49 protein-coding genes and 3 tRNA genes (2 of these 52 running past the window's edge) are annotated in these 57,671 nt (G+C 34.4%); 19 read left to right on the top strand and 33 right to left on the bottom strand.

What is annotated here, in order from left to right; genetic code table 11:
* Window positions 1–8, bottom strand: partial view of a thiolase family protein gene (locus OO013_RS08890; protein ID WP_305067213.1) — the 5' end (the start) only. The gene continues 1,300 nt to the left of window position 1, outside the view; the window shows 8 of its 1,308 coding nt (coding positions 1–8); it begins with the start codon at window positions 6–8; its stop codon lies beyond the left edge, outside the window.
* Window positions 9–74: 66 nt separating this feature from the next.
* Here OO013_RS08890 and OO013_RS08885 point away from each other — a divergent pair, with 66 nt between their 5' ends.
* The 4 genes from OO013_RS08885 to OO013_RS08870 all read left to right on the top strand — a co-directional run bounded on the left by OO013_RS08885 (window position 75) and on the right by OO013_RS08870 (window position 4,185).
* Window positions 75–665, top strand: a complete 591-nt coding sequence (locus OO013_RS08885; protein WP_266056446.1) for a TetR/AcrR family transcriptional regulator — start codon at window positions 75–77, stop codon at window positions 663–665.
* A 77-nt stretch (window positions 666–742) separates the two neighbouring features.
* A complete protein-coding gene (locus OO013_RS08880; RefSeq protein WP_266056445.1) occupies window positions 743–1,960 on the top strand; it encodes a GAF domain-containing sensor histidine kinase in 1,218 nt (405 codons plus the stop codon).
* A gap of 79 nt (window positions 1,961–2,039) precedes the next feature.
* A complete protein-coding gene (locus OO013_RS08875; protein WP_266056444.1) occupies window positions 2,040–2,945 on the top strand; it encodes a porin family protein in 906 nt (301 codons plus the stop codon).
* A gap of 10 nt (window positions 2,946–2,955) precedes the next feature.
* Complete coding sequence (locus tag OO013_RS08870; RefSeq protein WP_266056443.1) at window positions 2,956–4,185, top strand: hypothetical protein; 1,230 nt, start codon at window positions 2,956–2,958, stop codon at window positions 4,183–4,185.
* A gap of 50 nt (window positions 4,186–4,235) precedes the next feature.
* Here the strand turns inward: OO013_RS08870 and OO013_RS08865 are convergent, their stop codons facing one another.
* The 8 genes from OO013_RS08865 to OO013_RS08830 all read right to left on the bottom strand — a co-directional run bounded on the left by OO013_RS08865 (window position 4,236) and on the right by OO013_RS08830 (window position 13,784).
* Window positions 4,236–6,002 carry a DUF1501 domain-containing protein gene (locus OO013_RS08865; protein WP_266056442.1) on the bottom strand — a complete coding sequence of 589 codons (1,767 nt, stop codon included), beginning with the start codon at window positions 6,000–6,002 and terminating at the stop codon, window positions 4,236–4,238.
* 10 nt (window positions 6,003–6,012) lie between these two features.
* Window positions 6,013–7,713, bottom strand: a complete 1,701-nt coding sequence (locus OO013_RS08860; RefSeq protein ID WP_266056441.1) for a DUF1800 domain-containing protein — start codon at window positions 7,711–7,713, stop codon at window positions 6,013–6,015.
* Between the two features lie 165 nt (window positions 7,714–7,878).
* Complete coding sequence (locus OO013_RS08855; RefSeq protein ID WP_266056440.1) at window positions 7,879–8,475, bottom strand: porin family protein; 597 nt, start codon at window positions 8,473–8,475, stop codon at window positions 7,879–7,881.
* 80 nt (window positions 8,476–8,555) lie between these two features.
* A complete protein-coding gene (locus tag OO013_RS08850; RefSeq protein WP_266056439.1) occupies window positions 8,556–9,137 on the bottom strand; it encodes a 1-acyl-sn-glycerol-3-phosphate acyltransferase in 582 nt (193 codons plus the stop codon).
* Between the two features lies 1 nt (window position 9,138).
* The gene (hutU, locus tag OO013_RS08845) at window positions 9,139–11,139 is read right to left on the bottom strand and encodes a urocanate hydratase (RefSeq protein WP_266056438.1); all 2,001 of its coding nucleotides are present in this window, start codon (window positions 11,137–11,139) and stop codon (window positions 9,139–9,141) included.
* Complete coding sequence (locus tag OO013_RS08840) at window positions 11,140–11,901, bottom strand: patatin-like phospholipase family protein (RefSeq protein ID WP_266056437.1); 762 nt, start codon at window positions 11,899–11,901, stop codon at window positions 11,140–11,142.
* The gene (locus tag OO013_RS08835; RefSeq protein ID WP_266056436.1) at window positions 11,901–12,740 is read right to left on the bottom strand and encodes an MBL fold metallo-hydrolase; all 840 of its coding nucleotides are present in this window, start codon (window positions 12,738–12,740) and stop codon (window positions 11,901–11,903) included. Before OO013_RS08835 ends, OO013_RS08840 begins: the two co-directional genes overlap by 1 nt.
* A 99-nt stretch (window positions 12,741–12,839) precedes the next feature.
* The gene (locus OO013_RS08830) at window positions 12,840–13,784 is read right to left on the bottom strand and encodes an acetyl-CoA carboxylase carboxyltransferase subunit alpha (protein ID WP_266056435.1); all 945 of its coding nucleotides are present in this window, start codon (window positions 13,782–13,784) and stop codon (window positions 12,840–12,842) included.
* 204 nt (window positions 13,785–13,988) lie between these two features.
* Here OO013_RS08830 and OO013_RS08825 point away from each other — a divergent pair.
* The 3 genes from OO013_RS08825 (at window position 13,989) to OO013_RS08815 (ending at window position 14,707) form a co-directional block, all read left to right on the top strand.
* Window positions 13,989–14,062 (top strand) — tRNA-Asp (locus tag OO013_RS08825).
* Between the two features lie 64 nt (window positions 14,063–14,126).
* Window positions 14,127–14,420 (top strand): GIY-YIG nuclease family protein, encoded by a 294-nt coding sequence (locus OO013_RS08820; protein WP_266056434.1) that lies wholly within the window; start codon window positions 14,127–14,129, stop codon window positions 14,418–14,420.
* Window positions 14,421–14,633: 213 nt separating this feature from the next.
* Window positions 14,634–14,707 (top strand) — tRNA-Asp (locus OO013_RS08815).
* A 147-nt stretch (window positions 14,708–14,854) separates the two neighbouring features.
* Here the strand turns inward: OO013_RS08815 and OO013_RS08810 are convergent.
* The gene (locus OO013_RS08810) at window positions 14,855–15,595 is read right to left on the bottom strand and encodes a hypothetical protein (RefSeq protein WP_266056433.1); all 741 of its coding nucleotides are present in this window, start codon (window positions 15,593–15,595) and stop codon (window positions 14,855–14,857) included.
* A 100-nt stretch (window positions 15,596–15,695) separates the two neighbouring features.
* On the opposite strand from OO013_RS08810, the gene OO013_RS08805 reads away from it, so the two are divergent.
* Complete coding sequence (locus OO013_RS08805; RefSeq protein WP_266056432.1) at window positions 15,696–16,421, top strand: SIMPL domain-containing protein; 726 nt, start codon at window positions 15,696–15,698, stop codon at window positions 16,419–16,421.
* 3 nt (window positions 16,422–16,424) lie between these two features.
* Here OO013_RS08805 and OO013_RS08800 read toward each other — a convergent pair whose 3' ends face one another.
* Both OO013_RS08800 and OO013_RS08795 read right to left on the bottom strand, forming a co-directional pair.
* Window positions 16,425–17,474 (bottom strand): AI-2E family transporter, encoded by a 1,050-nt coding sequence (locus tag OO013_RS08800; protein WP_266056431.1) that lies wholly within the window; start codon window positions 17,472–17,474, stop codon window positions 16,425–16,427.
* A gap of 118 nt (window positions 17,475–17,592) precedes the next feature.
* Entirely contained in the window at window positions 17,593–17,904 is a 312-nt protein-coding gene (locus tag OO013_RS08795) for a hypothetical protein (RefSeq protein WP_266056430.1), read from the bottom strand.
* 325 nt (window positions 17,905–18,229) lie between these two features.
* On the opposite strand from OO013_RS08795, the gene OO013_RS08790 reads away from it, so the two are divergent.
* On the top strand, window positions 18,230–21,007 hold the full coding sequence (locus OO013_RS08790; RefSeq protein WP_266056429.1) for a M16 family metallopeptidase: 2,778 nt from the start codon (window positions 18,230–18,232) through the stop codon (window positions 21,005–21,007).
* 71 nt (window positions 21,008–21,078) lie between these two features.
* Here OO013_RS08790 and hemN read toward each other — a convergent pair whose 3' ends face one another.
* A complete protein-coding gene (hemN, locus tag OO013_RS08785; RefSeq protein WP_266056428.1) occupies window positions 21,079–22,458 on the bottom strand; it encodes an oxygen-independent coproporphyrinogen III oxidase in 1,380 nt (459 codons plus the stop codon).
* 63 nt (window positions 22,459–22,521) lie between these two features.
* A complete protein-coding gene (locus OO013_RS08780; protein WP_266056427.1) occupies window positions 22,522–22,854 on the bottom strand; it encodes a hypothetical protein in 333 nt (110 codons plus the stop codon).
* Between the two features lie 109 nt (window positions 22,855–22,963).
* Between OO013_RS08780 and OO013_RS08775 the strand changes: the two genes are divergently transcribed.
* The 3 genes from OO013_RS08775 (at window position 22,964) to OO013_RS08765 (ending at window position 25,158) form a co-directional block, all read left to right on the top strand.
* The gene (locus OO013_RS08775) at window positions 22,964–23,740 is read left to right on the top strand and encodes an FkbM family methyltransferase (RefSeq protein WP_266056426.1); all 777 of its coding nucleotides are present in this window, start codon (window positions 22,964–22,966) and stop codon (window positions 23,738–23,740) included.
* A 90-nt stretch (window positions 23,741–23,830) separates the two neighbouring features.
* Window positions 23,831–24,442: a SatD family protein gene (locus OO013_RS08770; RefSeq protein WP_266056425.1), complete on the top strand. Its 612-nt coding sequence runs from the start codon at window positions 23,831–23,833 to the stop codon at window positions 24,440–24,442.
* Window positions 24,442–25,158 (top strand): DUF3307 domain-containing protein, encoded by a 717-nt coding sequence (locus OO013_RS08765; RefSeq protein WP_266056424.1) that lies wholly within the window; start codon window positions 24,442–24,444, stop codon window positions 25,156–25,158. Before OO013_RS08770 ends, OO013_RS08765 begins: the two co-directional genes overlap by 1 nt.
* A gap of 59 nt (window positions 25,159–25,217) precedes the next feature.
* Here the strand turns inward: OO013_RS08765 and OO013_RS08760 are convergent, their stop codons facing one another.
* The 6 genes from OO013_RS08760 to OO013_RS08735 form a co-directional block, all read right to left on the bottom strand.
* The gene (locus OO013_RS08760) at window positions 25,218–25,682 is read right to left on the bottom strand and encodes an outer membrane insertion C- signal (protein WP_266056423.1); all 465 of its coding nucleotides are present in this window, start codon (window positions 25,680–25,682) and stop codon (window positions 25,218–25,220) included.
* Between the two features lie 269 nt (window positions 25,683–25,951).
* On the bottom strand, window positions 25,952–26,719 hold the full coding sequence (locus OO013_RS08755; protein ID WP_266056422.1) for a hypothetical protein: 768 nt from the start codon (window positions 26,717–26,719) through the stop codon (window positions 25,952–25,954).
* A gap of 7 nt (window positions 26,720–26,726) precedes the next feature.
* The gene (locus tag OO013_RS08750) at window positions 26,727–28,163 is read right to left on the bottom strand and encodes a RagB/SusD family nutrient uptake outer membrane protein (protein WP_266056421.1); all 1,437 of its coding nucleotides are present in this window, start codon (window positions 28,161–28,163) and stop codon (window positions 26,727–26,729) included.
* An 11-nt stretch (window positions 28,164–28,174) separates the two neighbouring features.
* Window positions 28,175–31,120: a SusC/RagA family TonB-linked outer membrane protein gene (locus OO013_RS08745; protein ID WP_266056420.1), complete on the bottom strand. Its 2,946-nt coding sequence runs from the start codon at window positions 31,118–31,120 to the stop codon at window positions 28,175–28,177.
* 464 nt (window positions 31,121–31,584) lie between these two features.
* Window positions 31,585–31,658 (bottom strand) — tRNA-Arg (locus OO013_RS08740).
* A gap of 231 nt (window positions 31,659–31,889) precedes the next feature.
* Entirely contained in the window at window positions 31,890–33,110 is a 1,221-nt protein-coding gene (locus OO013_RS08735; protein WP_266056419.1) for a bifunctional alpha/beta hydrolase/OsmC family protein, read from the bottom strand.
* A gap of 183 nt (window positions 33,111–33,293) precedes the next feature.
* Here OO013_RS08735 and OO013_RS08730 point away from each other — a divergent pair, with 183 nt between their 5' ends.
* Genes OO013_RS08730 through OO013_RS08715 form a run of 4 tightly spaced genes read left to right on the top strand, consistent with a single transcriptional unit; the run spans window position 33,294 to window position 36,620 of the window.
* Complete coding sequence (locus tag OO013_RS08730; RefSeq protein ID WP_266056418.1) at window positions 33,294–34,160, top strand: hypothetical protein; 867 nt, start codon at window positions 33,294–33,296, stop codon at window positions 34,158–34,160.
* A 17-nt stretch (window positions 34,161–34,177) separates the two neighbouring features.
* Entirely contained in the window at window positions 34,178–35,365 is a 1,188-nt protein-coding gene (gene egtB, locus OO013_RS08725) for an ergothioneine biosynthesis protein EgtB (RefSeq protein WP_266056417.1), read from the top strand.
* 4 nt (window positions 35,366–35,369) lie between these two features.
* Window positions 35,370–36,335, top strand: coding sequence for an L-histidine N(alpha)-methyltransferase (locus tag OO013_RS08720; RefSeq protein WP_266056416.1), 966 nt, complete (start codon window positions 35,370–35,372; stop codon window positions 36,333–36,335).
* Between the two features lie 3 nt (window positions 36,336–36,338).
* A complete protein-coding gene (locus tag OO013_RS08715) occupies window positions 36,339–36,620 on the top strand; it encodes a DUF427 domain-containing protein (protein ID WP_266056415.1) in 282 nt (93 codons plus the stop codon).
* Here the strand turns inward: OO013_RS08715 and OO013_RS08710 are convergent.
* Entirely contained in the window at window positions 36,610–38,784 is a 2,175-nt protein-coding gene (locus OO013_RS08710) for an FUSC family protein (RefSeq protein ID WP_266056414.1), read from the bottom strand. The genes OO013_RS08715 and OO013_RS08710 overlap by 11 nt on opposite strands.
* A 126-nt stretch (window positions 38,785–38,910) precedes the next feature.
* Window positions 38,911–40,020, bottom strand: coding sequence for an alkene reductase (locus OO013_RS08705; RefSeq protein WP_266056413.1), 1,110 nt, complete (start codon window positions 40,018–40,020; stop codon window positions 38,911–38,913).
* Between the two features lie 162 nt (window positions 40,021–40,182).
* Between OO013_RS08705 and OO013_RS08700 the strand changes: the two genes are divergently transcribed.
* The gene (locus OO013_RS08700; protein ID WP_266056412.1) at window positions 40,183–42,564 is read left to right on the top strand and encodes a GAF domain-containing protein; all 2,382 of its coding nucleotides are present in this window, start codon (window positions 40,183–40,185) and stop codon (window positions 42,562–42,564) included.
* Between the two features lie 27 nt (window positions 42,565–42,591).
* Here the strand turns inward: OO013_RS08700 and OO013_RS08695 are convergent, their stop codons facing one another.
* The 5 genes from OO013_RS08695 to OO013_RS08675 form a co-directional block, all read right to left on the bottom strand.
* Window positions 42,592–42,876, bottom strand: coding sequence for a hypothetical protein (locus OO013_RS08695; protein WP_266056411.1), 285 nt, complete (start codon window positions 42,874–42,876; stop codon window positions 42,592–42,594).
* A 66-nt stretch (window positions 42,877–42,942) separates the two neighbouring features.
* A complete protein-coding gene (locus OO013_RS08690) occupies window positions 42,943–46,617 on the bottom strand; it encodes a BamA/TamA family outer membrane protein (protein ID WP_266056410.1) in 3,675 nt (1,224 codons plus the stop codon).
* Between the two features lie 5 nt (window positions 46,618–46,622).
* Window positions 46,623–47,705 (bottom strand): aminotransferase class V-fold PLP-dependent enzyme, encoded by a 1,083-nt coding sequence (locus OO013_RS08685; protein ID WP_266056409.1) that lies wholly within the window; start codon window positions 47,703–47,705, stop codon window positions 46,623–46,625.
* Window positions 47,706–47,924: 219 nt separating this feature from the next.
* Entirely contained in the window at window positions 47,925–48,290 is a 366-nt protein-coding gene (locus OO013_RS08680; protein WP_266056408.1) for a VOC family protein, read from the bottom strand.
* Between the two features lie 142 nt (window positions 48,291–48,432).
* The gene (locus tag OO013_RS08675; RefSeq protein ID WP_266056407.1) at window positions 48,433–49,266 is read right to left on the bottom strand and encodes an SdiA-regulated domain-containing protein; all 834 of its coding nucleotides are present in this window, start codon (window positions 49,264–49,266) and stop codon (window positions 48,433–48,435) included.
* Window positions 49,267–49,309: 43 nt separating this feature from the next.
* Between OO013_RS08675 and OO013_RS08670 the strand changes: the two genes are divergently transcribed.
* Window positions 49,310–50,557, top strand: a complete 1,248-nt coding sequence (locus tag OO013_RS08670; protein ID WP_266056406.1) for a Pycsar system effector family protein — start codon at window positions 49,310–49,312, stop codon at window positions 50,555–50,557.
* A 37-nt stretch (window positions 50,558–50,594) separates the two neighbouring features.
* Here OO013_RS08670 and OO013_RS08665 read toward each other — a convergent pair whose 3' ends face one another.
* The 5 genes from OO013_RS08665 to OO013_RS08645 form a co-directional block, all read right to left on the bottom strand.
* Window positions 50,595–51,194, bottom strand: a complete 600-nt coding sequence (locus OO013_RS08665; RefSeq protein ID WP_266056405.1) for an OmpW family protein — start codon at window positions 51,192–51,194, stop codon at window positions 50,595–50,597.
* Window positions 51,195–51,199: 5 nt separating this feature from the next.
* Window positions 51,200–51,844, bottom strand: coding sequence for a DUF4136 domain-containing protein (locus OO013_RS08660; protein WP_266056404.1), 645 nt, complete (start codon window positions 51,842–51,844; stop codon window positions 51,200–51,202).
* Between the two features lie 29 nt (window positions 51,845–51,873).
* The gene (locus tag OO013_RS08655; RefSeq protein ID WP_266056403.1) at window positions 51,874–54,054 is read right to left on the bottom strand and encodes a hypothetical protein; all 2,181 of its coding nucleotides are present in this window, start codon (window positions 54,052–54,054) and stop codon (window positions 51,874–51,876) included.
* A gap of 58 nt (window positions 54,055–54,112) precedes the next feature.
* Window positions 54,113–54,700: a porin family protein gene (locus OO013_RS08650; RefSeq protein WP_266056402.1), complete on the bottom strand. Its 588-nt coding sequence runs from the start codon at window positions 54,698–54,700 to the stop codon at window positions 54,113–54,115.
* A 77-nt stretch (window positions 54,701–54,777) separates the two neighbouring features.
* Window positions 54,778–55,752: a DUF4421 family protein gene (locus OO013_RS08645; protein ID WP_266056401.1), complete on the bottom strand. Its 975-nt coding sequence runs from the start codon at window positions 55,750–55,752 to the stop codon at window positions 54,778–54,780.
* A gap of 66 nt (window positions 55,753–55,818) precedes the next feature.
* Here OO013_RS08645 and OO013_RS08640 point away from each other — a divergent pair, with 66 nt between their 5' ends.
* The gene (locus tag OO013_RS08640; protein WP_266056400.1) at window positions 55,819–57,393 is read left to right on the top strand and encodes a GAF domain-containing protein; all 1,575 of its coding nucleotides are present in this window, start codon (window positions 55,819–55,821) and stop codon (window positions 57,391–57,393) included.
* A gap of 36 nt (window positions 57,394–57,429) precedes the next feature.
* On the opposite strand, the gene OO013_RS08635 is transcribed toward OO013_RS08640, so the two are convergent.
* Window positions 57,430–57,671, bottom strand: the end of a protein-coding gene (locus OO013_RS08635; RefSeq protein WP_266056399.1) for an OprO/OprP family phosphate-selective porin. Its footprint extends 997 nt past the window's final position; only the last 242 of its 1,239 coding nucleotides appear in the window; its start codon lies off the right edge, out of view; its stop codon occupies window positions 57,430–57,432.

Genomic DNA, 57,671 nt, shown 5'->3' with positions numbered 1-57,671 from the left:
GTATTCAAATCTATGATTTATTTGACAAATAAGAAACTTCCTTATATATTGAACAAACGTTCAACTATAATTAAATGGGAAGAAAAAGTATATCTCAAGATAGGAAAAAAGAAATACTTGAAGCTTATAAAATCGTAATAAGAAAAGAAGGAATTGAAGGTGCTTCTATTGGGAAACTGGCAAAACAGATTAATATGCCGCCCTCGCTGATAATGCATTACTTCAATACTAAAAACGAATTGATAGTTGCTGTTGCAAGGGATATTATTGAAGAAACCTATACCAGGATTATAGATAATATAGAAAGTCTTCCTTCGGATAATACTAAAGAAAGGCTGGTTAACTTTTTATTTGGTGTGGAATGCCAGAAAAATTTTGACTTATATTATTATCGCCTGGCTAACTATTTAGCACATTCCTCAGAAGAAATATCTATTTTCCTGCGAGAGAAATTTGAAAATGTTGTTAATCGCATTGCTGATTACATTAAATCTGAAGTCCAATCGATTAATGGATATTCTATAGAGATCAATGAAATGAGTTCATCACTTTTGAGTTCTTCACTGGGCTTTATGGAAGTAGAAATTTTAAGAAATGACCAATCCTCATTTTTTAAAAATAGCAGAGTGATCAGAGAATATTGGTTGAAAGCTTTGCGTGATTAAAAGTTTCATTTTCATTTTAAATATTACCTTTTGAAGCAATTTTGGTATCTTCTTCGTAAACTTCAACAATGAATAATATGATGTTCGTAAAGGATAGTGAGGAAGCAAGGTTAGGGCAGTTAGAGCAACTCCAGATAATGGGAACTCCAGAAGAAGACCAATATAATCGAATTGTGGAACTTGCTTCACGGATTTGTGATGTGCCAATATCATTAATTTCATTAATAGATAAAGATATACAGTGGTTTAAAGCTAAAAAAGGTATTAAAATAACCTCAACTTCAAGAGAGCTTTCATTTTGTTCGCACTCAATTGAAACGAAAAAAAGGTTAATAATTGAGGATGCCTTCACTGACGACAGATTCAAAGAAAATCCTCTCGTTACTGCCGATCCCAATATCAGGTTTTATGCGGGTATCCCATTAATTAATCCAAAAGGTTATGTGCTTGGTAGCCTTTGTGTAATAGATAGGAAGCCCAGAACTCTTAGCGAAGATCAATTGTTTGCATTAGAAGTGTTATCGGAACAAGTATTGATGCTTTTTGATAACCGGTTAAAGCAAAAAGAACTCGATGAGAAAATTAAATTACTTAATGAGAAAAATTCCCGATTGACTGAATTAAATAAATTGGGTAATCAATTTCTTTCTGTAATTTCCCATGATCTTAAAAGCCCAATTTCAACTACTCAATCATTGGTATATTTGTTGAAGAACAATGTTATTTCTGATGAGGATTTGGAAAAATACCTCAATCAGATGGATATAATTATTGATGGGACTAATCATTTGATCGAGAATCTGGTTTCATGGGGCTACAGGCAACTTGATGGGAAAACTAAAGAAATTTCCTCGGTTAATCCTTCAGAATTAATCGCATCAGCTGTAGATCTTTTTAAGATGAATATGGAGGAAAAAGAGTTGGAAATACAAAATAATATTCCAAATTCTTTAGTTCTAAAGTCAGATAGAGATATTTTATTATTTGTATTCCGGAACTTAATTCACAATGCTATTAAATTTTCTTCAAAAGAGAGAATTATAGTAGATTATGATGAGAAAGAAGAAGAACATATTTTTTCTATAAGAGATTCCGGTACAGGTATGCCTCTTGATGTATTAAGAAATATCAATTCCGGTGAAATTTTAAATTCAGTTAAAGGAACAAGAGGTGAAAAAGGTTCTGGTTTAGGAATATATATGTGTAAAAAATTTCTTGATATTCTAGACGGAAATATAATATACGAGTCCGTTGACGGTTATGGTACTAAAGTAAAGGTAGTTTTAAAAAAATAAGCCAGATTTTTTGCCTGAAAGTTTCGCTTAAAACATCTCTTTACCTATTTTAGTGGCTCAATTTTTACTAGCTATGGAAATGACACGATTAACTTTTGTCACAGCAATGTTCATTTTGTTGTGTTACTCACCTATACATGGTCAGGGGAAATATAAAAATCGATCTCAACAGCGACAGAGTCAGTTTTGGATCGGATTAAAAGGCGGAGCGAATCTTACCAAAGCAAACCCTGAAACTCGATATTCAATATTTGACAGACTTTCTGGTGAAACGGATCAATCGGCAATGAAGAATTATGATAACTATGGTAGTTTAAATGCAAATTTCGGAGTTGTTTTTACTTATGATAGTCCGTTTGGATTAGCTGTTAGTTTTCAACCTACTGTTCAAAATTATACATTTTCTTATGGTTATGAATTTGATTGGGTAGATGATACCAATACCGGAAATACAATGATATTGAATTATCAACATGATCATTTCTTCAGGTATATGGAACTACCACTTTTTCTTCGGTATCAGTTTCCTCTTGGTTCGAGTAATGTTAAAGGTTCTACAGGGGGCGTGGCTGGCAAAAGAGAATTTATCCCATATATCCAGGGAGGATTCTATTATAGTCGCTTGATTGATGCTTTTAAAACTATTACTACTTCAGGAACAGATAATGTGACTGGTAATCAGGCTAATATTCAAACTTCAGAAGAATCTTTTGGGGTAAAAAACCAAATTATGGATGGAAGCATCGGCTGGATTGCAGGAATTGGCGCTGCATATGATATTGGAAATATCAGAGTATCAGCTGAAATAAATTATAAGAGCGGTATCAATAATATAGCCTCTTCTCAAAATCGATATTCCAATTCAAACACTGCAATGGGTTATTATGATGTTTTTGATGATTTCACTCTTCAGCATGTTGAATTCAACCTTAATTTGTTGTTCCCTTTGAAATTTATCACAAACGATTCTTTCAACGCTCTTTAAATTTTTTGTCATGATACTATCTTCAAAATATCAATATATTTTCATACTTATTTTGCTGACTTTTTCCTGTGATCTTAAAGAGGATGAATTGGCACCTGAGGAAAGCTTTATCAAAGTCTATGATGTCAATAACTTCAATCTAGATCTTGAGCCTGTGGATATAATTCAAACATCTGATAGTGGGTATGTGATCCTGGCTAAAGATAAAGATGACATTCCTAATATTTTGGAAACAAATGGTCAGGGAGAGATACAATCTATCCGTTCCACAGCATCCGAGACGGGAAGTCAATATTTCAGACCCATTGGTGAATTGATGAATATTGCAGGTTCAATTTATTTTATAGCAATGAACATCAATTTGGAAGCAGTGTTGTTAGAGATTGAGCCAGGAAGAATTGGAACAAGAGTTTATTCTCAGGTATATCAGCCTCTGGCAGCTTCGAAAGGTCCGGGAAATGAAATTCTTATTGCAGGTTATAGTTCTGCACAGGGCGATGAAATTGTTACTGAACAAAGTACATTTTATGTTATGACCCCTAATTCTTCTACACCAAAATATTCATACAATTTGAGAACAGAAGATTCTTTTACCGATGATTTAGTGAATTCATATTTAAACGGAGAAGCCAACTTTCCTTTCTTTACTGGATATATTGGAGGAGAATCTTCAGCCAGTCATTATTATGTAAATACTTTTTACAATTTTAATCTTTCGACTGTTTTTCTAAATCCTACTAATGATCCTGATAGCCAAATTGAAGGAAGTGTGATCGGAGATAACTATGCGGGTGGAATGAAATCTATGTTGTCACTGGGAGGAAATGATTTTGCAACCGCATATCAGCATACCAATGATTATTACTTTAATCCTTTGAATAACATCCCGGTAGGTGAACATAATTCTAGTCTCGATTCAGGAGAGGTCAAATTTTCAGAAATAGACAATCTTTCAGAAGTAATTATTAAAAGAGTGAATATTGGTGAACAGGACTTGGTTATTTATGCTGCTCAAAACAGAAGAAAACAGGTGGTTTTGTACAGCTATGATTCATCTACCGGTAGTTTTATAGGAAAAATGACTCTGGGTAATAATAGTCCTTATGAGGCAATTGATTTCGAAATAACCAATGATGAGGGGATGATAATTTTAGCTAAGACCTATGTTGCTGATGCAAGATTTGGCCGTGTGGCACTGTTTAAGCTAAATAATGATCAACTATCTCCACTAATTAGATAATTGAAGTGATATTTGAAAATAAAAAGGGAAGCTTTTTAGCTCCCCTTTTTTTATTTCTTAATTATTTTTTGCGTCATTTTCTTATCTCCTTGACTCAGAACAGCCATGTAAATTCCAGGGGTGAGTATAGTTAGATCCTGATCTATTTTATAACTTCCAGAAGTTAATTTCTTATCAACAATTTTCATTACCTCTCTCCCATTTATATCAAATATTGAGATTTGTGTATGAGCTGTATCGTTGATATAAATATCAAATGTTGCAACTGACTTTACAGGATTAGGATATGTTTTAAATTTAAATCTTTTATTCTCGAAATAATCATCACCTGTACTAAGCGTCTCGCTTCCAATTATACCACTTATTTTTAATAGGTTTGGGTCGAGAGATGGGAGAATTTGATTTCTCACTGTGCTAGTGTCAGTACCAAACCAATCTTCAAGAACAGAGACATATACCTGCCGATAATCTACTGTTGGTGTTATATTACCTCTACCCTCTCCTTTAATAAATGACTGTTGTATGTTAGGATTTTTGCCATAGTTATATAGCTCGTGTTCTCCTACCGCACCATTTATTCCAGTTTGATTATCAGTATTTTCCTGGTTATAGATGCCACCATTCACTTTATTTCCACAAATGAACATTGGAGCAGCTTTACCATGATCAGTTCCGAAACTGTAATTTGATATAGCGCGTCTTCCAAATTCTGAAAAAGTCATGCTGATTACTTTATCTCCCAGTCCCTGTTTATTGAGGTCTTCGTGAAAAGCTCGCATGGCAGATGACACGTGATATAATAAAGAAGCATGAAATCCTACAGTAGGATCATAGGACTCAACTTGTTCTGCATGTGTATCAAATCCACCAAGTTTTGCAAGGTATACTCTTGTTTTACATCCTCCGGATATCAGCCTGGCGATCATTTTTAACTGACCTGCTAACGAGTTTTTCATTACGGCTCCTGGTGCATTCATGTGATACCTTTCCGGATAAGTCACATTGGAAGAATTAGTGCCTGATTGATAATATTGAGCCAACAAAGAAGCATAAGAATTACTCTGACTCTCAATATCCATAATGTATTTGAGTTTTTCTCTGTATCTGGCACTTGTGATCAATGAAGGATCAGAGCAGGTGGTTGGGTCAACCCCGACAGAACTCACCAAGTTAGCAAAAGCTTCAGGATTTCTAATGGCAAGGGCTGTTGGTCCTCCGATATCGGCTGAATGAAACCCAAGTGAAACAGTTGACCCAATTTCTATACCTAATGGGTCTTTAAATGCTAACGAATCAAAATTATCTTCCTCAAATGGATAAACTTCGTATTGTTCATCCAGGAATCTGCCTATCCAACCCCCATCATTGCCAATTTCGTCAGAATTAATCCCACTAAGCCAGATATCCTGACTTCGGAAATGAGATTGGTTGAGTTGTTCATATCCGACATTTTGAATGATTGCTAAATTCCCTCTGTCATACATGTATTTAAAATCTAACAGATCTGGATGCAATCCAATCTGAGACTTTGTGTCAAGGGTATTATCTAAAGGAATAAAGGATCTTGCTCCTCTGGATGGAATGGCGAGATTAGGTCTCAAATTATAATAATCATCATACAGATCGATTGGGATCAGACTATTGATTCCATCATTTCCTCCATGCAACTGGATCAAAACTAGAATTCTATCTTCATTTGTATTTGCTGCAGCTTTGAGAAGCTGATTGCTTTCCATTATTTGCATTGGCATTCCATTCATTACAAATGGAGAGGCGCTTAATATTCCTAGGTTTCTTAAAAATTTTCTTCTTTGCATAGCTGGCAGATTAATTTAGTTGAAACTCGGGTGTTTGTATCATGGCTGTGATCAGTTTTTCTAACTGTGTTTCAACCGCTAGTGAATCTCCACCGGTTTGATAGATATTCCAATCATTTTGCCACATTGCTGCATCTAATCCATCATAAAGAATTTCATTTACGAAAAAGTCTATTCTTTCAGTACAAACACCTTCTGGGAATAACAGATCTATTAATTGTGTAACTAATAACTGACCGTCGCCCGGATTAGTGATACCATTAGCTGGGTTTTCTATGAAATCTAAGACATTCAACCTGAATGGAGGATCACCATCATTTCCGTTGTTCAATAGTACACTAGTGTAGTTATACCTGTTAGCAAGGTAATTTGGTGTGATCCAGGATTTATCAAAAGTCGGAAACTGATGATGTGCAGGATAACCTGCAACCTCAAAAGGTCTGTAAAAAGGTAAACCCTGGTCACCTATAACGGAAAGAATACCGTTTATCATGCTATCATAAAATCCCTGCAGATCGGTTTCGTAATCAGGGATACTTACATTTAATAATCTTATAGAGCCCAGGCATAATTCTAAAGGAGATTTGATCATTCCCCCTACAATATCTGAATCATCGGCAGAATTATCAGTATCCAGAAAATAAGTTGAACCTAGTAATTGCCTTAAAGCGGGTTCGATATTGTAGTTATTTGCAGCTAATGTTTCAGCCATTGGTTCAATCACTTCTGTCATGATAGTGCCCGTCCCATAATTGCCGTCATCAAAACCAGTGATGTCATGATGAACAAAATATCGATATAGCTCAGCGCAAATAAATTGTGCTGTTCGAGGTGAACCATTTACTACTGGCTGATCAAAAATTAACTCGATGAAATCATCCAGTTCTTTTTCCATACCTGCTGCAGTGATACCGTTATCCCCGACAAGCTCTGTTGGATCAACAGTAATTATTGCATCATTAAAAACAGAGCTAAATTTCTTGTCAGTCAGATCATGTTGGTAGCAGGTGTCACCACCTTTGACTATTCCTCTTGGAAGATCCGTTTCAGGATCAATATTCTCAAAGTTATTATCTGTCCCATAGCCAGTGAGTATTTGAGCTGCAGCCTGGATATCAGATTCAGTATAGTAAGTATAGCTATCTTCTGCATCTTGCGGACCTTTACCTACCGTATATAATTCAAGTAATTCCCTGGCAAAATTTTCATTAACGACACCCTTAACATTAAGTCTTCCGTCCAAAAAAAGGAGCATAGCATTATCCAGACACATTTTTTTAGACAATTCTTTAAAATTGCCTGCAGCATAAAATCTGAATAATTGATTCTGAAAATACAATGCTCTTTCATCAGTAACCTTTTGTTGTGAAGTTGTCCAATGAGTATGCCAGAACCAGACAAGTTTCTCCCTGATTGATCTGTTCGATTTAAGCATCAGGTTTAGTTGCCAGGAATAAAAATATCTTGTTCTTAGAAATCCCTCACTGTTAAGATCTGTAGCTCCTGATGTCATCCATTCATCTCCTGTTAACGGATCAATGGGTGGTTCTGGGAGCGTCGAATCAAAATTAAAAAGAGTATCGAGAGCCTGGGTGACCGAAAGTCCGGCAAAGTAATTTATATCTTCCTTTGATGGACAAAAAGTCGTTCTACGCAATAAAAGTTCGGCTCTTCGTAAACCTAAGGTTCCACTAGCTGGTGTTAAAGCCATTCTTTAAGTTAATTATCTAATCGTGCAAGTAAATAAAATCGAAAAATAAGCATTTTTTTTATAATCATCTAACCGATAACGTTCATTTTCTTACCTTTAGAATGATTACATAAAAAAAAGCCTTCCGATTAATTCAGAAGGCTTTTTTATTATTTGATAAAATATTTATGGTCTTTTATTTAACTGAAATCCAAGGGATAAGGTAAAAGTGCTGTTTTTGAAGCTATCATCTGCATATAAATCTTCAAAATGTAATCCATCCTGTATCTCAGAGATTCCCCAATCATATCTGGCAGATAATTGAAACCTGCCAATATCGGCACCAAGTCCTGCAACTAAAGCCCATTCGGAAGATTTTAGGAAATTATCTAATGATTCGTTGTTGCCTGATTCTATTTCTCTTACACTATTGGTAAGGAAGCTGATTTGTGGGCCGGCTTCAATATATAATGGTCCAACAACGCCAAACTTTACCAGAACTGGTACAGATAAATAATCCAGCTTTATTTCTTCATTTTGAAATTCGGCACCTTTTGTATTATAAAGAACTTCAGTTTGGACTGCAAGTCTTGATGAATTGCCAAACCTAAAAAAAGCGCCAACCTGGTAACCGGTTCTGTTGTCAAAACTAGTTGAAGATTCAATTGTGGCGAAGTTCATGCCACCTTTAACACCAATTCCAATGTCTTGTGCTTTTCCTTGAAAAGAAATGACAGTGGCAAATAGAAAAATGATTCCGGTTAATATTCTAAACTTATTCATACACGATTAATTTTTTACCAGTATTCTAAATGACAACTTCTGTGCCAGAAATTATTTTATGAATGATCGGTTAAAGTGAATTACTCGGATTGCTTCTCTTTTTCTCTTTTTAAAAGGTGTCGCATATCCTTTTCAGGATTTTTTCCTGTCAATTCTCCAAAAAACCGTATTGCATTTAATCTGTCATCTTCCCAACTAGTAGCTTTATAAGGCTCGGAAACAACTAATTCTTTGTTGCCGTAATCAAAACCACATAAAAAGTAATGAATATCTGCTTTTTTAGCGATGTGCCAAAATCCGGATTTAATATCCTCTACTTTTGATCGGGTTCCTTCAGGGGTAATAGCAATCAATAGATCATCTTCTTTTTTAAATATATCCGCAATAGTATCAGTTAATTTAGTATTTCTGCTTCTGATTACCGGATAACCTCCCATCCACTTAAAATAACCTCCGAATGGCCACACGAAAAGGGAATCTTTTGCCACAAAGTGAGCATTAAGATCAAGAATTCTCCTTGTCATTACACCTATAAAAAAATCTGAGTTGGATGTGTGTGGACCTACAACGATCAGGCCTTGTTTGATATTTTTATCAAAACTTCCTTTAACTTTCCATCCCAGGATATTGAAAAATATGAACTTGTAAAGCCTTTTAATCATTTTATAAATTATTTAGTAAATCTTCATCTGCCTTATTCGGTATAGTTACCATGAGTGATGGATTATTTTTCATGGCCTCTTTAATTGCAAATAAAGCACCATCATTACCAGCCCAGGCTCGCCTTGAGATACCGTTATTTACATCATAAAATAACATTGAATTTAACCGGTTTTCAGCTTGATTTGTTCCATCAAGAAGCATTCCGAAACCACCATTTATTACTTCACCCCAACCAACTCCTCCGCCGTTATGGATTGAGACCCATGTTGCTCCTCTGAAACTATCACCGATTACGTTTTGGATAGCCATGTCTGCAGTGAAGCGGGACCCATCATAAATGTTTGAGGTTTCTCTGTAAGGAGAATCAGTTCCTGATACATCGTGATGATCTCTACCAAGCACTACAGGACCGATTTTACCTTCTCTAATGGCATCATTAAACGCTTTTGCTATTGCCATGCGGCCTTTTGCATCTGCATATAATATCCTTGCCTGAGAGCCAACTACCAATTTATTCTCTCCAGCTGCATCTATCCATGTTATATTGTCATCAATCTGAGTGCTAATCTCTTTATCTGCAGTTTTCTTTTGTTCTTTCAAGACAGCAGACGCAAGTTTATCTGTATAATTCAGATCCTCAGGCTTCCCTGATGTACAAACCCACCTAAATGGTCCAAATCCATAATCAAAACACATTGGTCCCATTATATCCTGAACATAAGAAGGATAGGTGAATTCACCATTATCTTTAATGATATCTGCTCCTGCTCTTGAAGCTTCAAGTAGAAAAGCATTACCATAATCAAAGAAATACATACCTTTGCCTGATAATTTATTAATAGCCTGAATCTGTCGTAATAAAGAATCTTTCACGGCTTTTTTAAACTTTTCAGGATCCTTAGCCATCATTTCATTAGATTCTTCGAAAGAATAGCCTACAGGATAATAACCACCAGCCCATGGGTTATGCAGTGAAGTTTGATCAGATCCAAGATCTACAGAAATATTATTTTCATTTAAATATTCCCACAGGTCTACTATATTTCCTAAATAAGCATAAGAACGGGCTTTTTTATCCTTTCTGTCTGACTCAACTTTCTTCATCAAAGTAGCCAGGTCTGATTCAATTTCATCTACCCAACCTTGCTCATGTCTCTTTTTTGCAGCGAGAGGATTGATTTCAGCAGTTATACTTACACATCCTGCGATATTTCCTGCTTTAGGTTGTGCACCACTCATACCACCAAGTCCTGAAGTAACGAATAGTTTTCCGCCAGTGCCTGAGCCGTCTTTATCTATTTTTCTAATTGCATTTAATACTGTAATGGTTGTACCGTGAACAATTCCCTGGGGACCGATATACATATATGATCCTGCAGTCATTTGCCCATATTGAGTTACCCCTAAAGCATTGTATCTTTCCCAGTCATCCTGACTACTGTAATTTGGTATCATCATACCGTTAGTGACAACCACTCGTGGAGCATCTGCTGATGAAGGGAAGAGGCCCATTGGGTGACCAGAATACATATGAAGTGTTTGATCATCAGACATAACAGACAGGTATTGCATCGTTAGTCTGTATTGAGCCCAGTTTTGAAAAACAGCTCCATTTCCTCCATAAGTTATTAGTTCTTCAGGATGTTGGGCAACAGCAGGGTCAAGATTATTCTGGATCATCAGCATTATCGCTGCTGCTTGTCTTGAGCTTGCCGGATAATCTTCAATCGGTCGTGCATACATTTCATAATCAGGCATAAACCGATACATGTAAATCCTGCCATATTTATTGAGCTCATCAGCAAACTCAGGTGCTAGTTCTTCATGGAATTTAGGATCAAAATACCTGAGCGCATTTTTAATTGCTAATTTTTTTTCTCTGTCAGAAAGAATATCCTTTCTGACCGGAGCATGACTATATTTTTCGCTTCGTGTTTTTTTTGGGGGTAATTTATCCGGAATTCCTTGCCGGATTTCTGTTTTAAAATCTTCAGCACTCATCTATTTGGGTATTATTGTTTCAAACTTGTCAATATTGTCTTTTGTAAACTGGTAACCTTCATTAAATGCTTTGTCTACTGATTTAAAATCTATTGCTCTTACATTGGCCATAGGTTCCAGTTCCAGATAAATGTCGCATTTTTCAGTTTGTGGCGTAACATTTCCATTTACTACCAGTAAAAAGGTTCTTTCCAGAATATCTCTGATATTAGTTTTTTCTCCAGTAGATTTTCTTGGGTTGCAATTTAAACCTACTATTGGTTTTTTTCCTGAATTGATAAGAGGAGTTACAGGTAAATTATCAGTAAGTCCTCCATCATAGCAGTTTTTACCATTTATTTTAACCGGTAAAAACATTCCCGGAATGGACATGGTAGCTGAAAGAGCTTCAACAAGGGGTCCTTTGTTTACATATACTGGCCTACCTTCATCAAAATCTGTATAACATATCCATGTTTCATTATTGAGATCTTCCAGTTTAGTATTTCCAAAGGTATCTTTGAGTACATTCATCACTTTTTTATGATTGAGCACTCCCCTCTTACTCCAAGCAATACCTTTTGGATCGAATAAAGAAAAACTTTTAGTTCTGTCTAGAAAATCCTGGTAATCCAGACCAAAATTGACTGCACAAGCTACAAGGGCTCCAAAGCTAGTTCCAGAGAATGATTCGAACTTCACACCATTTTCCTGAAGTGCTTTTAAAGCTCCCAGATGAGCAATACCTTTCACTCCGCCACCAGAAAGACAGAAATTAGCCATTAACTTATTTCAGAAAGTTTAAATTTTTCATCCACACGAACCCCTCTTTCGGTCTTTTTAAGAGTACAGCATTCCACCACAGGATCGTGTTCAAAGAATAGAATATAGTTGTTTTCTACAGCTTCTTCTAAAAATTCTGACTTTTCTTTTAAGGTATCTAGTGGTCTGACATCATATCCCATTACATATGGAATCGGTATATGGCTTGAAGTTGGTATCAAATCAGCAGCAAACACAATTTTATGACCTTTATAGTTAATCACCGGGAGCATTTGCTTTTCAGTGTGTCCATCAACAGTGATATATTCAAATACATCGAAAGGTTCATTCTTATCATTAGCAAATTTTAACTGGCCTGATTCTTCGATTGGTAAAATATTTTCTTTAAGAAAAGATGCTTTTTCCCGGGCATTTGGATGAGTGGCCCAATCCCAATGGCTACTATGTGACCAGTACTTAGCATTTTTAAAAGCCGGAACTAAGTTTTGATTTTGGTCATATTTAACTGATCCACCGCAATGATCAAAATGAAGATGTGTTTGAAAAACATCGGTGATATCTTCAAAATTCAATCCGATCTTATTCAATGATCCTTTCAGTGATTTATCTCCGTGCAAATAATAATGAGAAAAGAATTTTTCACTTTGCTTATCACCAATTCCTGTATCTATTAAAATTCTTCTGTTATCAGATTCTACCAGCATGCATCTCATGGCGAGATCGATAAGGTTATTGCTATCTGCAGGGTTGGTTTTATTCCACAAGACTTTTGGTACTACTCCAAACATAGCCCCTCCGTCAAGTTTGAACATACCGGCATGTATAACTTCAAGGTTCATATTAAATTGGGTTAAATGTTGCTTAAATCTATTGAAAATCGATAATAATAAAAAAGGTCAGCGTAAAAGCTGACCATAATTATAAGTTCTATTTTCAATTTACTCATTAAAAACTCCCATTTGAGAAAACTTATCAATTCTTTGATTGATCCGCTCTTCAGGAGTAAGAGTTTCGAGTTCATTAGTCGTTTTTGTGATTGTCCTTTTAAGAGTTGAAGACATTTTTTTGAAATCAGTATGAGCACCGCCCAGAGGTTCTTTTACGATACCATCTATCATCTTAAATGATTTCATATCACCAGCAGTCAATTTAAGTGCTTCTGCTGCTTGTTCTTTATAATCCCAGCTTCTCCAGAGAATTGATGAACAAGATTCAGGAGAAATCACAGAATACCATGTGTTTTCAAGCATTAAGACCCTGTCTCCTATCCCTATTCCTAAGGCACCGCCTGAAGCACCTTCTCCAATGATGAGGCAAATGACAGGAACCTTAAGCATAAACATTTCTCTAAGGTTTTTGGCGATTGCCTCTCCTTGTCCTCTTTCTTCAGCTTCGATACCAGGAAATGCACCAGGCGTATCAATAAAAGTAATTATAGGTTTATTGAACTTTTCAGCAAGCTTCATAAGCCTTAAAGCTTTACGATATCCTTCAGGATTTGCCATCCCGAAGTTTCTCATCTGACGCTGTTTGGTATTTCTACCTTTCTGCTGACCAATGAGCATGTATGTCTTTCCACTTATTGTTCCAAAACCACCTACCATTGCTTTGTCGTCAGATACCGATCGGTCTCCATGTAATTCAACAAAGTCATCTGTTAATTCATATATGTAATCAAGAGTGTATGGTCTGTCTGGGTGGCGTGAAAGCTGGACTCTCTGCCATCTTGTAAGATTTGCAAATGTGTCCTTTTTCAAGTCCTCAATCTTGTTTTCCAATGATTTTATAGTTTCATCCATATTGACACCGCTCTCACTGGCGATCTTGGTCATGTCCGATAATTTAGCTTCTAATTCTGCTATTGGTTTTTCAAAGTCGAGCATTTAATTATTCAAATGGTTTAATGCAAAGTTAATTGATTAGCTTGTTTGAACTAACATAATTTTTCGCTTTTTCTAAATTACTGATATGCAATTAAATAAAAAATATTTTAGTCAATTGTAGTTATTTTTGCTCATTTAGTGTTGCAAATATAAAATCATCAACATACCTTTGCATCACCTTTTTAAGAAAGGGAAAATATAGAGGGTCTGGTAGTTCAGTTGGTTAGAATACCTGCCTGTCACGCAGGGGGTCGCGAGTTCGAGTCTCGTCCAGACCGCCTCCTAATAAAGCCACTCAAATCGAGTGGCTTTTTTTTATGTCAATCAAGTAAATATAAAACTATGAATGCCTTGTATGTATATGTTTTATACAGTCCTACTCATGATATATTTTACAAAGGCCAAACCAGTGATCTAGATGAAAGATTAAAAAGGCATAATCAGGGTCTGGAAAAATCGACTAAGAAATACCTGCCCTGGTTACTTATCTGGAAAACAAGAAAAGATAGTCGGTCTGAAGCAATGGTGCTTGAAAAGAAGTTGAAGAATTTGAGCCGACAACGGCTTATTAATTTTCTTAAGAAAAATAGAAAAGAATTGGTAGATGAATCCAGTTATTTAAAATTGATTCACTGAGTTCGAGCCGATGACGAACAGGCAGTCACATTGAAAAAAATCGCTTTATTAAAAATGTTTTAGTAAAAAAGTTTAATTGTAAATAGAAGGTAATCAAACAGATGAGAATTAGATTTAATTTTCTGATATATTTTTATAAAAAGTCTGTTGCATAATTAAATTCATGTACATACTTTTGCATCACCTTCAACGGAAGGAACAATTAAAAAAGAGGGTCTGGTAGTTCAGTTGGTTAGAATACCTGCCTGTCACGCAGGGGGTCGCGAGTTCGAGTCTCGTCCAGACCGCCTCCTAATAAAGCCACTCAAATCGAGTGGCTTTTTTTATGCCTTTAGCTTAAAAATGCCCTTTCTTTTAGTATTAAAGTGATTTAGATGATTTATCGGATTCTAGTCAAGGGGTATTGTCTCTGTAATGAGAGTTATTTATATGAATTATTGTTGAGCAGAATTTCCTTCACTCAACCTGAAATTTCCAAACTGATCAAATTTCATCCAGGAAAAATTACCAATCCTCCAGTCATTACCCTTTTTCTCCCCTGAAATTGTTGCTATTAATACAGCTTCCTCAACTACTTCGCCTTTTAACCTTACAGTTAAATTAGCTACATAATGAGTGTTAAATATATTCTCTCTGACATAGATATTTTTAAAATATGGTTTCCCTAATTGGATTTCCAGACCTTCGACATTTGCCAGGGATTGTAGATGTTCCTTGAAGTTGTTCGTATTATGGTTTTTTACAGATGGGATATTATTGACGTTTATAGAAACCTCATTGGTCGAATGCCTGGGAGTAAAATATTTAAGAACTACCTCAGGGTCTCCTGTTTCATTTAGCTGTTCATATCCCTGATGCATTTTATTGACCAAATCAACAACATTTTTTTCTTCGACATTCAGATTGCCTTCTTTAAATCCTTGGGAGTCATTGGAGGTGTCATTGTCTAAATTGTTCTTTAATTTATTATCATGTGGAATTAACAGTGCAGCTTTCATTTCTGTTATCTGATCATTTAATTTATTATTCTCATTGGTCAGGCTATCCACTTGTTGCTTATAAGCTTCATCATAATCGTCATTTTCAGAATCTGTGAAAATGAATATGGAAGCAAACAATAAAAGAATTATCAATATTATAGACAACGTTTTGTATTTATTATTAGAACTTGGCATAAAATTGGTATTTATATTTTTGATAGTAGTTAGTTGAATACATAACTATAATAATTTAATGATTTAATTGATTAATTGAGAGAAATAACTTTAAATATTTATGAAAAAGCTAATAAAATATTGTTTTTTAGTTGTACTTTTCTTTGGTTCAACTAATGCTTATAGCCAGGATAATATGTCTAAGATTATTGTAAAGGGTAATGCAGAAATAGAGACGTTACCGGATGAAACTACTGTTAGGTTTGATATCCTTTCTAAAAAAATGAATTATGCTGATGCTGTTGATGATTTGAATAAGCGAATTAATATTTTAGTCAGAGATTTATCAGAACAGGGTTTTGATAAGAAGGAACTAAAAACCTCCAATTTCAGGGTAAATAAAAATGTAGTATATAATAGAGGGACGAGAACTGATAGTGGCTATGTAGGAACACAAAGCCTGGAAATAACATTTAATTTTACTAAGGAAAAGTTATTGAATGCCATCAATACGGGGACTGGTTCAGAGGCAGAGCCTGAAATTTCGATTTCATTTGGATTAAGTAAAGAGAAAAGGCGATCACTAGAAGACGAGTTGATTAAATCATCTGTAAATGATGCCCGATTAAAAGCTGAAGTTTTAGCTGAATCTTCAGGTGTTGAGATTGGTAAAGTGATGGAAATCAGATATGGGATAAATGAAAATAATTTTCCTCAGCCGATGAGATATGAAGCAGCATCTATGAGATCGGCGTCTATGGATCAAAGTAATGAAACAAGCCAGATGAATCCTGATAATATTACTTTAGCTAAAGAAGTAATAATAACATTTGAAATTGTCCAATAAAATTTAGTCTTTACTCCCGGGCTTATCTTCTAGGAAGACAGAATATGGTGATAGCTCGGGAATTGCTTCAAAAATTATCTTTAAAACACCTATTATTGGAACAAATAAAATCATTCCGGATACGCCCCAGATCATAGCACCAACCAATACTGACATTAAGATAGCTAAAGCATTAATACTCGTAGAAGAACCGACTAGCCATGGCCTGAAAATATTTTCCTGAGCCATATTAGATAACCATAATAATCCGATCACAAGAAAAAGTGTCAATGTACTATCATTGGTTACAAAAGTAAATCCAACTACTATCAACATAGCAATGAAGTTGCCTATATATGGTAATAAGTTCATTACAGCGATAAATACAGCAAAGAACAGAGCATATTCAATTCCAAGAATAACCAATATGATATAGTCAAGGATAGCAAGAGCAATAGTAAGCCAAATTAAACCTCGAAGGTAATCATTGATCATCTCTTTAATTTTGCCAAAAATCACTATGATCTCAGAGTACTTATCATCACTATATTTTCGATTGACAAACCGGGAAGGGATTTCACGATAATAAAGAAAGAAGTAAATAAAAATCGGCATTAATCCAAGGTCAACTAATGTATTGCCAACACTTGTAAGTTTAGTTGAAAGCCATTTGAAAATAGAATCCAGTTTAGATTTGATAAAAGTTACCAGATCAAACTGATCAGGAGTAATATAAGGGATGTCACCTATAAAGTCATTGATGTCATTTACTGATTTTGTGAATTTATCTGAAATTTCCGGGAGATCCTTGGTAATGTTGACGACTTCCATGGTGAGCACACCAAACACTGCAAGAACCACAATAAAGAATAATAATTCAGCTATTATAATTGCTAATGCACGATTGAATTTTTTAGATTCCAGGTAATTAACAAGAGGAATCAAAAGAAAAGAAAAGAGTAATGCCCAGGTTACAGGAATGAGTATATTTCTTGCTGTGCTTAAGCAAAAAATTATGATAATTAATGTGCCAAGTCCAAAAAATATGTTTCTAATGCTAAGTTTAGAGTTCATTCCATAGTGATTCTGTAATAGAATAAAGTTATTAGTTATATCTTGATAATGAAAAACATATCCAATAAATAAAATTCTATTTTATAAACATGGATGCCGGGTCGGATAAATAAAAATATTATCTAACTTCTATTTTAACTCCTATCTTTTTTTCCTGCTGATAAACTTTTTGTTTGAGTGAAGAACGAAAGGCCAGGAACATTTTTAAAAGATTATAGTAATCTTTTCCATTTATCTTTTCCAGATCTTTTCCAAATAGTTTTTGAGCCGCATCGTTTAAAACGACACTTTTATCTACTTTTATAACCTCATATTTATTCAGGTCCTCTCCTACTACATCGTTAAGTGATTTTAATTCCCCTGACTTTTTATCCTTCAGAAACGTCCCTTCTGTTTCCAACTGATCAGAATAGTTTTTTATAAGATTCATCGGCTTATAGTTATTAAATTAAATGAGTATAGTAAAATGTTTCTTGTGAGGGATTTAGCTATCAGGTCAACTGATTATTATATATTAATTTAATAATAATTGTTTATTAAATTAACATTTATTGATAATTTATTTTTGTCTCTGCAAAAGATTTAAGTAATATTTTTCAGGTAAATAAATGAATAAATAGCTGATTTAATTCTTTTGTTGATCATTTACCTCCAAAGGTAGTTTTATCACCTAACAAATTAAATATTACCCTTTTATATAATTGAATTAAGGGGAATTTAGATATTTTAATATATTAAATATAAAAAACCAATCTATGAAAAAATTATTAATCGCCCTTCTGTTTATACTTGGAGGTTTTTATGGTATTAATGCTCAAGATGAGTTATTGATTACCCCCGATGACATTTCTATTGATTATGAAAAGTTTGTATTGGAAAACGGTCTTACCCTAATTGTCCATGAGGATCATAAAGCACCAATAGTAGCTGTCAATGTATGGTATCACGTAGGAAGTAAAAATGAAAAACCAGGTAAAAGTGGTTTTGCTCATTTATTTGAACACCTGATGTTTAACGGTAGTGAAAATTTCAATGATGATTATTTTCAGGCGCTGGAAAGAATCGGCGGAACTGATCTAAACGGAACCACAAACAATGACAGGACTAACTATTTTCAGAATGTGCCTAAAGGCTCTTTAGATCAGGTACTATGGCTGGAATCAGATCGAATGGGACATTTGCTGGGTGCCATTGATCAGGATAAGCTTGATGAGCAAAGAGGTGTTGTTCAGAATGAAAAGAGACAGGGAGAAAACCAACCTTATGGTAAACAATATGATCTTTTGGTTAAAGCAATGTTTCCAAAGGGACATCCCTACAGCTGGACAGTTATTGGAGAGATGGAGGATCTCAATGCCGCTTCTTTGGAGGATGTGCAAGAGTGGTTCAAATCATATTATGGTGCTGCAAATGCAACTCTGGTTGTTGCAGGTGATATTACACCGGAGGTAGCCCTTGAAAAAGTAAAAAAATATTTTGGGAATATCCCTGCAGGTCCAACTATGGTTGTTCCACAAGTAAATATTCCAATTAGAGAATCGGATACCCGGGAATATTATCAAGACAGAGTTGCAGAAGCAAGGGTTGTGAAAGCATGGAATACTCCTCCATGGGGTTCAAAAGAATCTGCTCATTTAGAACTGGCTGCTATGATTCTTTCTTCTGGTAAAAATAGCCGGTTGTATAAAAATTTAATTTACGATAAACAAATAGCAACAGGAGCTTATGCTTTTAACTGGGAGAAAGAACTCGTCTCGAATTTTATTATCCAGGCAAATGCCAAGCCAGGGGTCAATATCTATGATCTTGAAAAAGAAATTGAGTTAATATTAGAAGACTTTATTAAAAATGGCCCTACACAAGATGAGTTACACCGTGTAAAATCAGATTATTTTGCTGATTACCTAAAGGGGTTGGAAAGAATTGGCGGGTTTGGTGGAAAGTCTGATATTTTAGCACAAAATCAAGTATATGGAAATGATCCATCGTACTATAAGACGTGGTTAGAATATTTAAAAGAGACATCGGTTGAGGAAATTCAGAAAACTGCTGCTAAATGGCTAAGAAATGGAAGTCATACGATTATTTGCGAACCATTTCCAGAATACTCTGTCACCGGAGAAGAAGCAGACAGGAGTGGCCTACCTGAAGTAACTGAAGTAAGTGCAATTAAATTTCCTGAACTACAAACCAGAGAGCTTAAGAACGGTCTGAAAATTAAATTGGCCAGAAGAGAAGGTGTTCCGACTATGGTAATAAACATGGTGCTTGATGCCGGATATGCTTCAGATCAGTTTGCATCACCGGGGACAGCTAAATTAGCAATGAACATGATGGATGAAGGAACCAAGAATATGAGTGCTCTCGAAATTAATGATAAATTACAAAGACTGGGAGCTTCTGTTGGGGCATATAGTGATCTGGATAACTCCTATGTTACCTTAAATACTTTGAAACCCACTTTGGAAGAAAGTATGAAGATATTTTCAGATGTTCTTTTAAATCCTGCGTTTCCTGAAAAAGAATTGGAACGACTAAAAAAACAACAGATTGCGTCAATACAAAGAGAAAAAACGACACCTGTTCAAATGGCTTTAAGAGTTGTGCCTAAATACCTTTATCCTGAGAATCATGCTTATCACCAGCCATTAACAGGTTCTGGTTATGAAGAAACTGTTAATCAACTTGAGAGGGAGGATATGATCAATTTTTATAATCAATGGATCAGGCCAAATAATGCAACTCTGGTTGTGGTTGGAGATATATCGATGGATGAGTTAGAAGACATTGTGAAAGAAAATCTTAGTCAGTGGAAAAAAGGTGATATTCCTGAGAAAACATTAACCGAAGTGAATGTAGAAAAAAGTGATGTTTTATACTTAATGGACAGACCTGAATCCCAGCAGTCAGTGATTTTTGGGGCTAAGTTGATCCCGGGTTATGGAGAAATAGATGAGATTGCTGCCAATTCAATGATGGATGTTTATGGTGGGGAGTTTACTTCAAGATTAAATATGAATCTTCGTGAAGATAAGCATTGGGCCTATGGAGCATTTGGGTTTATCCAGGATAGTAAAGGTCAGAGACCGTTCATCTCTTATGCACCGGTTCAGACTGATAAAACCGCAGAATCGGTAACTGAAATCAGAAAAGAGATGGGAGGAATTTCAGGAGATAAACCTGTCACAAATGAAGAGCTGGCCAAAGTAATAAACAATACTGTACTTCAATTGCCAGGTCAATGGGAAACTAATAGTGCGGTGGCTTCATCTTTAGTCGATCAGGTAGTATATGGATTACCTGAAGATTATTATTCTACTTATGGAGATAAAGTTAAGGGAGTTAAAGTAGATGATGTTAATCAACTCGCCAGAAAAATTATTAACAAGGATCAAATTAACTGGTTTATCGTCGGTGATAAGGAAAAAGTAATGGATGAATTAGTTGAAATAGGATTTAAGGAGATTGTGGTGCTTGACAAGGATGGAAATCCAGTTAAACCGGATTCAACCACCGTTAAAACTGAAAATTAATTATAAAATGAAATCGGCGGGATTTTACAGGCCCGCCGATTTGTATAATTAAACTGTATGAGGTATTAAAATTATATAGTAGAAGAAAACAAGGATACTTTAGGTTGTTTCCTCAATAGGCGTAAATCAAATGCCATACAAACATTTCTTACAAATGGTCTTCCTTTTTCAGTTACCTTAATTCCCACTTCTGAAATTTCAATCAATTTATCATCTACTAAAGGTTTTAATCTATTTAGCATCAAAGAAAATTGAATAGTTACAAAATCTTCTTCAACCCACGAATGGTTAAAATGGCACATTATATCCAGAATTATCTTGCGAATAATAAGATCTTCAGAGGTTAATAAATGCCCCCTCATTATAGGTAATTCATTATTTTCAATCCGCTCGTAATATTTTTCCAGAGACTTTTCATTTTGTGCAAAACCGGTCCAACAATCACTAATTGATGATACTCCTAAGCCGATCATGTTTTTACTTTTATTAACCGTATAACCCATGAAATTTCTGAAGAGAGTTTCATTATTCAGGGCTGTAGCCAATTCATCATCAGGAAGGGCAAAATGATCCATTCCTATCTCTACATATCCATTTTCAAGTAAAAGCTCTTTACCATATTCATACATCTCCCTTTTAATTTCAGGCTCTGGCAAATCATTTTCGCTAAACTTCCTTTGTCCATTACCCTTGATCCATGGGACATGAGCGTAACTATAAAATGCGATTCTATCCGGCTTAAGTTCTGATATTTTTAAAATAGTTTCTTCAACGTGTTCCAGCTTTTGAAATGGTAATCCATAGACAAGGTCAACATTTACTGATGTATACCCGATATTTCTGGCATTCTCAATGGCATTTACTACATTTTTAAAAGGTTGAATGCGATTTATAGCATCCTGAACAGTTAAATCCAGATCCTGAACTCCATAGCTTACTCTTCGAAATCCAAGATCATATAAGACCTGTAAATGGTCTTTAGATGTATTGTTCGGATGACCTTCAAAACTGAATTCGGGATTTTCGGAAATCTCAACGGATTTGAGCCATGCTGACAGGAAATCTTTTAAATTGGCTGGAGAGAAAAAAGTTGGAGTTCCCCCTCCCAAATGTAACGCGTTGATCCTGGGTTTGTCTCCAAGAATGTTTAAATACATCTCCCATTCCTTCATCATCGCATTGAGATATGGCATCTCAACACTATGATTTTTAGTGATTCGCTTATTACATCCACAAAATGTACATAAGGATTCGCAAAACGGCAGGTGCATGTATATAGCGTTTCCTAGCTTATTTGAGCTAATATATTGTTTTTTTAACCTTTGAATATATTCTGAAGAGCTAAATATTTTCTCACTCCAATAAGGCACAGTTGGATAAGATGTATACCTTGGTCCGGCTACATTATATTTCCTTGTCAGCTTCTTGTTTACCCTCGCGTGATTTAACATGAAGCAAACTTATGCAGACCTTCAAATTGTTATACTGAGGTTTGTCAGAAATAAAACTGATTTTTATTCAGCCAGGTGTGAAAATCTTTTCCGTGTTTCAATTTTTTTGAGTTCACGCTCTATTACCATAGATGCTAGTTGTTCAGACTTAGCCATCATTCCCGGAGCCTCAAGGGCTCTTTTGAATTTGATTTCAGGAACATCTATACGATAGAGTAAATTAACAAGGTAGGCAGGATCTTCATCCAGCAATCGCTCTATTTGTTCCGAAAGAATATCATGAAGTTTCTCCAGACTATATTGTTTCTTTAAATTGATCTGAGAGGCATCCATTGCCAAATCTTTTCTCAGTAATTTAGAGAGGTCACGAAGATCTTTTTTTGCTAATTCAGACATATTGCAAGTTATTAATTATTAGGGAAAGACGGTAAAGTAATATAATATTGTAGAGTATAATATATTTTGAATATTAAGTATTCTTAATATAATTGCTATTAAATGCATTATGATTAGATCATTGAAAGAAATAATTTACAGATCCATAAATTCAAAGACTGGTAACATGGTTTCTGATTTTTATGATCTGTCTCGCCTTTATTATTACTCCTGGAAAAATAGGAAGACTTGTCGTGATCTTACACTATACTATAAAAATTTCAACATTCAGACACCTGATGTTCCATTGGTAATAAATTTGATAAACGAGATTTTCTTAGAGAAAACATATTTTTTCGAATTTGATACAAAGGATCCATTTATTATTGATTGTGGTGCCAATATTGGAATAGCTACTTTATACTTCAAATCAATTTATCCAGATAGTGAAATTCTCTGTTTTGAAGCCAATCCGGATTTATTTACTTTTTTGAATCAGAATATTATAGTTAACAAACTTTATAATATTACCCCTGTTAATGCTGCCCTAAGTTTTAAATCAGGAGATGTCACTTTATATATTCCTGAGAGTAATCCTTTTTTGAATGCTAGTTTAGTTAGAGAAAATACAAAGAATAAACAGATAATAGTTAATGCCGTCAGATTATCGGATTTTATAGGAGAAAAAGCAGTAGACCTGTTAAAAATCGATATTGAAGGATCTGAGAATATGGTTATCAATGAATTAATAAATAGTGGTAAAATAGATTTAATTAATAAGATAATTCTTGAATTTCATCAAAACACAGGTATCGGCAAAGATGACTTAATTAAACTATTAATAAAGGAAGGTTTCCACCTGGTAAAAACCCGTCTAAGGCCTGATATAGTTACCTTATCAAGATAATATCTGCATTTAGGCAGATAACTATGAATATCTGTTTAATAACAGATTTATTTGGATATATGCTTTAAAACAGATATTTTTATAAAGAATATGACAGGGATAATTACAGGTGATATAATAAGATCAGAAAGAGATTTATCAAATCCAAAGTGGCTTGATGTTTTGAAATCTCAGCTATCCAATTTGAGCATTTCTAAAAACAGTTGGGATATTTATAGTGGAGACAGTTTTCAATTAGAGGTGGATCCTGAAGAAGGACTTTCAACAATGTTAATATTAAAATCCTTATTAATTTTTAAGGCAGACATTAATGTTAGAATGGCACTTGGAATTGGTGAAAAAGAATATTCAGGAGAATCTATATCAGAATCTAACGGAGAAGCATTTGTTTATTCCGGAAGGTTGCTTGATGAGTTAAAGAATGAAACATTAGCAATCAGATCTGGGAATAAGGAATTTGATGATACAATTAACCTTATGATTGAGCTTGGTTTGCTTACTATTGACAGGTGGTCACAAAATAGTGCAGAGGCTGTTTATTATTTTTTATCAAATCAAGTTGAAACTCAGAAGCAATTAGCTGAAAAACTACAAATTAGTCAGGGCCGGATTAGCGAACGACTAACCAGGGCAGGTTACGATCAAATTATTAAACTGGATCAATATTATAGAAAATACTTCAACCAAAAACTTAAGAATTAATGACTTTATTTTTGTGGTTACTAACCTCTCATTTTATGGGTGATTTTTTGTTACAACCAAAATCATGGACAATCCATAAATTAAAAGAGAAGATATTCTCATCCAGGCTATACATACACATTCTAATTCATGGTGTTTTAGCATCTGTAGTTTTATTTATAGATCCTTTTTATTGGTGGATACCCATATTAGTAATGATTAGTCATTATTTGATTGATCTTGGGAAAATTTATTCAAGTAAATATTTTAAATCTCCCCTCCTGTTTATTATTGATCAGCTTTTACATATCATCGTGATAGTTCTATTAGCTTATTATGTAAATCCTAAAGTATTAAATTTTAATGATATTGATTTAAATTCTGCTTTATTACTGATCGTTGTAATTTTATTTATTTCAAATGTTAGTGGTGTTATTGTAAAAGAATTAATAAAACCTTTTACTCCTGAGGCAAATTCAGATCCAAATAAATCTTTGAGTAATGCTGGTAAAATAATCGGAATACTTGAGAGATTATTTGTTTTTATTTTTGTGGTCACTAATCACTGGGAAGGTGTTGGTTTTTTAATAGCGGCTAAATCCATTCTGAGATTTGGAGATTTAAAGGAGGCCAGAAGCCGAAAACTTACAGAGTACGTCTTGATAGGGACTCTTATTAGCTTTGGATTGGCTTTTATTGGTGGTCTGTTTTATAATTATTTTGTCAATATTATATAATTAAAAAGCATGAACTGATTTGTTCATGCTTTTATGTATAGTGGTGGTAGTTAATTTTTTTATCTGTTTCTTCCCCCTTCACCTCCAAACACATACCTTATATTCACACCAAATCCCCCGGCGTTAAAATCCGTATCATCGATTAACTCAAAATAAGGTCTCCAATCGACCCCTATGGCTATAGGGATATTAAATCTGTATTCCAGACCGATCTCACCTGCTCCACCGAGTTCGAAATCATCACCAAAAACAGTGTAAGGACCCACACCTACATACCACATGAATGCCTCACCTCCTAGTTTTCTGTAGATTAAATCCCATAGTGCATCAATACCTACTCCATCATTTCCAAATGAAAGATTCGCATGGATTCTATTGAATTTTCCGGTGGCAAATACTACATCTACTGCAGCGCTACCTTCGTTGCCTGAACCTCTACCTCCAAAACGCACACCAAGTTCCTGGCTTTGACCAATGAAAACTGTTCCGAATATGAAGGCAAATACAAATAAAACTTTTTTCATAACTAATTAATTTTGTTGAATGTGTAGTGAAAATCAGTCCATAAGCTAAAAGACCTCTATATTAAATATATGAATTTTTTTAATTCAAACATGTATATTTTAATATTTATTCTTTAAAAACTCCTAATTAATTAAATTGTTTTTGTTATAAACATAAAGTTTTAGTATTCATTATTAGAAAGGGATAAATCATTATAAAACAAGAAGGGCTAACTATATAAATAAGTTAGCCCTTGATTAACATTTAAGTTAGATTTTAACTTTTGGTATTACTGGATTTTAATAAATTCTGATAGAGTTGTCTGAATTTCATTGTTTTCACTATCAGTAAACACCTGTGTTGTTAATATTTTTCCACAAGTATTCAAGCTTCCGGATCCTTTCACGTAGATTTCACCGGAATTATCTTCCAATGCTAATTGCTTTGGAATACTTACTTCATATGTTACCTGATCAATCATGGTAATATAAATTCTTATATCGTATCCCGGAGCGTATAAATCTTTAGCTATTAATTGATTTATACCAGGAGTTAAGCTAACCTGATAGGGAGCTGAGTTTTGAGAAAGTTTAAAGCTATAATTTCCGGATAGGTCATTAAGAGAATATTCACAAAACTTATGAAGATTTAAGGATGTTGAATTTCTAAATGCACTTTTACCTTCTTCACTAGTTAATTTGAACGCAACCTTTTTTGTAGTAAAAGAGATCAGGCTATCAAAATTTCCTATGACACTAACATATCCTTTTAATTCTCCTGCGGGTATATTAACCTGTGGATCAAAACTAAAATCCGTATCAGGATCAGCATTTGTGTTTTCTAAATCTAGTTCAACTGTGTAGGATTTATCAACGGAGCTAACTTTAGTAAGATACACAGGGAGAAGATATGGGTCCTCCTGGGCATTCACATAATAGTCATATTCTGGTTGAGCAAAATGTGCAATTGATGGGCCTTCATAGAAATTATAATTTTCTTCACAGGCACATAGTGCAAAAAGTATTAGGAATATAAAAAATCTCGTATATTTCATCATGATAATATCAATTTTGACCGTAACCCGGATTTTGTTGAATATTTTTATTTGCAAAAACTTCTTCTTGAGGTATTGGTAAATTAAATCTGAAATTACCTGCCTCCAATTCGCATGGTATTGATCCCCCACAATCAAGAGGTGATCTTTCTAATGGCAATTGATTTCTTTTCAAATCAAAAAATCTGTGTCCTTCGTAGGCAAATTCTTTTCGTCTTTCAAGAAGAATTTCATTGATTAATTGATCTTTATCATTAATGGTATTATGATTATAGAGATAGATCCGCTCATTCCTTAGTGACATTAAGTCTTCATTTGCCTGATCAATATCAATGTTAATCTTTTTCAGACTTGCTTCAGCCCGGATAAGATACATTTCAGAAACACGATAAACTTTCACATCATTTAGAAACCAATAGCCACCTACTTTTCCCGGGTATTTATAAACTATTCTTTCTCCATTTTCAGGCTTGTAGAATGTAGTATAGTATCTAATATCATATGGACTTAAAAGGTCGACAAGTTCATTTGATGGTGCAAATGAAATATCTGTTAAATTGAAAGTCCAAATTCTACCTATGAAGTCGTCATTTACAGTTCTATTTAATTTAAATAGAACCCCGGAAGATTCTGAATCTAACCACAAGTTTTCATAGTCATTAAAAGAGCATAGATCAACATTATTGATCACGTCATTAGAAGCATTTATTGCGCGATCATATTTTTCACTATAAAGGGCAGCACGAGCTTCCAAAGCTTTAATTGCATAATAGTTAAACCTGTATATGTTTTGAGAATTAACAGTTTCAATTGTTATATTTTGAAGAGCCTGGTCAATATCATCAAACAGTTCTTCAAAAAATTCAGGACATTTCAATCTTGCAGGTTTTAAATCTGTTTCTAAACCATCCGGACGATTGTTGTTATTATTATCTTCAAGATCCATATAAGGAACCGCTAAGGCGTCATTACCATATTTTTCGCCCATGGCCCTGTATAAATTTAGATGTTGGTGAGCCCTGAGGGCAAGCATTTCTGATTTCAAGTGATTGGCGCTTGAAATCTCGTCATTTTTAATTTCACCATTATTGATTAACTGATCAATTGAATAGAGAACCCTGTTTGCCTGAGCAATAGATCTATAAGCATTATACCATAAATCAGCAGCCTCGTTATTTGAAGCCACGTAAGCCCATGAGTTTATTTGAACACCATGACCACTATTCGTTGATGGTCTAAGCACATCATCACTAGCCAGAGAACTAAATTCAATAATGTTTTCTTCAGAGACAAAGCCATAAGCAGCAATGGCGCCTGCTTCAACGTCTCTTAATGATTTAAAAGCCTGATCCTCGATTATGATATCCGTTGGTTCTACATCCAAAATGCTTTCACAACCCGAAGACAATAATAATATCGCAATTATGTATTTATAGTATTTTCTCATTTCCTTGGTCATTAAAATTTAACACTTAAACCCACTGAGTAAACCTTAGAAGCCGGATATTCAAATTGAGCTATATTGTTGTCGTCTTCCGGATCGAAGCCAGTGAATTCTGTCCATGTGAAAAGGTTTTGACCTTGTACATAGATTTCAAGTCCCTTAAAAATTCCTTTGGTTTGCTCAATTAACTTTTCTGAAAAGGAATATGAAAGTCTGACATTTCTCAATCTTAAGAATGAAGCGTCTTCTATATCCTTAGATGAAAATTGTCTTTCATATTGGTAACTTTGGATTTCTGTAATATCACCAGGCTCCTTCCACATTGTAGTCATCTTTTTTGAAAGATTGGAAGTTATGAAATTGGGATTTTCGCTAAAAAACAATTGGTTGTTAAACCTTGAATATCCAGAAGTGAAAGTGAAAAATCCATCAAGCTTTAATCCTTTGAAAGATAGTGTTGAGAAAAAGCCTCCTGTAAGGGGTGCTTGTGAGGTTCCAAAAATTGCTTTTGGTCCGGCAGCATCATAATTATTAGTTATTTCGCCATTCTGTCCAACATATAATGGTTCTCCGTTAGAAGGGTTAACCCCTGCCCATTCGGTGATATAATGCGTGCCTAACGGGAGTCCTTCCTTAACAATACTTGTTCCACGTTCAAATTCTGTTACTTGTCCCAGATCAAGTATTTCATTTTTATTATAGGCGATATTCCCTCCTACTGTCCAGATGAAATCACCAATTGTTAAAATATCTGCATTTAAAGTCAACTCTATACCCTTGTTGCTCATTTTTCCCTCATTGCTTCGGATAGATTCGAACCCTGTAGTTCTGGATAATTGATATTGAACAAATAAATCAGAAGTGATAATATTATATAAATCGATATTACCGAATATTTTATCATTTAAGAAGCTGAAATCTATACCCAGGTTGGCCTGGTTAGAAACCTCCCATTTTAAATCAGGATTTCCAGCATATAAGATACCGTTACCTTGATTTGACCCATAAGAAACAGGACTATAAGTACCCAATGATTGGAAATTGTCGATTCCAGATTGGTTGCCTACTGTACCGTATGATGCTCTGATTTTTAAACCGCTTAGTAATTGTGAATTGATAAGAAATGCTTCTTCCTTGATATTCCAGGAAGCACCAACTGACCAAAATATCGCAAATCTATTATTTACTCCAAATCTTGAAGAACCATCTCTCCTTATACTCGCTTTTAAGTTATATTTATCCTTAATGGAATAGTTAGCAATCGCAAATAATGAATGAAGAGAATTGCCTTCCTTAAATCCTTCTATTTCAGGGATATTTATACCATCTGCTCCCGGAGAAACACCTTCAGGTGTCCCAGGTAATTTGGGGTTAATACCATACCCGGTATATCCGAAACTATTTATTGAATTGGCAAAAATTTCATGACCGAGCGTGATTTCAATAAAATGGTCTTTAAAATTCTTACTATAACCAAGTAAATTAGTCCAAATGTAACTAAAATCCTGAAACTGACTTTGGCTAAACGATCCTCCTGAATTTTCATAAAGATAACTATCAGGAGAGTTAAATCTCTCGAAATTTGTTTGTGTAAAGTCTATTCCAAATGTTGTTTTAATATAAAGTGGTTCTGCCAGGTTATATTGAGCCGAAGTAGAAACTACTGATTTGATTTGATCATTTGTTCTTTGCCCTTCATTAATGATTTCCAAGGTATTAGGCCCTGTTAAGCCAACTCCAGTATTATAATCTCCATTTTCATCATATGGAGTAATATATGGATTAGCCCAATAAACTACTGCAAACGGGTTTATAATTGAAGTTTGACCCTCAGAAGGTATTACATTGGAATTACTGTATCCAAATGAACTATTAAAATCAATTTTTAGATTTTCTATTGCATTTGAAGAAAGATTTAATCGTAAAGTATACCTTTCTAAATCAGACTTTATGGCTTGACCCTCTTGATTTAGATATGCTAGTGAAGTGTAAAAAGTTGTTTTTTCACCACCACCACTAAATGCTAACTCGTGACTTTGCAGCTTACCCTTTCTGATAAATATATCCTTCCAATTCGTATTCGTTCTTTTATATTGTTCAAGTATTTTTCTATCAACAGCATTATTAGGATCAAGTTCACCTGCAAATCCTTCACCAATATATTGTTCAAATGCGATTTTTTCTTGAGTATTCATCATTTCAAATCGCTCTCTTGCTTGTTGACTAAATCCATACTGCATTCTATAGGTAAGGCTAGCCGAATTCTTTTTACCACTTTTTGAAGTAATAACTATTACTCCGTTTGATCCTCTGGAACCATAAATTGCAGTAGCTGAAGCGTCTTTAAGAACGGATATACTTTCGAAATCATTAACATTCAAGGTAGAGAATTCCCCAGCTGATATTGGTACATTATCCAGAATGTATAAAGGAGTGTTTCCGGCACCAATAGAACCTGAGCCTCGAAGTCTTACCGTGGCAGAAGAACCGGGTTGACCAGAACCTGAACTAATGTAAAGACCAGCGGTCTTACCCTGTAATACCTGGTCAAATGAAGGGATAGGAATATCCTCCATTTGTTTGGATTCTACTGTTCCTACTGAACCGGAAAGCCTATCAAGCTTTTCAGTGGTATAACCTGTAATAACTAATTCAGTAAGTGATTGAATGTCCGGATAAAGAGAGACATCTACTGTGTTCTCAGTAGTAACCCTGACTTCTTCATTCATAAAACCAACAAATGAAAATACCAGGATGGGATAGCCAGGAGGCATCGCTAACTTATAGTTACCATTAACATCAGTAACAGTACCTTGTGCTGTTCCTCTAATAATAACATTCACTCCGGGGATTGGTTCGTTATCCTGGTCGGTAACTGTCCCTGTAATTACTTTATTCTGTCCGCTAACTTCTGTTGTCAGTATAAATGACAGAAAAATCAATACCAGTAATCTGTACATGATCTAAAAAAATTTGTTTTGGTTATCCAAAACACACATAAAAATGTATGTATGTTTTTGGTGAAAAAATAAATATTAATGTATTGTATTAATATTCTATTTGGTTGAACGACAAAAATTTAAGCCTTGTGTATAATTTTTAAACTGAAAAAATTATCATTTTAGTTTGGAAACGACGCAAAAGTAATTGAATTATTAAATAAGTCAATAGAATATTTACATTTATTTGGTTTTTAAGTGATTAGCCAGAGTAAAAATGTACAGATTTAAAGAATTGTGAATATTTAGAATGAGTGTGTAATGTTTTTTAAAATATTTTTAAAAAAAGATTCTATTTATCTAACTATCTGATGAAGGAAAATTTCAACCCTTGCTAATTGAAAGTATTTTGAAGAGTTTTTTGGAGTAGTTTTTAAATAGAGTATAAAAACAAAAAGCTCCGATTAAAAAATCGAAGCTTTTTGTGATCCCACCAGGACTCGAACCTGGAACCTACTGCTTAGAAGGCAGTTGCTCTATCCAGTTGAGCTATGAGACCTTCTTTTTAGTTGCGTTTTTCTGTGTTTCGCGGTGCAAATATAATCGCTTATTACATTTAGGCAAACCCTATCTCAAAGAATTTTATCCAACTACTCACTTCTTTCTGATATTCAGTAAAATAAATTTACATAATTTTTTATTCAGGACGATTCTATCTTTCAACCCAAGATTAAATAAACCTAAAAAATAAAGTCTGAGAGGATATTTTTTAATCTTACAGAAGAAATGATCACTCAAGTTCGATATCCGTTTCAATTTTTGATTTTGTAGTCAGTGTTTTATGAACAGGGCATTTGTCAGCGATCTCCCCTAACCTCTTTAATTGTTTATCATCGAGATTTCCTTTGATTGATATTCGCCGCCTAAAACGATCTATTTTTGCTTTTTTATCCTCATCATGTTCACAGTCTTCGGCATGGGTTTTATCGTGTTCGATCTCAATGTTAATTTCTTCAAGATTCCATTCTTTTCTTTCAGCATACATTTTTAAGGTCATGGCTGTACATGCTCCGAGTGCAGATGATAACAACGCATATGGAGTTGGCCCCAGGTCCGTCCCTCCAACATCTTCTGGTTCATCAGCAATCCAGCGGTGCTTTTTATCGATTATTTCTGTAGCATACCCATCGTCATCTGAAAGTCTTATTTGAATATGCTGCTCATCTCCTTTTTCTACTTTTTCTTTTGGAGGTAAATATCTTTTAGCCCAGGCACCAATTACCTCTCCTACATATTCAGAATCCTCGTTATCAGTCAGCAAATGATCAGCCCCATCCAGGCTTAAAAAGCTTTTAGGATGATGGGCGGCTTCATATAATTTCCTGGCATGGGCTATCTCTACAATCTTGTCTTGCGGGGAATGTAAAAACAGAAATGCCTTATTTTTCTGATTTTTCAATACACCATCCAGTCTTTTATTTTGTAAGTCTTCGATAAATTCCTTTTTAATAGTAAAAGGCCTTCCTCCTATGTCAACATTAGCAAATCCTTTTTCCATGATCTCATCCATACTTTCGTCAAACAAATTAGAAACATGCTCAGGATCTGAAGGAGCGCCGATAGTTGCCACGGCTTGAACCTCTTTTATTTTATCAGCAGCATAAATTACAGCAGCACCACCTAAAGAATGACCTACTAATATAGAGGGCGCTTCATGGTTTTCCCTTAGCCAATCTGCACCGGCAACAAGATCCTCAACATTAGTGCTGAAACTGGTATCTTCAAAATTACCTTTACTGGATCCAAGTCCTGTGAAATCTATTTGCAAAACCCCAAAGCCCCGGCGAGTCATTGCCTCAGCGATCTGTTTTACTGCCTTAAAATTTTTATTGCAAGTAAAACAATGAGCAAAAATAGCTGTGTGATAATCTTTTACACCAATAGGAGCTGTAAATCTTGCCGCAAGAACATTTTCAGCTTCATTGGTGAAAGTGACATATTGAGATTTCATATTTGAGCAGTTTTAGTTCATTAAGATAATCAGTTGAGTTGTCTGAATCACGTATTGGGAATGGATTTTTTAATATTGTCAGAATAAAGACATTAAAAGGTTTTAACAGAGATTTAATGGTATAATACTCGGAGCTAACATCTATTTATCTTAAATTATAGAAAATAACCAAAAACCACATACATGACTGACGAATGGCATAGTTTGAATATAGTACATACTGAAAGTCTGAATAATTCAATTGTTACTTTACATAAATTAAGCCAGTTTGTTTCAAGAGTTGGACAGAACTATCTGAAACCCAGGAAAGATTATAGTCACACAAATCTGGGATGGGATAAAAATAGTTCTACTCTTGTTGGCAGGCGAACAGAAGAAGGTGTTCGTGTAACTTTCAACCTGCCTGAATTCAAATACAAGGTGGAAGCCCGTAGCCATCATTCTATTGTAATGCCTGAGGACCTTACTTATGGTGAACTGGAAGATCTGATGAAGCATTTACTAATTGCTGCAGGGCTAATCGGATCGCATTATGTACCTTCAGATGAGTATTCACTACCTTATGAAATAGATAGTGATGAACATATCGATAAACCTAAAAGAAAATTCCTCAGCCATTGGGCCGATTGCCGGTCTAATGCAGACCTTGTGCTTCATAAACTGGCCGCATTATTTGCAGGAGCTTCTGAGGTTAGAATATGGCCACATCACTTTGATTCAGGTTTAATTATTCCTTTGAAGGTTGAAAATGAAAAGATCTTAAAGTCAATTGGAGCAGGATTAGCAATTGCTGATCATATGGTTAATGAACCTTATTTTTATCTAAATTATTTCGATGAAAATAAAGCTTCAGATTTTAAAGTTAATGACCTTGAAGATCATAATGCAATATCAAAAAATTCGAATGAATACACTGGGTACCTTTTGCCTTTATCATTGGTGTTAAGTAATACCGGTTCAGAAGCACAATTTAATTATACCTGGTCTTTCTTTGAGCAGGGCATTGACCAGATCATGAATGCAGCTGGTATTAATAAACAAATCGTCTGATTATTAGTATTTATTTTATGCACTATCAATCTACTATCGACCCCAAAGAAAATAGTCTTATTTCTTTAAAGGACAGATATATGAATGTCAGAGATAAGTCTATGGAATTAATTGAACCATTAAACAAAGAAGACTTTGTAGTTCAGCCTGTAGAATATGTTAGTCCCACGAAATGGCATTTGGCACATACTACCTGGTTTTTTGAAGAATTCATCCTGGCTAAATTTCAAAAAGGATATAAAAGGTTTCATCCTGATTTTGCATTTCTTTTTAATTCATATTATGAAGCTGTAGGTGAAAAAATGATCAGATCTGAGCGGGGTAATATAACCCGTCCTGGTGTTGATCTGATTTTTGATTACAGGAAATATGTCGATGACAGGATGAGTGAATTTCTGGAGGATTTTTCAGAAGAAAATATAGAACTTCTGGAAATTGGTCTGAATCACGAACAGCAGCATCAGGAATTATTACTTACCGATATTAAATATGTTTTAGGTCATAACCCTTTATTCCCGGCTTATAATCCCCAGTTTGATGAGTGCGCAAGGTATTCTCCTTCGGGCGGATGGGTTGAGGTCGATGAAGGGTTGTATGAGATTGGGCATGACGGGATCGGATTTGGATATGACAATGAATTTAACAGGCATAAAGTTTATTTGGAAAATTTCAAGGTACGCAAAGGACTAGTTACAAATGCCGAATACCTGGAATTTATAGAAGATGGAGGCTATGAAGATCATCGGTGGTGGTATAGTGATGCATGGGCATTTATACAAGAGACTGGTTTAAATAAGCCCTTGTATTGGCATAAAAATAATGATGGATGGTTTAGATATTCAATGCAAGGGTTACATGCATTAAATCCTCACGAACCGGTTACACATATAAGTCATTACGAGGCGGCAGCATTTGCAGAATGGAAAGGAATGAGGTTACCAACTGAATTTGAATGGGAAGTTGCATCTGAACATTTTGATTGGGGCTGGAGATGGGAACATACTTCATCTGCTTACCTGCCCTATCCTGGCTTTGCAAAGGCCGAGGGTGCTGTCGGGGAGTACAATGGTAAATTCATGATCAATCAGATGGTATTAAGAGGTGCATCAGTTGCTACCTCTCCAGGTCATGCCAGAAAAACTTACAGAAATTTTTTTCACCCACATCTGCAATGGCAGTTTACGGGTATCAGATTATGTAAATAAACCTATGGAAACAATCACGAAAACTTACAATGAAGCGGTGGCTACGGCCGTTTTAGATGGTCTAAAAGCAAAAGAAAAGTCACTGCCTAGTTGGCTATTTTATGATAAAAAAGGAGATAAACTTTTTCAGCAGATAATGCGAATGCCTGAATATTACCTGACAGACACTGAAAAAGAAATTATAGAAAATAACAGGGATAATTTTCTCGAAGATTTTAAAGGAAAGGACAAAAAGTTTGACTTGGTTGAGCTTGGGGCTGGTGATGGAACTAAAACGGAAATCCTTTTAAGACATTTTTGTGTTCAGAATGCTGATTTTCGATATATTCCTATTGACATTTCTTCAGATGTGCTGGGTGATTTAAAAAATAGACTGAGCAAAAGGTTACCGGATTTAACAGTCCTCCCTAAACCAAAAAGTTTTTATGATGCTCTAGATGATCTTGATAAAAAGGATAGTAAAAAAAGAGTGCTGTTATTTATGGGGGGGAATATCGGAAATTTCACGCTGGAAGGTGCTACTGATTTCATTACGGAATTAAGTAAGCGATTAAGAACCGAAGATGAATTATTTGTTGGTTTTGATCTCAAAAAAGATCCAAGACAAATACAGTTAGCTTATGATGATTCACAGGGAATAACCCGGGCGTTTAATCTTAACCTTTTAGAAAGATTGAATACTGAGTTAGATGCAGATTTTGATATATCTAAATTTGACCACTATCCATTTTATAATCCTGAAACTGGTGAAGCAAAAAGTTATCTGGTAAGCCAGGAAGATCAGGAAGTTTATTTTGGAGTTCTTGATGAGAAAATAGTTTTTGATCAGTGGGAATTAATATATACGGAAATCAGTCAAAAATATGATTTGGACATGATCAGTAAAATGGCTGAAAAAGCAGGATTGAAGATATATCGAAAATATTTTGATCGTAAAAAGTATTTCTGTAACATAATATTTAAGAAATAAATTATGAAAGCAGTTTGGAAAGGGAAGGTTATTGCTAAAAGCGATAATACAAAAGTTGTAGAGGGAAATCATTACTTCCCCCCTTCTTCAGTAAATGATGAATACCTGGCGGAGTCTTATACCACTTCAAAATGCCCTTGGAAAGGTACGGCGCATTATTATAATATTAATGTTGAGGGTAATACAAACGAGGATGCGGCATGGTATTATCCAGACCCAAAAGATGCAGCTTCAGATATAAAGGATTATGTGGCATTTTGGAATGGTGTCGAGATTACTGATTAACAAAAGAAACAGAAATTGATTCACTTAGCTTTTTCAATTTCATTAATTGATCGATAATAAATCTGGTATGTAAAGCTGGCGTATCGATTTGTTGAAGTTCTTCTTCGATCTCCGGAATTACAATTTCGATTTGTTTTTGTGATTCATCAATATTTAGTGCATTAGCAGAAGATAAAACAGATTTGAGATCATCTAAAAATGGAGTTATTTTCGACAATAAGTACTCTTTTTTATCCAGGTGAATAAGATAAACTCCAATAGAGGATGCTAAAATCATGAATGCGTAATTATTCATAATCAACTTATAGCTATTACTTTCTATTTTTCTTTTTTCAGCGGGATCAGTAATTAGCCTGTTATATGATGAGATCACATTTGACATCTTTACATAAGTATCCTTCCTGAGTTCTCTGTAAGTAGTTTTATCTATTGATTCCTGTGATAAGGAGTGTAATATATAAAATGCGAAATTTTTATTTGATTGCCATAACTCATTAATGAAAACCGGCATGCTTTTATGTTCCCAGAAGGGAAAAAGTACCCTGATAGATATAAAACATAATATCCCTCCAAAGACTGTATCAATAACCCTGTAGAAGATTATTTCAGTATTTAGTCCGGTAAGAACCCCAAAAAGAAGCAACACAAACAAAGTGAAAAATAAGGTTGCTTTCACATAATCCCTCGGTAAAAAGTTAAAAGCAAAAAAGAATGCAATTCCCATTAAAAGGATACCAATTAGAGGGTTTATTTTCAAAAAAGTTAAGGGAAGAACTATTAAAGCTCCTATAATTGTACCGATAATTCTTTGAGTTAATCGGTTTTTGGTGATACTATATCCTGGTTTCATAATTACCAGAATGGTAAGTAATACCCAGTTTGGATTTTGGAAATCTAAAAATCCAGCCAGTACATATCCGATTACGGAAGTGACGGCCATTCTCAAAGCATACCTGAAATAACTAGAATCCAGGGTTAAATTAGAAAGAAAGGCGTCGACGCTCAGTTTTCTTGGAGGTATGAATTTATCAACCCGACCAGGATCAAAATCCATATCAACTTTTTCTCTTTCACCGGCAGCTAGCAGAGTGATGCGGGATATCTTTTTAATTTGATGGTTGAGGTAAATATTAAACCGATTGATGAATCTATAATCCGCTACTGGTTTGTCAGCTTTCAATGCAATGGATTTTGCCCTTGATAATTCTATCTCAAGAGATTCCATTTCCTGATGAAATTCAGGTTTCTCAAAAGAAGTTAATTTACCTTTTTTGATACAAACAGATGTGTTTCTGAGTATTTCAGGCATTTTGCCTACCACCCTTTCCAAGGCCTTTACACCAGGAAATTCCGATTTTAATGATCTGTATTTTTTAGGATCGAAATGAGTGATTAATGCAAGCTCAAACATTTCTATTAGTTCTATGAAAATAAATAAAGAACGTTCATAATGCCTTTCAGATCTAAAAAGATCCATCCTTTCTTTTAGTAATAAATCCCTGATCTCATCATATTTTGGATTTAATCCTGACTGAAATTGAGCAAGGTTATACAAGACTTCTTCCTCATTTACCTCTCCTGATTTTAAGTATTTCAATCGAAGATCAAAATAGTCAGCGGTCAAATTGAGAAGGTCAGCCAGTTTTTTGTTTATCAATGAGGGCTTGTAAAGTTGGTAAACAATAATTGCATAGATTATATACAGTATTTCACCTGCTGAAACACCTATAAAGTGATTCAAAACTTCTTCTGATTCGAGCCGGTTTGAAAAACTCAATCCCAGCATTATTGATAAGTAGCCTGAAAATGACAGCATTGCGATGTTAAAATCAAAAGCTGCAATGTAGGCTAAAAAGAAAATTGCAATTGAAAGAAAAATATTCAGTGCTACAGGATTATCGGAAAGCATAATGACACCCAAATGGAGTCCCAGTGATAAAAAGAAAGCAACAAAAAATAATTTTAGTTTACTTACAAAATTTATATTCAGATCTACTGCTGAAATAAAGGAACCGCCTAATAAAAACTGGATCGCCTCTGTCTTAAATCCCAGTACAAATAAAATAATAACAGGAATATAAACCCCGGCGAATATTCTGAATGCATTTATTGCTGATTCACCTTTAAAAATAAATTTGATATTTTTTGTAACTATATTCCTCAAGAATCTTATTTTGATATTCAAAATTAGTTCAAACTACCTAAATAAAAATATCTATCACTTATTATATACAATTAAAAAAGCGATCCGTTTTTGGATCGCTTTTCAATCACAACCGATTTGCACTATTTATTTAGTATTCAATTCTTCTTCTAATATTGGATAATCAGTGTATCCTTTTGGTCCCGGAGTATAAAAGGTATCGGTATCATAATCATTTAATGGTGCATCTTGTTCAAAACGCTCAACCAGATCAGGATTTGAAATATATAATTTTCCAAACGATACCAGGTCAGCATCACCATCTTCTATAACTTTATTACCAGATTCCTGATCGAAATGAGCATTGATCATTAACGTGCCTTTGTAAATTGGCCGGTAGCGTTTAGCTATTTGAGTTTCAGCATGTGGAATTTCGCTTACATCGTTAAATGGTTCAGACAGATGTAAATATGCAAGGTCATAATCATTTAACTTATTTATTATATAATCGAATGTCGGTATAGTATCTTCATTTAAAGTCATTCCAAAAATCCCATGTAATGATGGGTTCAACCTTACTCCGATCTTTTGTTCGGGTATCTCTTTTTTTATCTCATCGAGAATTTCGAATAGTATTTTAGATCTGTTTTCAATGGTACCACCGTATTCATCCGTTCTTTTATTTGAAGTTGAAGAAAAGAATTGATGCAATAAGTATCCATTTGAAGCGTGGATTTCTACACCATCGAATCCCGCATTTATTGCATTTACTGCAGCATTTTTAAAATCTTCGATTGTGGTTTTGATGTCATCAATCGTCATTTCTTTAGGAGTGACAGTTTCTTTAAACCCTTCGGGAGTATATGATTTTTCATTTGGATTTATTGCTGAGGGAGCTAATGGTAAATCACCGTTATGAAAATCCGGATGTGAAATTCTTCCTACATGCCAAAGTTGAAGGAATATTTTCCCCTTTCTTTCATGAACTGCTTCAGTGATTTTTTTCCATCCTTCTACTTGTCTTTGTGTATAAATTCCCGGGACATTAATATATCCAACCGCTTTCGGAGAGATTGGTGACCCTTCAGAAATAATTAATCCAGCACTGGCTCTTTGCTTGTAGTATTCAGCGATCAGGTCAGTGGGGATATTTCCTTCATTATCTGCCCTTGACCTTGTCATTGGTGCCATCACTACCCTGTTAGATAAGGTTAAAGTTTTGTTTAAAGGTTTTAGTAACGATTGTATATTTTGCATAATTATTTCTTTTTATTTGTTCAAACGTGTATTGTCTAAACATGTTTTATTTTATTCTGGATTTAAAAGGTAAAATGTCGGGAGTAAAACAATAGCATCAGTTTTGTGAATATTTGTAACCTTTAAACTTCAATCCATGTTAAATAAGGAAAGAACCGCACCATGGAAATTCAGGCACTAATTGATAAAATGGAAGGTGATTTTCCTGTAGAATCACAACTTTCTTTTCAGCCATTATTAAAAAGATGGAAAGAAATAATAGAAACTGCTCCCAATACAGGAAGAAGTAAGATACTTCAAAAAATATACGACAGGATTGCTTCTAATCCTGAATTACAAGGAGACGATCTTGATAAGGATGTCGTATTAAACAATGAAGAAGAATTTGAAATTATTCTTGGTTCTCTTTTTCCATTAAGTACTCATTCACCCGATCAGCTATATACAATATGTTTACCTTTTGAACTCGATCCTCTTTATTCATCTGAAGCATTTAAATTGAACTTTCTAAATGAAAGTGGCCAGATGACATTACCTGAAGAATTTGATGTCAGGCAAATTACCATAACCAGGATTATTCAGGCCTACAGGATCATTTTAGGTAAATATTTTAATAAAGAGATTAAATCCTCTCCCCCGATTATATATAAATTTATTGATTCGAAAGGGTTAATGAAATATTATCAATTTGATGTTGACTCCAGGTTCCTGGATGTTGAACTCAAAGCAGAAACTTGTCCAAACCTTAATCAGAAAATAACCAGTGGAAAGGTACCTTCTGTAAATGATATTGAGACCTGGATGGAAAAGCTTCCTTTGGATCTTTTTGTATTTAAAGGATTTGCAGTAATCACCTTGCGAGATTTGACAATGACAGAAGGAATTTCTGATCTTAGAAATGAGTTAATGCTTCATCAGGATTTTTCAGATCCTGAGTTTCTGTCTCAAATTCAATTGGCAGTTAAAAGTATTTTGAATTGTGCAGATATCAATGTTGGGATAGCTGCATTTCAAAACTTTGAAGGTCGTCAGCTTTTATCTGAAAGGAGATTAGCCAACAGCTTTTTGATCAGCAGGTTATGTTCCAGTCATTGTAAAGAAGAATATTCTGAAGTGATTAAGCTACTTGACAATGTAAAAGTACCGAAGTACATACAAAATATTAAAGATTTTATTTGTGATTACCCTGTCCTAGGAAGATTAAAAGAAACTAACATTAATTCGGTTATATTATATCCATTGTTTTTTGACGATGAGCCAGTGGGTGTGCTTGAAATTTCTTCGGAAAGTACAGAAGTACTTGATGAAAACATGATTTCTTTACTAGATCATGTTACTCCGGTGATCGCCCTTGCTCTTCATAGAAGCGCAGATGTTGTCGTAAATAATGTGAGAAATATAATTAAAACAAATTATACGGCTATACAACCTGTTGTTGAATGGAAATTTAATGAAGCTGCAATAGATTTATTAATGCAAAGGGAAAACGGAAATAACCCTTCAGTACCTGATATTAAATTCAAGAACGTATATCCATTATATGCTAATCTTGATATCAGAGAGTCTTCGAATGAGAGAAATAAATCCATTCACATTGATCTCAAAGAGCAATTAAATTTAGCTGTTAAAGTTATTAATGAATCTAAAGAGAAGATCAATCTTCCCATCCTGGATAAATATGCCCGGCAACTAAATAAAATGAGATCAGGTATTAAACATGTGCTTATCCCTGAGGACGAAAGAAGGATTAGTGAGTTTCTAGTAGAAGAAATAACTCCTCTATTGACTCATTTAGGTAAAACATACTCGGATTTAACAGATCTAATCAAATCCTATTTCAATGAATTGAATGCATCTTCAGGAATGATTCATTCCAGGAAGCAAGCGTTCGATGAAAGCATGCAACTGATCAATGATACAGTTTCTGATTATATTGAAAAAGAACAAAAAATAGCACAGGATATTTTTCCTCATTATTTTGAGAAATACCGAACTGATGGAATTGAGTATAATATTTACATTGGCCAATCACTTGTCAAGGACAGGGAATTCAATGACATCTATCTTAAGAATTTAAGATTCTGGCAGCTAAGAACACTTATTGAGTTGGGTAAGATTACTATTGATCTTAAAAAAGAGATGTCTTATAAATTAGATACAACTCAATTGATTCTTGTTCATAGCGACCCACTTACCATAAAATTCAGAATAGATGAGCGAAAGTTTGATGTTGAAGGTTCATACAACATCAGGTATGAAATAATGAAAAAAAGAATTGATAAAGCATTGATCAAAGGTAAGGGAGAAAGATTGACGCAACCGGGTAAGATCGCCGTGGTTTATAGCAGACCAGAAGATATGGAGGAGTATTTAGAGTATTTAAATTATTTCCAGGAGATTGGGCTGATTGAAGAGGAAATTGAAGATCTTGAAATTGATACTTTACAAGGGGTTCAAGGCTTAAAAGCACTTCGGGCTACATTAAAGAAAAAGGAACCTGAAAAAAGAAAAGAACCCAAAAAATCAGTTAAAGAAAAGGTTTAAATAAGAAAAGGGCATTAAGCCCTTTTTTTAGTTTACTTTAATGCATCCATTTTGAATGGTAATTCTATCACCACTTTTTACTTCTACTTTTCCACATGATGTCATGATTACACATTCATCAGATCCGCCCTGAATAGTTACAGAACCGGTACCACTTCCAGAAAATTTCACCTTTGTACTACTGCCACCAATTTTTACACTCATATTATAATCCTTTGAGTCTTTGTTAGTGTACCTGATAGTAACTGAAGCAAATAGAGAATAAGAAATAATAAAAAATCCGGCGAGAAATAGAAAAATACTTCTTTTCATAATTGTTTTAGTTGATGTTGATAAATAATTATATGCAAGTATAATTAATTCAAAAACTAATCCAAATTAAAATTGAAATCCGGCTGTCACATAGGGCAGTAATTCTTCTTCTGAGTACCCTAAAGTTACTGCAAGAACTACAAGCTTCAAAGGTGAAAAGTAAATGCCACCACCATATCCGGTGTGCCATTTGTTACTGTCTTCATTTTCATACCATACCCTTCCCACATCATGAAAAAGAATCATGCCGATTGAGGCGGGAAATAAGTAAGTATTAAAGCTAAATAACTTTGCTCTTAACTCTGTGTTGTTATAGAATGAACCATCACCAGCAAATCTGAATCTTCGGTATCCTCTTAAATTATCTGTTCCTCCCAGTGTTTGGGCCTGAAAAAAGGCATAATCACCAAAAGTGTATCCACCACCAAATCTTGTTGACCAGGTAACTCTGCCGGGTAATCTGAAAGTCCAGTAGAAGGACAGGTCCCCACTTAGATAAGCGAAATCTTCGCTATATTCTGTAGCTCCTGCAAGAGCTGAGGCAGTAAGCAGGAACTTAATTCCTCTTTTAGGTAATATCGGATGATCGATATCTACATAAGATAATTCACTTGACAAACCGATGTAATGCCTTGTTTGAAAAATAAAATCGTCATTAAATTCATCAGGTGGTAAAGTGGCTATGAAGTTATCGTCGTTGTCATCTTTATCAAGTTTAAAATACTGATAAGCAGGACCGGCTTTAAAATGGAATCTGTTACCCAAATTACCACTGAGGTATAAACCCAGGTTAGCCTGGTTAAATCTGGCTCTGAAATATGAAATTGGTTGCTCTGAAACATTGAGACCAGGAGTTTCATTTCCAAAACCAAAGAAATTTCGAACATAGTTAGGTGCCAGTAAATTGGCTTCTATGTTAAAATCAAGTTTTTTATACACATCAATAAAATTCCCTGTATACCTGACGTTAAACGCGTTTGTTCTGAAAGCATAATTGGCAGTAACTCTTTGCCTTAAAGCATAGGGATCTTTTCTGAAGCCATGCTTTATATAGTCAAGTCCACCACCAACAAAAATACCGTCATCGACATTGAACTCAAATGAGAGTAATGGGATCAGAAGATCATACTTAAAAGTTTTTCTATCATAATAATAAACCGAGGGGTCATTACTGACTTTCATTTTCCAGCCTTTCCCTTCATTGAATACTCCCAGGGAATCGTTGGCATACTTATACACCCATATTTTAGGTTGCTTTACCGGGGTCTCATTTCTTATAGTGTCCGCACCTTCTCCCTTGAACACCCTTATTTTTATATCAGTTTTATTATCTCCTTCAAATTCTATAACATCATCGCCATTTCGGGTATAAATCCTGATTTCTTTTGTGATTTCAGGTTTAAATTTTCTTTTGTAAATGACTTGCTCTCTGTCTCTGTTGTCTCCATCAATCTTTTTCATTTCTACCCTGACTTCTCCGTCGTCCTGGATCTTAACTTCAACTTTTTCATGTTTATCTGATCCATAAACATCTACTTTTTCTGAAATAAACTCATAATATTCCAGGGCCTGATTCACAAGATCATTTCTCCTGGCTAATAATTTATTTTGAACTTTATTCACAGTTTCTTCAGGAATATTATCAGGAAAACGGCTAACAGCTTCTTTGATCACATCATCAGATAGTTCATTTTGAACTTCTTCGGCTAATTTCTTCCAGTCTTTTTTATCAAGCTCATTTAGAAATGTCCTGTCAAAATATCTACCATTAAACATAAAAGTATTAATGTCATCAATTTCTTCATCAAATCCCTGAAATTTCGGCATTAGCCATTTCCGTGATGCAACCTTGGGTATAAACCCTTCATTAACAAAATATGCCTGATCACGATCACGGGGTACCGCGATATATTTATTTCCTTTTTCTTTATCTATTTGTGCCCAGCGCCATTGATCATCATGTCTGTCCCAGTCTCCAATGACAATATCCAGCAATCTTGCCTTTAATAATAACTTCTGATCTACCGTATTGTCATTATCTTCTTTTAGATTTTCCAATACTTTATCAGTGCTGTCATAATCTTCCGGTTTTGCATCAGGAGGTTTAGGTTCTCTTTTTTCAAACAAATAGACTCCACCTCCAAATTCTTTTTGATAAATCCCCAGAGCCGGATCTTCAGGAAGCCATACTAATTCAGGTTCAGCATGTGGAATACCAATTGCTTCGGCCATGGGTGGTATAGTAAGAGCAGCATAAGGGTTGCTGGCAGAGATCTGATCTTGAACAATATCTTTAGCCACTGTTTCTCTTAATACCTCAGGAATAGCTGAGTCGGGAAATTTATTAACCGATCGAAGTACATACTGCGTGCCTGTACTGTCTTCCAGTCTTAGGCTTTTTGTTTGCTGTCCCCCGCCCCTTTTTACTATGATCAGCCCACCTTTTTCTTCTTTTATATCCAGTACCCTGAATTGATTTTCAACAGACCATATATCCCTGTAATTTTCCCCAAATAGTTTTCGTTTAAATTTCTTTGCATCATATTGTTCAGTGATAGTTGTATCAATCTTATCTGGGAAATTCCTTTGCAAATTATCAACACTGGGATTATTAGGTGCTTCCGGAAAATAATCGAATAGTTTGTTTGAGTATAAAGTATCTCCGTAACTATTGAAAAAATCAACAGAAACTTTTTCATCATAAATATTTATTGCAGCGTATCCTTTAGATTCAGCCGAGAACCTAGCAGGGTTTCTACGCCTTTTTACATTACTTAATTTCGCAGCAGAACCACTGACTATGTAATGGGATCTGTCTGTTTCTATATATTGTAGAGAATGTTCATGTCCGGCAACATGAATTGTGTAGGGATGTCTTTTTAGCAAATCATGAAGGCGCTCAGACATTTCTCTATAAACAGGATGAGGCCTGTCCTGAATATTTCCAAACCATGTTCTGTATAGTGGATAGATTGAGCCAATACCTGGAAGTGGAAGGTATAACTGCTGGTTTGTTGCCGTTAACGGAAAAAGATGTTCCTTAATAGTATAAGCCCCATTATGTTCACCAAAAGTGAATACAGGATGGTGCATTGCAATTATTTTAATTTTTTCTCTATGTCTGACAAGAATGTCATTAATAGCATAGAGCACCTCTTCCCCGGTTTTATTATCACAATCACTATCCTGCCCCGGACGAGTATCGTGAGATTGAAGCCACCACTGGCTGTCAATATAAATGATGATTAGTTTATCGTTTACAACGCGATATTCTGGTCCCGGACAACCATTGTAAGGGAAATAAAATACATTGGGTTTCTCAAGAGATCTGACAAAATTTTGTTGCCTTTTTACCTGTTCAAGTCCGTATTTTTTTCCTCTTGCCCAATCGTGATTTCCAGGTACGAAAGAAACTATTGTATTAGGTAGCCTGGAAGTTTCTACCTGTCTTAATAATACCTCTTTATATATTGTGTAGTTTTTATCATCTTTCGGAGGCAGGCCTAAAGGATAAATGTTATCTCCAAGGAAAATAATTTCTTTCTTTAAATTATTATTATGGTTATCGAGAATATTATCTATAACGGGATGTGAATCACCTGTTCCAAATTTCCCTGCATCTCCAATTAAAAGCACCTTAAGGTCCTGCCCTTTAATATTGTAGGAGATCAATAATAGAAAAAGCGATATTAGCCAAATTATCGAATTGTAATTAACAGAAGTAATCCCATTTTTAGCCATTGTCTTTATATTAATCTCTTCACTGCAGATATGAATTTACTGATATCTTCAGGAGTATTGTAAACATTTATTGATATTCTGATCAAAGTCTTTCTTACAGATACCGAAATATTTTCCTTTTTAAGTTCCTTTACTATTTCATCTGCTGTAATACTACTTTCCGACAGATCTATACTGATCAGGTGATTTTCTCTTTCTCGAGAGTCATTAATTTTTAAGCCATTGGATTTACAAAACTCAATTAAATCCCTGCTTAATTCTGCGCAATAATTATTAACACCTTCTACAGTCCAGTTGCTTAGTTGTTCCAGGGCATCTTTAAGCATTGGCAACAAAATGAAATTACTAAATTCTCCGACATTATATCGGGATGCCCCTTCACCATATTCATCTGTATAATTAGTCAGAGAAGAAAAATCTGCCGCATTTGACCTGTTCATCCAGGAGTATTCTATCGGATCTCCTGTATTTAAAGATTTGTCAATATATAATAATCCAATGGAATAAGGCCCAAAAAGCCACTTGTAAGAAGCTACAATCAGAGCAAAAATATTGCATTCTGTAATGTCAATAGGGACAGCGCCAACAGATTGAGTTCCATCCACAATTAGTTTTATATTGTTTTTACGACATGCTTTTCCGATTTGCTTCAGGTCAAAAGCCGTTCCATCAATCCAATGTACAGTTGGAATAGCGATGATAGAAGTATTTTCATTAATGGATTCGATTAGCTTTTCACTCCAGGTCATTTCACTTTCCCTGGAAGGTTTTGATATTTCTATGAGGTTAGCACCAGTGTTATTGCACCACTTATTAATGGTATAATAACTGCTGGGAAACTCATCTGTCACCATAATAATCTCATCACCTTTATTTGCTTTCAGGTTTTGAAAAACAGATGCATACCCGTAGGAAGAAGATGGGATTAGGGCAATTTGTTCTTGGTTACAATTAACAAGTTCTGAGTAAAGTTTTTTGATATGCTCCTTAATGGTGAAAAAATCTTCCGGATTTATTTTAGTTGGATCCCCTTTGGACTTAATCCCTTGAATACCCGCTTGTTGAGTTGAAACAAGTAAAGGGGACATATAAGCACAATTTAGATAGATAGTTTCAGGTGAAAGGCTAAATTTTTCCTTTTGACATTTTAATTCCGGCATAAGATTATCCTATAGAAGTTAGATTCTATAAGAAAAATAATCATCAGGACTTATAAAAGCTAACTGTAATAAAATTGAAACCGTAAAAAGATTTATTTGATTAATCTGTGATACTTAATATGCTTTTTTATGATGTGGTTTGTTTCCTTACAAAGTCTTATCAAACATGATTTTATTACCATCCGGATCTATTACCACAATAGAAGTCAAACGCTTGGATTTGTTATCTTCAGTAGACTTTAAAATTTTTAAACCTGAATTTTCCATCCCTTCTTTTATTTTATCCAGGTCATTTGCATTGAACATTAATATATTCTTATCCACCATGCCTTGAAATAATCCTATTTGTAAGGTGTCATTTCTCATGATTCTCCATTTTGTAAGATTGTTATCAGGAAATCCCTTGTTAGTATGACCTCCATCGACCACCTCAAAACCCAACTGCTCATAGAAGTTTATGCTTTCCATGATATCTTTTACCTTCAAACTCAACGAAAATTGTCCGAGCTGCATATTGCCCCCTTTCTTATGTGATCGATACAATACAAACGCAGTAAATATTGAATTATTTCAATCTATAATTGAACTTTAATTATAAATATAACGAAAAATATAATATTAAGTTATTATTGGTTCGAGTAAAGGGTGAATTATTTCATTTTGATTTATACTTTAACTCGATTATATCCGGACTACCATCTCTTGCTTCATTTGAGATGTAAAGATCTCCTTTGGAGTTAAAAGTTATTCCTTCAGGCTGATTAAAAATCTTAGGATCAAGGTTATGGAAAGACTTTAGATTTTCATCTTTATCAAAAACAGCCAGCCATTTGCCAACGTGAGATATTATGTAAATATCATTATTAAGCGGATTTATGGCGGCCCCTGAAGGACTAACACGTATTTTTTCCTTTCTGTATAATTTTTCTTTAGTTATTTTCCAATTATCCGATTTTGTAATTTTATGATTGATGAGATTTAGTCTGAAGGATCTTGATTCATCTTTATTATCACCTTTACAGTTTTTACAGAGAAGGTAAATTGAATTATCATCTAAAGAAGGGATAAGAGTTTCAAAATCATTTTTGCCCTCAAATGGGAAATCGATTTTTTCCGTAGTTATATTTTCTGAAAAAGCATTTGATACTATATAAATATCACCATTACTTTCGAGGCAATAATATTTGTTATTTAATTGTGCCAATGCCTCGAAATCCATATTTTTTTTAAAATCAGAAGTTTCAATTATTATCTTTGACCGGATATTAGTTTTATAAAGCCTGCCTTTTTCATCCTGGATACAAATAAAGATGTATTTATCGTACCATAAAATACCTGATACTTCGTTAAGTTGACCAGGGAGAATAAATTTCTCACTGTTATTATAACTATAGCCTAATGGTAAAGTATAATTTTTATCATTATTAAAAGAGCAGGTAGTGGAGAGTAGAATAATCCCTAAAAAGAATATAAATTGATTATATTTCATAAATTAACATTAGAATAAATTAAATATATACAGAAATAAGCATATGTCTGTAAACCTTGATATACTTTCCAAAGCTGAAGATCATGTCAAAAATATTATTTCTAAAAAACAAAATAATGATCTTCTTTATCACAATCTTGACCATACCGTTGGGGTGGTTCAGGCCTGTGAGAAAATGGCTGATTTTTATAAATTAAATGTCACAGATTATAACGTTTTAATATGTTCGGCTTGGTTTCATGATATCGGATACTTTCTGGGTGAACAGGAACATCATGAAGAAATAAGTGTTGGTGAAGCAAGAGATTTTCTGTCATCAGAAGGTGTGCCGGAAGAATTTATTCAGAAAGTAGAGGGATGTATTATGGCAACAAAAATGCCCCAGTCTCCTACTGGTTTATTGCAGGCAATATTATGTGATGCTGATTTATTTCATTTGGGCACAGATGAGTTTTATTCAAAAAGTAAGCGCCTTAAAGAGGAAACTGAAATTATTTGCGATAAGGAGTATGCCGAAAATGAATGGATTAAGATAAACCTTGATTTTCTTCGTTCACATAATTATCACACAGAATACGGTAAGAAATTTTTAGACCCAGTTAAGAGTGAGAACCTGGATAGACTGGAAAGAAACTACCAGGTATTTTATGAGGATGAACCTATAAAAGAAGAAACTACTGTAACTGAGCCACATTTATTAAAAGAGGATATTACAGATATCACACAAAAATCTGAAAAGAAGAAGCAAAAAAAAATAAAGAAAAAGAAAAAGCCTGATCGTGGGATTGAGACTATGTTCCGGATAACTGCCAGGAATCATATTGAATTGAGTGCTATAGCTGACAATAAAGCTAACATAATGATATCAGTTAACTCTATCATAGTTTCAATATTAGTAACCGTTTTATTCAGAAAATTTGAAGAATATCCCAACTTAATATTACCATCTATATTTTTATTAGTCACATGTCTTGTGACTATGGTATTTGCGATTTTAGCTACCCGTCCTAATGTCACTTCAGGAGTTTTTACTGAAGAAGATATCAAGAAGAAAAGGTCTAATTTATTGTTCTTTGGGAATTTCTTTCGAATGAATCTTGGGGATTATGAAAAAGGAATCAAAGAAATGATGGCTGATCCTGATTTTTTATATGGTAGTTTAACAAAGGATATATTCTATTTAGGAAAAGTTCTGGGACGAAAATATCGACTATTGAGATATGCCTATACTGTTTTTATGTATGGTTTTATATTATCTGCTCTTGCTTTTGGTATCGCCATGCTTGTATAATAAAACCGGTTGAAATTACTTCAACCGGTCTGAGGATTTATCTTGAATAAAATGCTATGCCAGCCTGAATACCTAAATAATTTTGACCTTCAAAGACATCATTTTTGAAATTGGCATAATAAGATAAGCCCAGATTAAATCCGAACCCGGGATAAACCCAGTACACCACTCCTACTTCGGGGTTTAAAGAAAATTGCCAAGTATCATCTGTAAAGGCAAAAATTCCTATATCAGTTTCCCGTTCAATGTATGAGGTGCCGATTCCAAGGTTAATGTAAGGACGTAGATTATTATCCTCCAGAAATTGTTTACCTATGGTGAAATAAATTGGCACTACTTGTTCATAACGATATTGACGACCTGATATAGTAAGTGTTCCATCAGTTGCAGTTCGGTACCCACTATCTTCGTAAAAAACATTATAACCTGTCTTTACTCCAAGCATTAACATCCCATTAACTTCCGATCTAAATGCAATATTTAGCCCTCTAAATGACACTTCATCGATATAGTCAGAAATATCACCAGCAGGTAAGCCTAATGAATAATTAAGAGTTGTATATTTACTTTGTCCACTAGAAACCGCTACTGTAGACAAAATTAAAAAAGCCGTTATATATATTTTAAGGTATTTCATCTCATTTAGTTATTTAAATATGGTGATTGTTCGAATCCCTGGTCAATTGAGGTATTTATTCTCTGAATAATAGAAGCATTCGAGCCTTGTAGCAAACCATTAACAATCATTGTCCATAATACAGGGATTTGATCATTGAGGATGGTATTGTTAGCATCAGTCATTTGAATTAATACACTCCCGGTTGTGTACCCGGTAACTACAGGTGGATAAGGGTACCACCAGCCCCATCCGGGACCGTAACCGGGATACCACCAATCCCAATACCACCAGTCATAGTAATAAAACAAATTTGTAGTGGTAGTATACGAAGGAAAAACAACAACATCCGGATTTTGATCTTCGTCTACTCTTTGCCAGCCGTTATTTTGCATGTTTTCATTGATCTTATTCAAAATAGGCTCAGCGAATACCGGATCAAGGAAGTCAGGTTGGTCTCCATTTCCGGGATCGTTGGATTCGATTTCGACAATTTCATCAGGAATAGCATATGTATTGACAGAATTAAAATCGAATTGATCGTCATAATCAGTTAATACAACATCGAGATCAGATACATATTCAGCTCCCCCTGGTTGACAGCTAATAAATGATATTGTCAACATCAGAATAATGCTGAAATAGATAGTTTTAAAAATATATTTTCTCATATTTCCATATTTAATAATTACAAACTTTATTAACGACCTCCGCCTCTCCTACCAGTTCCTCCTGTTTTTGGTTGAGGTCTTGACCTTTGAGGCATGTTTCTTTGAGCATTATTAACTCTTGTGTTCCCTCTGTTTCTTTGGTATTGCATTCTGTTCAGATTATTGGTATTTGAGGGTTTGCTCCAGGAGTTTCCGGATCTTTGTTGCCAACCGGATTCCCTGGTATTTTTGTACACATTTCCATTTCTATCAGAATAAATGTTATTGTTTGTTTGCTTTGACCCAGGCCGGGTTGCTTCCCTGGAATTTCGGCTTGGCTGTTCCCTGGTTGATGGTTTGGTAGAAGTATTTCTGTCCTTTGAAGGCCTGGTATTATCCATCCTGTTACGATCTCTGTTGCCTGTGGAAGGTCTTGTTGCTGGTGCTAATCTATCTGGATTGCCAGGTCTGGGCCTGTTACTTGTAGAAACCCCTGGCCTTCCATTATAAATATTGTTATGATTTCCATAATAATTATTGTTGATGACAATTTTATTATTAAGATATATTCCTCCTGGAGGTCGGTGCCAATAATGAGGTCTGTATGCAGGAGGACCCCACCAACCTCCTGGTCTGTAATAACTTCCTCCCCAACTGAAATTAAACCAACCCACACTAAATCCGAAACTCATGCTCCATCCTGACCATGGATTATAATGCATGCCAAAACCCCAGGTAACCGGACGTGGATAGTAAATGCTACCATACCAGGGATTATAATGATACCCGGTTCCATAAATAATTGTGGGCCCATACCTATAACAACCAACATAGCCTGGAGTATATCCCATATAAACGTAGTCCGGAGTTATATCGTAAATATTTACATATTTTACATTGTAAGTCGGGTTGTCTGGTGGAATGTTTTCAACTTCTTCCGGTCGGTCTGTTGCTACAGCCCATGGTCCTTCAGGATCATTACTAAAAAACCAGACTCCATTTTCGACCGCATAAAAACCTTTATTATCGCGTATTACTGTGGCGGATGTATTTACTGCAAAACTTAAACTCGTTCCTTTTATTTGTTCGAATTTAGGTTTGCCATCGTATTCTATAGTACAGGTAGCTTCCTTTCGGTCTACTTTGGCAGTTTGTGGTATTTGAGCGTCCAATAAAGCTTCTTCAGCAGCTACTGTTCCTGCTATGTTAGCCAGGACGTTATCTTTTTCTGAGCCTTCCGGTATAGCACTAAAATCTTTTGGTAGTGCATCACTTTCAATAAATTCCCAATTGCCATCCAGCTTTTTAGATCTGTACCACCTTCCTGAAAGTACGGTGTAATAGTTTTGATCAACTATATTCATGAATACATTATCCCCTGAATTATCCATATACAAAAGATTCGTGCCCTGGATATTTGAAAATGATGCCGGACCATCAGAGCTGATAAGTTCTGCAGGGTTTGTCTTTACTATGATTTTTGGTGTAGTATTAAAAACTTTCACCTTTTCATCATTTTGATTTTCCTGCTTTTTAATTTCTTTATCTATACTTGCGATTTTTTTTGGTAAGGTCGATAACTCTTTCCATTCACCATTTAAACTAGTTGAGGTGAACCAGAATCTTTCCCCGTAAAGATATAATTGGTTATTATCAAGGTCTTTGAATATTAAGAATGGTGTATTGGTAATTATATCAATATTAAAGTCTTTCTGCTTATCATAAATTGGCTCACCATCAATTAATACTAAGATGGACTCGTGATCAACGTAAATTATTTCAGGAGGACTGTTATTATAATCAGGTTTTATCATTTCCTGATCTTTTTCAATAGTAGCAATTATTTCATCTATGTAAATCACAAGATCCCAAGTCGGAGCAGTTTCTTCTATTAAATATTTCAATGATTCTGATTCCTCCCTGGTGAGATCTTCAGGAAAACGCACATCAGTTATATCTATTGATTCCAGAGATGCTGTTCTCGAGTCCCTATCGACAGTCATCATGACATTTGCCCATATAGCACCAAATACAGGATCTTCATCCTTGCCTTTTTTCACACTAATAGCAGACCTTACTTTTAATTTGTTTCCATTTAATTCTTCGGGATGTGGTTGATAAATTGTAATTGATGCTCCACTTTGGGTATTGATAATTTGCGGCCAATTATTTTGACCATTAATACTAATTTGGTAGAATATTAATACATAAAATAATATTATCTTTTTCATCTTGAAGCAATATTATGCGTGTAACGATGATTATCATCTACCCTATTCGGGTATGTTTCTACAGTAGTTTTATTCCAACACCTATTAATACAGTGTTTAATCTAAGTGAATGATCAGGATTATTATTCAAATCAGTTAATGTTCGTTGATATCTTAAGGCGAAGCTTAATATTGAAATATCCAGCCCCAATCCGGCATGAATATCCCAGCTTCGTTTTACAATATCTGCTTTACTATATTCGGTTCCGTTAATATTCACTTCATCTTTTATTATGCTTGATAAACCAGGACCAGCAAACAGGTGAAATCGGCCAAAATCAAAATCGGTTATTTTAAATCCTAAAAGTATGTTGCTGTCAATAGCTCGTAATTTTAAGTTATAATCAGTTACCTGAGTTTCATCTATATTGGAAACTGTTGCTGATTTTGAATCATAATTTATTTCTGCCTGGAAATATAATCTTTTGTCAGTAAGTAGTCTTCCGAATAATCCAACCTGTATCCCACTCCCACTAGTTTGTTCATCATATTCTAGATCAGTGGCTATAAAGGAAGAACTCATTAAAACATGTGGACCAAATTCAAATGTTTGGGAATGAATTTGAAAGGAAGTTATTACTATTATCAAAAAAGCTATCTTCCGCATAAAAATAAAGTATTCGGTTACATATTAATGTATGATAAATTAATGAAAAAAAGTAATTATTCTAAGTTATATGGCTTTTATTTTAAGTTGATTCGGCGTGATAATATTAATCGTAGATTGCCTATATCTATATTTGCATATTCATTATCCTTCGAGGTTAAAAATCTTGTGCGTTCGTTATTAAACAAAATGCCCAGGTTCCATTCACCCATCAAAACTCCAGAGTATAATCTTAGATTGAAATCAGGCCTGAAATATAAAAAATCTTGTTGTTTATCTGTTACCAATGTTAAATTGGTATAACCAACTGCTAAGCCGGTAGAGATAGCTCCGTTAAATATCAATCGCTTCAAAATGATCAATTTAAATCCGAAACCTATTGAAGGAGCTAATTTAAAAAAAGAAACCTTTTGATAGGATAGTTGATTTATTTCTTGAAGTTGACCTGGAATTATAGCTGAATCTGCAGAGACTATACCCCCTGTTATTTCACCACCCAAAAGAACAGTTCCTCCTGAATAATGATACTTTCTATGACTTGAAATGGGTGACTGAAGATCAAAATTTTTATGATTAAGTATTTTAAGAACACTGATTCCCAGTATATTAACATTTAAATCCTTTCTGATGTAGTAAGGTTCATCATCATTTATTCTTGAATAAAATCCACGATAAAATTCCCCATAGAATCCTATGACATATTTTTTATTAAGTACCATATTAGTCTGGAGATCCAGGTATTTGGTATTTCCTCTTTTTTCTCGATTTGGATTTAAAAACCCAAACCCATAAGCCAGGTTTAAAGTAGCTGATTTATATGTAACTCCCACACCCAAATTTAGTGTAGTGCTAGGTAGATACCTGAAATTTTGGTGCTTGAGCGACTTAAATTGTAAAGCGGTGTATTTCTTTGAAAAATAAAACCTTCCGATCAATTTACTTTCATATTCCATTGAAATGGTTGATTCTGAATCCGCTTGAGAAAGCAATTGTTCTGAGTAAGATATCAGTAATGCGAAGAATAGATAAGTATGGAGATTTTTTGTTTTCAAACTTGATGTTTAGCAATTATTTATCAGTTAAAATAATTATATTTATTCTTATAGAAGTTATAATTAATGGGTGAAAAAACAACATATTTTGAATATGGTTTTGTAGTAAAACTAATGATTTTGACAATAATCATTATTAGCGGTTATATTGTTTTAAGTTTTACTTTTAGCACTTCACCTCATTTATTGATCATATCTCCTCTATTTATTATAAATGTTGCCGGACTTATTTTAATTAGAAAAAAGGATCTTTTTAAAATAAAAACTCGATATATCGGAGTTTATTTAGGAATAGTGTTTCTCACTGTAATATATCTTATTTATTATACTGGAAATGTATATTCTCCTCATTTGGCCTGGCTAATAATTCCAGCATTTTTTTCTTTTTTGCTCGGTGGAAAAAGGATTTCAATAATTTTCTTAGTCTTAACGATAGTATTTATTGGTGTCTTATTGATTTCATCTGGAGAAAAACTCTTTTATGAAAATCAAAAGCCTTTTATAACTCAATGGCATGTAATTAGTGTTTTCACATTACTTATCTCGATAGTATTGCCAATGCATTGGTTTTTTAACAAACTAATAAACCAGAAAAATAAGATTTTTTCCCAATTCACTCTTTTACAGGAAAAATCTATCCAGATAGAATTTCAAAATAAGGTAATAGATGACCAACTAAGAAAAATAAATATCCAAAATGTAAATCTGCATGATAAACATATAGACCTTGAAGCAGCAAAGGAAATGCTTAATTATCAAATAGCTAAGATAGAAAATACAAAGAGCAGATTAGAAAGATTTACCGGCACATTGTTGATATTATCAAAAAATGAAGCAGTTCATAATGGAAATTTAAATGAATTATGGCAGTTGATTTCAAGAGTTATAAAGAGGAATTTAAATATAAATCGCGTTAGCTTTTGGGAATATAATGAAAGGAAAAAGAAATTGTCATCTTTATATTTAAGTGATCAGGACCATAATGAATCTTACGAGAAGATTGAATTAAATGAAAATGATTTCCCAGAGTATTTTAAAGCGCTTAAAGATGAAAAATTAATCGTTGTTGAAGACGTTTATGAAAGTGAAGTTACTCGTAGTCTGTTGGTATCATATATGATACCTAATGAAATAAAGTCAATGCTTGATTCTCCCTTTTTTATCGATAATGCATTAGGAGGAGTGATTTGCTGTGAAAATGCAAAAACCAGGATTTGGCAGCCTGAAGAAAGGTTTTTTGTAAATGCCTTATCTGATTTAATCAGCGTAGCATACAAGGCAAAACAAAGAGATATATACCAAAAGGAATTATTAAAAAAGAAAAGAGAAATTGAGGAACTAAATGAAGAACTAGAAGAAAAGGTAAGACAAAGAACTGTTGAGTTAGAGGAGTTAAACCATCAGTTGATGGATTATGCTTTTTTAAATTCACACGTTATTAGAGGGCCCGTTTGCCGGGTAGTTGGCTTAAATAATGTATTGAATATGAGTGATGATGAGGCTGAAAAAAAATATTTAATCTCGCAAATTATCCAAACCGTTAAAGAAATAGATGAAGTAACTCATAAAGCTTCTACCATATTGACAAACGGTACAGTTTCAGAGTTTTTAGAAAATAAAAGAAAGCCGCAATTCAAATGAAATTGCGGCTTTAAATTTTATTCTTTCACTTCAAGCTTAAAATGAAATATCCCACTGAATTCTAAATCTGAATTGATCTTTACTTTCTTCGAATTCATTTTTATAAGAAAAGTCAGTGATTTCTGCTGATAGCTTATTATTGTGTCCACTGAAGAACCAATTAAATGCTAACCCATATTCTTCCATTGATTCGCCAGGTAAATTTTCATATGGATCATATTTAGCATATCTGGCTGCCATTTCAAGTGGTTCAGGCCACCAATTAAACGCATTATGGA

Origin of the sequence: Mangrovivirga halotolerans (assembly GCF_026241165.1) — a bacterium.
Classification (GTDB): Bacteria; Bacteroidota; Bacteroidia; order Cytophagales; family Cyclobacteriaceae; genus Mangrovivirga; species Mangrovivirga halotolerans.
This window is presented reverse-complemented; position numbering and strand designations above follow the sequence as displayed.

What these genes read in the sequence shown, in the direction of transcription:
- OO013_RS08885 (WP_266056446.1), top strand. Translation starts at nt 75, where the DNA reads ATGGGAAGAAAAAGTATATCTCAAGATAGGAAAAAAGAAATACTTGAA.
- OO013_RS08880 (WP_266056445.1), top strand. Translation starts at nt 743, where the DNA reads ATGATGTTCGTAAAGGATAGTGAGGAAGCAAGGTTAGGGCAGTTAGAG.
- OO013_RS08875 (WP_266056444.1), top strand. Translation starts at nt 2,040, where the DNA reads ATGACACGATTAACTTTTGTCACAGCAATGTTCATTTTGTTGTGTTAC.
- OO013_RS08870 (WP_266056443.1), top strand. Translation starts at nt 2,956, where the DNA reads ATGATACTATCTTCAAAATATCAATATATTTTCATACTTATTTTGCTG.
- OO013_RS08865 (WP_266056442.1), bottom strand. Translation starts at nt 6,002, where the DNA reads ATGCAAAGAAGAAAATTTTTAAGAAACCTAGGAATATTAAGCGCCTCT.
- OO013_RS08860 (WP_266056441.1), bottom strand. Translation starts at nt 7,713, where the DNA reads ATGGCTTTAACACCAGCTAGTGGAACCTTAGGTTTACGAAGAGCCGAA.
- OO013_RS08855 (WP_266056440.1), bottom strand. Translation starts at nt 8,475, where the DNA reads ATGAATAAGTTTAGAATATTAACCGGAATCATTTTTCTATTTGCCACT.
- OO013_RS08850 (WP_266056439.1), bottom strand. Translation starts at nt 9,137, where the DNA reads ATGATTAAAAGGCTTTACAAGTTCATATTTTTCAATATCCTGGGATGG.
- hutU (WP_266056438.1), bottom strand. Translation starts at nt 11,139, where the DNA reads ATGAGTGCTGAAGATTTTAAAACAGAAATCCGGCAAGGAATTCCGGAT.
- OO013_RS08840 (WP_266056437.1), bottom strand. Translation starts at nt 11,901, where the DNA reads ATGGCTAATTTCTGTCTTTCTGGTGGCGGAGTGAAAGGTATTGCTCAT.
- OO013_RS08835 (WP_266056436.1), bottom strand. Translation starts at nt 12,740, where the DNA reads ATGAACCTTGAAGTTATACATGCCGGTATGTTCAAACTTGACGGAGGG.
- OO013_RS08830 (WP_266056435.1), bottom strand. Translation starts at nt 13,784, where the DNA reads ATGCTCGACTTTGAAAAACCAATAGCAGAATTAGAAGCTAAATTATCG.
- OO013_RS08820 (WP_266056434.1), top strand. Translation starts at nt 14,127, where the DNA reads ATGAATGCCTTGTATGTATATGTTTTATACAGTCCTACTCATGATATA.
- OO013_RS08810 (WP_266056433.1), bottom strand. Translation starts at nt 15,595, where the DNA reads ATGCCAAGTTCTAATAATAAATACAAAACGTTGTCTATAATATTGATA.
- OO013_RS08805 (WP_266056432.1), top strand. Translation starts at nt 15,696, where the DNA reads ATGAAAAAGCTAATAAAATATTGTTTTTTAGTTGTACTTTTCTTTGGT.
- OO013_RS08800 (WP_266056431.1), bottom strand. Translation starts at nt 17,474, where the DNA reads ATGAACTCTAAACTTAGCATTAGAAACATATTTTTTGGACTTGGCACA.
- OO013_RS08795 (WP_266056430.1), bottom strand. Translation starts at nt 17,904, where the DNA reads ATGAATCTTATAAAAAACTATTCTGATCAGTTGGAAACAGAAGGGACG.
- OO013_RS08790 (WP_266056429.1), top strand. Translation starts at nt 18,230, where the DNA reads ATGAAAAAATTATTAATCGCCCTTCTGTTTATACTTGGAGGTTTTTAT.
- hemN (WP_266056428.1), bottom strand. Translation starts at nt 22,458, where the DNA reads ATGTTAAATCACGCGAGGGTAAACAAGAAGCTGACAAGGAAATATAAT.
- OO013_RS08780 (WP_266056427.1), bottom strand. Translation starts at nt 22,854, where the DNA reads ATGTCTGAATTAGCAAAAAAAGATCTTCGTGACCTCTCTAAATTACTG.
- OO013_RS08775 (WP_266056426.1), top strand. Translation starts at nt 22,964, where the DNA reads ATGATTAGATCATTGAAAGAAATAATTTACAGATCCATAAATTCAAAG.
- OO013_RS08770 (WP_266056425.1), top strand. Translation starts at nt 23,831, where the DNA reads ATGACAGGGATAATTACAGGTGATATAATAAGATCAGAAAGAGATTTA.
- OO013_RS08765 (WP_266056424.1), top strand. Translation starts at nt 24,442, where the DNA reads ATGACTTTATTTTTGTGGTTACTAACCTCTCATTTTATGGGTGATTTT.
- OO013_RS08760 (WP_266056423.1), bottom strand. Translation starts at nt 25,682, where the DNA reads ATGAAAAAAGTTTTATTTGTATTTGCCTTCATATTCGGAACAGTTTTC.
- OO013_RS08755 (WP_266056422.1), bottom strand. Translation starts at nt 26,719, where the DNA reads ATGATGAAATATACGAGATTTTTTATATTCCTAATACTTTTTGCACTA.
- OO013_RS08750 (WP_266056421.1), bottom strand. Translation starts at nt 28,163, where the DNA reads ATGAGAAAATACTATAAATACATAATTGCGATATTATTATTGTCTTCG.
- OO013_RS08745 (WP_266056420.1), bottom strand. Translation starts at nt 31,120, where the DNA reads ATGTACAGATTACTGGTATTGATTTTTCTGTCATTTATACTGACAACA.
- OO013_RS08735 (WP_266056419.1), bottom strand. Translation starts at nt 33,110, where the DNA reads ATGAAATCTCAATATGTCACTTTCACCAATGAAGCTGAAAATGTTCTT.
- OO013_RS08730 (WP_266056418.1), top strand. Translation starts at nt 33,294, where the DNA reads ATGACTGACGAATGGCATAGTTTGAATATAGTACATACTGAAAGTCTG.
- egtB (WP_266056417.1), top strand. Translation starts at nt 34,178, where the DNA reads ATGCACTATCAATCTACTATCGACCCCAAAGAAAATAGTCTTATTTCT.
- OO013_RS08720 (WP_266056416.1), top strand. Translation starts at nt 35,370, where the DNA reads ATGGAAACAATCACGAAAACTTACAATGAAGCGGTGGCTACGGCCGTT.
- OO013_RS08715 (WP_266056415.1), top strand. Translation starts at nt 36,339, where the DNA reads ATGAAAGCAGTTTGGAAAGGGAAGGTTATTGCTAAAAGCGATAATACA.
- OO013_RS08705 (WP_266056413.1), bottom strand. Translation starts at nt 40,020, where the DNA reads ATGCAAAATATACAATCGTTACTAAAACCTTTAAACAAAACTTTAACC.
- OO013_RS08700 (WP_266056412.1), top strand. Translation starts at nt 40,183, where the DNA reads ATGGAAATTCAGGCACTAATTGATAAAATGGAAGGTGATTTTCCTGTA.
- OO013_RS08695 (WP_266056411.1), bottom strand. Translation starts at nt 42,876, where the DNA reads ATGAAAAGAAGTATTTTTCTATTTCTCGCCGGATTTTTTATTATTTCT.
- OO013_RS08690 (WP_266056410.1), bottom strand. Translation starts at nt 46,617, where the DNA reads ATGGCTAAAAATGGGATTACTTCTGTTAATTACAATTCGATAATTTGG.
- OO013_RS08685 (WP_266056409.1), bottom strand. Translation starts at nt 47,705, where the DNA reads ATGTCCCCTTTACTTGTTTCAACTCAACAAGCGGGTATTCAAGGGATT.
- OO013_RS08680 (WP_266056408.1), bottom strand. Translation starts at nt 48,290, where the DNA reads ATGCAGCTCGGACAATTTTCGTTGAGTTTGAAGGTAAAAGATATCATG.
- OO013_RS08675 (WP_266056407.1), bottom strand. Translation starts at nt 49,266, where the DNA reads ATGAAATATAATCAATTTATATTCTTTTTAGGGATTATTCTACTCTCC.
- OO013_RS08670 (WP_266056406.1), top strand. Translation starts at nt 49,310, where the DNA reads ATGTCTGTAAACCTTGATATACTTTCCAAAGCTGAAGATCATGTCAAA.
- OO013_RS08665 (WP_266056405.1), bottom strand. Translation starts at nt 51,194, where the DNA reads ATGAAATACCTTAAAATATATATAACGGCTTTTTTAATTTTGTCTACA.
- OO013_RS08660 (WP_266056404.1), bottom strand. Translation starts at nt 51,844, where the DNA reads ATGAGAAAATATATTTTTAAAACTATCTATTTCAGCATTATTCTGATG.
- OO013_RS08655 (WP_266056403.1), bottom strand. Translation starts at nt 54,054, where the DNA reads ATGAAAAAGATAATATTATTTTATGTATTAATATTCTACCAAATTAGT.
- OO013_RS08650 (WP_266056402.1), bottom strand. Translation starts at nt 54,700, where the DNA reads ATGCGGAAGATAGCTTTTTTGATAATAGTAATAACTTCCTTTCAAATT.
- OO013_RS08640 (WP_266056400.1), top strand. Translation starts at nt 55,819, where the DNA reads ATGGGTGAAAAAACAACATATTTTGAATATGGTTTTGTAGTAAAACTA.